This window comes from Candidatus Kryptoniota bacterium, assembly GCA_036567965.1.
GTDB lineage: Bacteria > Bacteroidota > Ignavibacteria > Kryptoniales > JAKASW01 > JAKASW01.
Genome location: DATCTN010000008.1, coordinates 57,672 through 115,342, shown reverse-complemented (window position 1 = coordinate 115,342; position 57,671 = coordinate 57,672). Strand labels below are relative to the sequence as shown.

General features: G+C 50.5%; 56 protein-coding genes (2 of these 56 cut by a window edge). 38 read left to right on the top strand and 18 right to left on the bottom strand.

Annotated elements, in window-relative coordinates; genetic code table 11:
- The 7 genes in view from pfkA to VIS48_03470 are tightly spaced (at most 57 nt apart) and all read left to right on the top strand, a layout consistent with a single transcriptional unit that may run on beyond the window.
- Positions 1-789, top strand: partial view of a 6-phosphofructokinase gene (gene pfkA / locus VIS48_03500; GenBank protein HEY9165208.1) — the 3' portion only. 174 nt of this gene lie to the left of the window's left edge; only the last 789 of its 963 coding nucleotides appear in the window; the start codon falls outside the window, past its left edge; the stop codon is at positions 787-789.
- A gap of 53 nt (positions 790-842) precedes the next feature.
- On the top strand, positions 843-1,724 hold the full coding sequence (locus VIS48_03495) for a TRAP transporter TatT component family protein (GenBank protein ID HEY9165207.1): 882 nt from the start codon (positions 843-845) through the stop codon (positions 1,722-1,724).
- 36 nt (positions 1,725-1,760) lie between these two features.
- Positions 1,761-2,780: a TRAP transporter substrate-binding protein DctP gene (gene dctP, locus VIS48_03490; protein ID HEY9165206.1), complete on the top strand. Its 1,020-nt coding sequence runs from the start codon at positions 1,761-1,763 to the stop codon at positions 2,778-2,780.
- Positions 2,777-3,289, top strand: coding sequence for a TRAP transporter small permease subunit (locus VIS48_03485; protein ID HEY9165205.1), 513 nt, complete (start codon positions 2,777-2,779; stop codon positions 3,287-3,289). The genes dctP and VIS48_03485 overlap by 4 nt, the downstream gene beginning before the upstream one ends.
- Positions 3,290-3,346: 57 nt before the next feature.
- Entirely contained in the window at positions 3,347-4,627 is a 1,281-nt protein-coding gene (locus VIS48_03480; GenBank protein ID HEY9165204.1) for a TRAP transporter large permease subunit, read from the top strand.
- Positions 4,627-4,803, top strand: a complete 177-nt coding sequence (locus VIS48_03475; protein ID HEY9165203.1) for a hypothetical protein — start codon at positions 4,627-4,629, stop codon at positions 4,801-4,803. Before VIS48_03480 ends, VIS48_03475 begins: the two co-directional genes overlap by 1 nt.
- A complete protein-coding gene (locus tag VIS48_03470; GenBank protein HEY9165202.1) occupies positions 4,800-5,507 on the top strand; it encodes a metallophosphoesterase family protein in 708 nt (235 codons plus the stop codon). Before VIS48_03475 ends, VIS48_03470 begins: the two co-directional genes overlap by 4 nt.
- 66 nt (positions 5,508-5,573) lie before the next feature.
- Here the strand turns inward: VIS48_03470 and typA are convergent, their stop codons facing one another.
- The 3 genes from typA to VIS48_03455 form a co-directional block, all read right to left on the bottom strand.
- Entirely contained in the window at positions 5,574-7,394 is a 1,821-nt protein-coding gene (typA, locus tag VIS48_03465; protein HEY9165201.1) for a translational GTPase TypA, read from the bottom strand.
- A 538-nt stretch (positions 7,395-7,932) separates the two neighbouring features.
- Positions 7,933-8,445: an isoprenylcysteine carboxylmethyltransferase family protein gene (locus tag VIS48_03460; GenBank protein ID HEY9165200.1), complete on the bottom strand. Its 513-nt coding sequence runs from the start codon at positions 8,443-8,445 to the stop codon at positions 7,933-7,935.
- Positions 8,442-9,506 (bottom strand): 3-oxoacyl-[acyl-carrier-protein] synthase III C-terminal domain-containing protein, encoded by a 1,065-nt coding sequence (locus tag VIS48_03455; GenBank protein ID HEY9165199.1) that lies wholly within the window; start codon positions 9,504-9,506, stop codon positions 8,442-8,444. Before VIS48_03455 ends, VIS48_03460 begins: the two co-directional genes overlap by 4 nt.
- Positions 9,507-9,699: 193 nt before the next feature.
- Here VIS48_03455 and VIS48_03450 point away from each other — a divergent pair, with 193 nt between their 5' ends.
- The 3 genes from VIS48_03450 (at position 9,700) to arfB (ending at position 12,064) form a co-directional block, all read left to right on the top strand.
- Positions 9,700-11,025 (top strand): ammonium transporter, encoded by a 1,326-nt coding sequence (locus VIS48_03450; GenBank protein ID HEY9165198.1) that lies wholly within the window; start codon positions 9,700-9,702, stop codon positions 11,023-11,025.
- 149 nt (positions 11,026-11,174) lie between these two features.
- Positions 11,175-11,351, top strand: coding sequence for a hypothetical protein (locus VIS48_03445; GenBank protein HEY9165197.1), 177 nt, complete (start codon positions 11,175-11,177; stop codon positions 11,349-11,351).
- Positions 11,352-11,635: 284 nt separating this feature from the next.
- Positions 11,636-12,064 (top strand): alternative ribosome rescue aminoacyl-tRNA hydrolase ArfB, encoded by a 429-nt coding sequence (gene arfB, locus VIS48_03440; protein ID HEY9165196.1) that lies wholly within the window; start codon positions 11,636-11,638, stop codon positions 12,062-12,064.
- Positions 12,065-12,069: 5 nt separating this feature from the next.
- Here arfB and VIS48_03435 read toward each other — a convergent pair whose 3' ends face one another.
- The 3 genes from VIS48_03435 to VIS48_03425 form a co-directional block, all read right to left on the bottom strand.
- Positions 12,070-13,044 carry a 2-hydroxyacid dehydrogenase gene (locus VIS48_03435; GenBank protein HEY9165195.1) on the bottom strand — a complete coding sequence of 325 codons (975 nt, stop codon included), beginning with the start codon at positions 13,042-13,044 and terminating at the stop codon, positions 12,070-12,072.
- A gap of 72 nt (positions 13,045-13,116) precedes the next feature.
- On the bottom strand, positions 13,117-15,147 hold the full coding sequence (locus tag VIS48_03430; GenBank protein HEY9165194.1) for an alginate lyase family protein: 2,031 nt from the start codon (positions 15,145-15,147) through the stop codon (positions 13,117-13,119).
- 68 nt (positions 15,148-15,215) lie between these two features.
- Complete coding sequence (locus VIS48_03425; protein HEY9165193.1) at positions 15,216-16,184, bottom strand: NAD-dependent epimerase/dehydratase family protein; 969 nt, start codon at positions 16,182-16,184, stop codon at positions 15,216-15,218.
- Between the two features lie 249 nt (positions 16,185-16,433).
- On the opposite strand from VIS48_03425, the gene VIS48_03420 reads away from it, so the two are divergent.
- From VIS48_03420 to VIS48_03395, 6 genes are all read left to right on the top strand, one after another.
- On the top strand, positions 16,434-17,603 hold the full coding sequence (locus VIS48_03420) for a glycosyltransferase family 4 protein (protein HEY9165192.1): 1,170 nt from the start codon (positions 16,434-16,436) through the stop codon (positions 17,601-17,603).
- A gap of 111 nt (positions 17,604-17,714) precedes the next feature.
- Positions 17,715-18,353 carry a dTDP-4-dehydrorhamnose 3,5-epimerase family protein gene (locus VIS48_03415; GenBank protein ID HEY9165191.1) on the top strand — a complete coding sequence of 213 codons (639 nt, stop codon included), beginning with the start codon at positions 17,715-17,717 and terminating at the stop codon, positions 18,351-18,353.
- 9 nt (positions 18,354-18,362) lie between these two features.
- Positions 18,363-19,091, top strand: coding sequence for a sugar nucleotide-binding protein (locus VIS48_03410; GenBank protein ID HEY9165190.1), 729 nt, complete (start codon positions 18,363-18,365; stop codon positions 19,089-19,091).
- A 7-nt stretch (positions 19,092-19,098) separates the two neighbouring features.
- Positions 19,099-20,073: an SDR family oxidoreductase gene (locus VIS48_03405; GenBank protein HEY9165189.1), complete on the top strand. Its 975-nt coding sequence runs from the start codon at positions 19,099-19,101 to the stop codon at positions 20,071-20,073.
- A gap of 94 nt (positions 20,074-20,167) precedes the next feature.
- Positions 20,168-21,136, top strand: coding sequence for a class I SAM-dependent methyltransferase (locus tag VIS48_03400; GenBank protein ID HEY9165188.1), 969 nt, complete (start codon positions 20,168-20,170; stop codon positions 21,134-21,136).
- Between the two features lie 92 nt (positions 21,137-21,228).
- On the top strand, positions 21,229-22,251 hold the full coding sequence (locus tag VIS48_03395; GenBank protein HEY9165187.1) for a glycosyltransferase family 2 protein: 1,023 nt from the start codon (positions 21,229-21,231) through the stop codon (positions 22,249-22,251).
- Between the two features lie 19 nt (positions 22,252-22,270).
- On the opposite strand, the gene asnB is transcribed toward VIS48_03395, so the two are convergent.
- The 4 genes from asnB to VIS48_03375 are packed head-to-tail and all read right to left on the bottom strand — an operon-like array spanning position 22,271 to position 27,926.
- Positions 22,271-24,145: an asparagine synthase (glutamine-hydrolyzing) gene (gene asnB / locus VIS48_03390; GenBank protein ID HEY9165186.1), complete on the bottom strand. Its 1,875-nt coding sequence runs from the start codon at positions 24,143-24,145 to the stop codon at positions 22,271-22,273.
- A 2-nt stretch (positions 24,146-24,147) separates the two neighbouring features.
- Positions 24,148-25,227 (bottom strand): glycosyltransferase, encoded by a 1,080-nt coding sequence (locus VIS48_03385; protein ID HEY9165185.1) that lies wholly within the window; start codon positions 25,225-25,227, stop codon positions 24,148-24,150.
- A complete protein-coding gene (locus VIS48_03380; protein HEY9165184.1) occupies positions 25,227-26,459 on the bottom strand; it encodes a glycosyltransferase in 1,233 nt (410 codons plus the stop codon). The genes VIS48_03385 and VIS48_03380 overlap by 1 nt, the downstream gene beginning before the upstream one ends.
- Positions 26,460-27,926: a lipid II flippase MurJ gene (locus tag VIS48_03375; GenBank protein HEY9165183.1), complete on the bottom strand. Its 1,467-nt coding sequence runs from the start codon at positions 27,924-27,926 to the stop codon at positions 26,460-26,462. It abuts the gene before it with no gap.
- Between the two features lie 219 nt (positions 27,927-28,145).
- On the opposite strand from VIS48_03375, the gene VIS48_03370 reads away from it, so the two are divergent.
- Together VIS48_03370 and larB are read left to right on the top strand one after the other, a co-directional pair.
- Positions 28,146-28,967, top strand: a complete 822-nt coding sequence (locus VIS48_03370; GenBank protein HEY9165182.1) for a TIGR00268 family protein — start codon at positions 28,146-28,148, stop codon at positions 28,965-28,967.
- 1 nt (position 28,968) lies between these two features.
- Entirely contained in the window at positions 28,969-29,799 is an 831-nt protein-coding gene (gene larB, locus VIS48_03365) for a nickel pincer cofactor biosynthesis protein LarB (protein ID HEY9165181.1), read from the top strand.
- A 34-nt stretch (positions 29,800-29,833) separates the two neighbouring features.
- Here the strand turns inward: larB and VIS48_03360 are convergent, their stop codons facing one another.
- Positions 29,834-30,532 (bottom strand): hypothetical protein, encoded by a 699-nt coding sequence (locus VIS48_03360; GenBank protein ID HEY9165180.1) that lies wholly within the window; start codon positions 30,530-30,532, stop codon positions 29,834-29,836.
- 260 nt (positions 30,533-30,792) lie between these two features.
- Between VIS48_03360 and VIS48_03355 the strand changes: the two genes are divergently transcribed.
- The 6 genes from VIS48_03355 to VIS48_03330 all read left to right on the top strand — a co-directional run bounded on the left by VIS48_03355 (position 30,793) and on the right by VIS48_03330 (position 35,477).
- Positions 30,793-31,284 carry a hypothetical protein gene (locus VIS48_03355; protein HEY9165179.1) on the top strand — a complete coding sequence of 164 codons (492 nt, stop codon included), beginning with the start codon at positions 30,793-30,795 and terminating at the stop codon, positions 31,282-31,284.
- 104 nt (positions 31,285-31,388) lie between these two features.
- The gene (locus VIS48_03350) at positions 31,389-31,877 is read left to right on the top strand and encodes a LytR C-terminal domain-containing protein (protein ID HEY9165178.1); all 489 of its coding nucleotides are present in this window, start codon (positions 31,389-31,391) and stop codon (positions 31,875-31,877) included.
- A gap of 1 nt (position 31,878) precedes the next feature.
- Complete coding sequence (gene rsfS, locus VIS48_03345; GenBank protein HEY9165177.1) at positions 31,879-32,271, top strand: ribosome silencing factor; 393 nt, start codon at positions 31,879-31,881, stop codon at positions 32,269-32,271.
- On the top strand, positions 32,268-33,938 hold the full coding sequence (argS, locus tag VIS48_03340; protein ID HEY9165176.1) for an arginine--tRNA ligase: 1,671 nt from the start codon (positions 32,268-32,270) through the stop codon (positions 33,936-33,938). The genes rsfS and argS overlap by 4 nt, the downstream gene beginning before the upstream one ends.
- Positions 33,939-34,062: 124 nt before the next feature.
- Positions 34,063-34,641 (top strand): YceI family protein, encoded by a 579-nt coding sequence (locus VIS48_03335; GenBank protein ID HEY9165175.1) that lies wholly within the window; start codon positions 34,063-34,065, stop codon positions 34,639-34,641.
- 143 nt (positions 34,642-34,784) lie between these two features.
- On the top strand, positions 34,785-35,477 hold the full coding sequence (locus VIS48_03330; protein HEY9165174.1) for a tetratricopeptide repeat protein: 693 nt from the start codon (positions 34,785-34,787) through the stop codon (positions 35,475-35,477).
- A 29-nt stretch (positions 35,478-35,506) separates the two neighbouring features.
- On the opposite strand, the gene VIS48_03325 is transcribed toward VIS48_03330, so the two are convergent.
- From VIS48_03325 to VIS48_03300, 6 genes are read right to left on the bottom strand one after another with little or no spacing between them, the layout of a single operon-like run.
- A complete protein-coding gene (locus VIS48_03325; GenBank protein HEY9165173.1) occupies positions 35,507-36,052 on the bottom strand; it encodes a hydrogenase maturation protease in 546 nt (181 codons plus the stop codon).
- Between the two features lie 12 nt (positions 36,053-36,064).
- Positions 36,065-37,354, bottom strand: a complete 1,290-nt coding sequence (locus tag VIS48_03320) for a Ni/Fe hydrogenase subunit alpha (protein ID HEY9165172.1) — start codon at positions 37,352-37,354, stop codon at positions 36,065-36,067.
- Positions 37,344-38,132 carry an oxidoreductase gene (locus VIS48_03315; GenBank protein ID HEY9165171.1) on the bottom strand — a complete coding sequence of 263 codons (789 nt, stop codon included), beginning with the start codon at positions 38,130-38,132 and terminating at the stop codon, positions 37,344-37,346. Before VIS48_03315 ends, VIS48_03320 begins: the two co-directional genes overlap by 11 nt.
- A gap of 1 nt (position 38,133) precedes the next feature.
- Complete coding sequence (locus VIS48_03310) at positions 38,134-38,997, bottom strand: FAD/NAD(P)-binding protein (protein ID HEY9165170.1); 864 nt, start codon at positions 38,995-38,997, stop codon at positions 38,134-38,136.
- A 29-nt stretch (positions 38,998-39,026) separates the two neighbouring features.
- A complete protein-coding gene (locus VIS48_03305; protein ID HEY9165169.1) occupies positions 39,027-39,497 on the bottom strand; it encodes a cyclic nucleotide-binding domain-containing protein in 471 nt (156 codons plus the stop codon).
- Positions 39,498-39,499: 2 nt separating this feature from the next.
- Positions 39,500-40,630: a 4Fe-4S dicluster domain-containing protein gene (locus VIS48_03300; protein ID HEY9165168.1), complete on the bottom strand. Its 1,131-nt coding sequence runs from the start codon at positions 40,628-40,630 to the stop codon at positions 39,500-39,502.
- Positions 40,631-41,088: 458 nt separating this feature from the next.
- Here VIS48_03300 and acs point away from each other — a divergent pair, with 458 nt between their 5' ends.
- The gene (gene acs, locus VIS48_03295) at positions 41,089-43,023 is read left to right on the top strand and encodes an acetate--CoA ligase (GenBank protein HEY9165167.1); all 1,935 of its coding nucleotides are present in this window, start codon (positions 41,089-41,091) and stop codon (positions 43,021-43,023) included.
- Between the two features lie 65 nt (positions 43,024-43,088).
- Here the strand turns inward: acs and lexA are convergent, their stop codons facing one another.
- Positions 43,089-43,715, bottom strand: a complete 627-nt coding sequence (gene lexA, locus VIS48_03290) for a transcriptional repressor LexA (protein HEY9165166.1) — start codon at positions 43,713-43,715, stop codon at positions 43,089-43,091.
- 272 nt (positions 43,716-43,987) lie between these two features.
- Here lexA and mraZ point away from each other — a divergent pair, with 272 nt between their 5' ends.
- The 13 genes in view from mraZ to VIS48_03225 are tightly spaced (at most 58 nt apart) and all read left to right on the top strand, a layout consistent with a single transcriptional unit that may run on beyond the window.
- Positions 43,988-44,446, top strand: coding sequence for a division/cell wall cluster transcriptional repressor MraZ (mraZ, locus tag VIS48_03285; protein ID HEY9165165.1), 459 nt, complete (start codon positions 43,988-43,990; stop codon positions 44,444-44,446).
- Positions 44,446-45,363, top strand: coding sequence for a 16S rRNA (cytosine(1402)-N(4))-methyltransferase RsmH (gene rsmH / locus VIS48_03280; protein ID HEY9165164.1), 918 nt, complete (start codon positions 44,446-44,448; stop codon positions 45,361-45,363). The genes mraZ and rsmH overlap by 1 nt, the downstream gene beginning before the upstream one ends.
- Complete coding sequence (locus tag VIS48_03275; GenBank protein HEY9165163.1) at positions 45,360-45,728, top strand: hypothetical protein; 369 nt, start codon at positions 45,360-45,362, stop codon at positions 45,726-45,728. Before rsmH ends, VIS48_03275 begins: the two co-directional genes overlap by 4 nt.
- Before the next feature lie 58 nt (positions 45,729-45,786).
- Entirely contained in the window at positions 45,787-47,898 is a 2,112-nt protein-coding gene (locus VIS48_03270; protein HEY9165162.1) for a penicillin-binding transpeptidase domain-containing protein, read from the top strand.
- Positions 47,895-49,388 carry a UDP-N-acetylmuramoyl-L-alanyl-D-glutamate--2,6-diaminopimelate ligase gene (locus tag VIS48_03265; GenBank protein ID HEY9165161.1) on the top strand — a complete coding sequence of 498 codons (1,494 nt, stop codon included), beginning with the start codon at positions 47,895-47,897 and terminating at the stop codon, positions 49,386-49,388. Before VIS48_03270 ends, VIS48_03265 begins: the two co-directional genes overlap by 4 nt.
- Positions 49,385-50,788: a UDP-N-acetylmuramoyl-tripeptide--D-alanyl-D-alanine ligase gene (gene murF / locus VIS48_03260; GenBank protein ID HEY9165160.1), complete on the top strand. Its 1,404-nt coding sequence runs from the start codon at positions 49,385-49,387 to the stop codon at positions 50,786-50,788. The genes VIS48_03265 and murF overlap by 4 nt, the downstream gene beginning before the upstream one ends.
- Entirely contained in the window at positions 50,788-51,897 is a 1,110-nt protein-coding gene (gene mraY, locus VIS48_03255; GenBank protein HEY9165159.1) for a phospho-N-acetylmuramoyl-pentapeptide-transferase, read from the top strand. The genes murF and mraY overlap by 1 nt, the downstream gene beginning before the upstream one ends.
- A 1-nt stretch (position 51,898) precedes the next feature.
- The gene (murD, locus tag VIS48_03250; protein ID HEY9165158.1) at positions 51,899-53,272 is read left to right on the top strand and encodes a UDP-N-acetylmuramoyl-L-alanine--D-glutamate ligase; all 1,374 of its coding nucleotides are present in this window, start codon (positions 51,899-51,901) and stop codon (positions 53,270-53,272) included.
- The gene (locus VIS48_03245) at positions 53,269-54,516 is read left to right on the top strand and encodes a putative peptidoglycan glycosyltransferase FtsW (protein ID HEY9165157.1); all 1,248 of its coding nucleotides are present in this window, start codon (positions 53,269-53,271) and stop codon (positions 54,514-54,516) included. The genes murD and VIS48_03245 overlap by 4 nt, the downstream gene beginning before the upstream one ends.
- A complete protein-coding gene (murG, locus tag VIS48_03240; protein HEY9165156.1) occupies positions 54,516-55,607 on the top strand; it encodes an undecaprenyldiphospho-muramoylpentapeptide beta-N-acetylglucosaminyltransferase in 1,092 nt (363 codons plus the stop codon). Before VIS48_03245 ends, murG begins: the two co-directional genes overlap by 1 nt.
- A complete protein-coding gene (locus VIS48_03235) occupies positions 55,600-56,061 on the top strand; it encodes a hypothetical protein (GenBank protein HEY9165155.1) in 462 nt (153 codons plus the stop codon). Before murG ends, VIS48_03235 begins: the two co-directional genes overlap by 8 nt.
- The gene (murC, locus tag VIS48_03230; protein HEY9165154.1) at positions 56,054-57,457 is read left to right on the top strand and encodes a UDP-N-acetylmuramate--L-alanine ligase; all 1,404 of its coding nucleotides are present in this window, start codon (positions 56,054-56,056) and stop codon (positions 57,455-57,457) included. Before VIS48_03235 ends, murC begins: the two co-directional genes overlap by 8 nt.
- Before the next feature lie 4 nt (positions 57,458-57,461).
- Positions 57,462-57,671, top strand: the start of a protein-coding gene (locus tag VIS48_03225) for an FtsQ-type POTRA domain-containing protein (GenBank protein HEY9165153.1). The gene runs 582 nt beyond the window's last position; only the first 210 of its 792 coding nucleotides appear in the window; the start codon lies at positions 57,462-57,464; its stop codon lies off the right edge, out of view.

Genomic DNA, 57,671 nt, shown 5'->3' with positions numbered 1-57,671 from the left:
AATATTATTCAACGAGGCGGCACCATACTCAAGACCGCGCGATCCACTGAATTCATGACTCGTGAAGGACGGGCCAAGGCCGCCTCAAATCTCAGTACTCATGGCATAGACGGACTCGTAGCGATTGGCGGCAACGGAACTTTCCAGGGCGCGACACTTCTATATGATGAGCACATGATTCCGACGGTCGGCGTGCCGGGAACCATAGACAACGATCTGTACGGGACTGACTTCACCATCGGCTATGACACGGCAATTAACACGGCAGTTGAGGCGATTGATAAAATCCGTGACACCGCGGACGCACATGACAGAGTTTTTTATGTCGAGGTCATGGGTCGCGAATCAGGTTTCATCGCACTTGACGTTGGAATAGGTGGGGGCGCGGAATATATTGCCATTCCGGAGATAGAAGAGAATTTTGAGGCCATTCGACATAAACTAACTCAGGGCGGACGCCAGCGAAGCAGCATAGTAGTTATTGCCGAGGGCGCCTTTAACGGGGGTGCCGTCGACCTGGCGAAGCGAATGAGTGAATTCGTGCACCTCCATTACCGGGTTACTGTACTCGGGCATATTCAAAGGGGCGGCAATCCCAGCGCGCGAGACCGCGTGCTCGCGGCTAAGTTAGGATCTGCGGCGGTGGAAGCGCTCTTGAATGGTGAGTTAAACGTAATGGCCGGGGAAGTCAACGGCAAGATCGTCCTTACGCCCATGCGAAGTACCTGGGAAAAGCGAAAGGAAATCGACAGCAGCCTCATAAAGCTTTCGCAGGTATTGTCCATTTGATGTATTTTCCACGGGTGGGCCCACTGCTGGTAATTGCTTTGAGAGCAAATTAATTGAATAAATATCCTAAGAATGCCCTTGTAGGTGTTGGTCTGTCGCTCCTGCTGGGATTCCAGAGTTGCGGAATTGTCACGCAGGTTACAATTGGCGCGACAAGCGGAATTTTGGAAGGCGGGTTCGAAGCGATGAATCGTGAAACGGACCTGCAGCTCGCATCGCAGGCGATCCCGACAGACCTCAAACTTCTGGACGGATTGATCCTCAAGTCCCCAGACAACGACGATCTCCTTTTGCTTGGCGCGCAGGGATACACAAGCTATGCGCTGGGATTTGTCGAGGACTCGTCCAGGGATAGAGCGAGCCTTTTTTACCAGCGCGCACGCGACTATGGATTGCGGATACTGTTTGACAATGATGACTTTAAGGCGAGTTTCAGAGGCGACGTTGACACCTTCAAGCTATCTCTCGAAAAATTTGATAAGAGTGACGTGCCGGCAATTTTCTGGACGGCGAACGCCTGGGGAAATTATGTGAATATTAATCGCGACAATTCCGACGCGGTTGCCGATCTCCCGAAGGTGGAAGCGATGATGAACTTCGTAATGAAACACGACGAATCGTATTTCTACGGAGGAGCGCATTTGTTTTTCGGTACCATTCTGGGAAGTCTTCCCTCGATGTTCGGTGGAGATACGGCTGCCGCCCGTGTCCACTTTGAAAGAGCGCTTCAACTTTCGGACGGAAAATTTTTGATGATTTACTATTACTATGCGAGGTCTTATGCGGTAATGACTCAGGATAAAGATCTTTTCGAGTCGCTATTGCATAAGGTGATCGATGCGCCCGACGATCTGCTTCCCGAGCAAAATCTTGCGAATGCGATCGCCAAGTCTAAGGCCGTGGACCTGCTGAAACATGAAAGTGATTTCTTCTGATCCGTTGAGACGGGATCAGACAAAGAAGGGATAAAAATGTTGAAGTACTTAGGAATCTTAACGATCATCCTGCTTTCTCTGATGGGGTTTCGTTCTCAGGCAACCGCACCGGAATACACCATCAAGTTTGCTACGGTCGCACCGGACGGAAGTGCATGGATGAACGTCATGAAGGAATATGACGCCGCGCTCAGGAAGGAGAGCGGCGGGAAGCTCGGGTTTAAGTTCTATGCCGGCGGGGTCGCTGGCGATGAAAAAGACGTACTAAGGAAAATCAGGATCGGCGAGTACCAGGCGGCGGGATTCACCGGAGTGGGGATGGGCGAGATCGCGTCGGAAGAGCGAGTGCTTGATACGCCGTTCCTGTTCCACAGCACGGCGGAGATAGATTACATCTATGACAAATTCACCCCCGAGTTTAGCAAAGCATTTGAACAAGGCGGGTTTGTTTTCCTCGGTTGGGCTGAACCCGGTTTCGTGTATGTCTTCACACAGAAGCCGGTCTATTCGGTGGACGATATGCAGAATGTCAAAGCATGGATGTGGGAGGGTGATCCCATCGCAGAAGTCTCCTTCAAGGTGCTGAAGCTCGCCCCGATCCCGCTTTCCATTGCGGACGTGAATTCCGCACTTCAAACTGGAATGATCAATTGTGTTTACTCACCTCCGCTTGCGATTATCCCACTTCAGTGGTTCACAAAAATGAAATATATGCTGGATGTTCCTCTTGCCAACTCGACGGGAGCAGCACTCATTTCGAAAAAATATTTCGATACGCTTCCTCAGGATTTGCAGCAGCTCCTCGTCAAAGACGGGCAGATCTACTTGGCCAAACTGACACAGCTCAGCAGGGAGGAAAATGTAAAAGCCATCCAGACACTGGAATCGAAGGGAATCACCGTGACTCACCCGCGCTCCGGCAGCGACCTCGCATATTACTATCAGACAGGTGAAGAGGCGCGCGAAATGCTCGTGGGCCGTTTGTATACTGCGGACCTACTTCAACGAGTGGAATCAGCTTTGGCTGATTTCCGGAAGGAGCATAAAGAGAAGTGAAGTTTCTCAAGTCCGTAGAAAATCTTCTCGGCATTCTGGAGAACTCCCTCCTCGTGGTGTTCCTCACGGTCACGGTTGCGATGGCGTTCCTCCAGGTGATCCTGAGGGAATTCTGGTCGACCGGGATAATCTGGGCGGATGTATTTCTCAGGCACCTCGTCCTCTGGATCGGCTTTCTCGGGGCGGGTCTTGCCGCCAAGGAATCGCGGCACTTCTCGATCAACATAATAACGAAACGTCTTCCGGCACTATTCAAGCGGATTGTCCAGGCATTCCTTGATCTCATGGCTGCAGTCGTCTGTTACTTCCTTTTTACTGCTGGCACGTCTTTCGTTTCCGATGAGATCAGGTACAATTCTCAGCCGCTCTTCACGATTTTCGGAGCGAATGTGATGGCCTACTGGTTTGAAGCAATAATCCCCGCGGGCTTCGCGCTTGTCGGGATTCATTTTTTGTTCAGGGCAGTTGAGGTGGCGCTGACTGGACCGAAGACTGTAGAAATAGTGTGAAGGCGGCGATCACATGGGATTCGTATTTTTTGAGTGCAATTTTGGAAGGATGAGCGAGTGCTTACTTACATAATAATCGGCGTCGTCATTCTCCTTCTCGTACTCCTCGGTGAGCCGGTATTTGTGCTTATCGGGGCCGGCGGACTCCTCCTTTTCAAGTTCGCGGACGTCGATACGTCTGCGGTGATCGTCGAGCTCTACAGGCTTGCAAGCCTGCCGGCGCTGATCGCGATTCCTCTCTTCACTTTTGCGGGTTATCTCCTTGCCGAAAGCAACGCACCTAAGAGGCTTGTAAGACTGGCGATGGCGCTGTTCGGCTGGATGCCGGGCGGGCTCGCGATTGTCGCTCTGATCTCGACTGCAGTGTTCACCGCCTTCACGGGCGCGTCCGGTGTCACGATCGTTGCACTTGGAGGTCTCCTATATCCGATACTCGTAAAGCAATCATACCCGGAGAGATTTTCACTCGGTCTGATGTCGACTTCCGGCAGCCTCGGTCTGTTATTTCCACCGAGCCTACCGATAATTCTTTACGGGATTGTCGCCGGCATCAGCGTGGACAAACTTTTCGCGGCCGGTCTGATTCCCGGGATCATGCTAATAATTATGCTGTCCGCATTCAGTATCTATATAGGGGTTCGGTCCGGAGTGAAGCGGCAGGCGTTCTCGTTGCGCGAGGCGCTCTCCGCGTTTAAAGAGGCCGGTTGGGAAATTCCCCTTCCTGTCATCATCATCGGAGGAATTTACGCCGGCTTCTTCACGGCTACCGAAGCAAGCGCTATCATGGCGTTCTATGTGTTCGTCATAGAAGTCTTCGTGTTGCATGACGTCAAATTTTTCAAAGATCTTCCGAAGATAGTCAAGAAGAGCATGATGCTCGTCGGGGCGATCTTCGTGGTGCTCGGAACCGCGCTCGGGCTCACAAATTATCTGATCGACGAACAGATCCCGATGAAGCTTTTCGAAATGATACACCAGTTCGTCACGAGCCAGCTTGCGTTTCTTGTCCTGCTGAATCTTTTTCTCCTCGTTATAAATATGGTCGAGATCTTTTCCGCGATCATAATCGTCGTTCCGCTGATTGTCCCGATCGCACAGCAGTACGGTGTCGACCCGGTTCATCTCGGGATCATATTTCTCCTGAATCTGGAAATCGGATACATGCTGCCGCCTCTCGGGTTGAATCTCTTTATATCGAGCCTGCGCTTTGAGAAAGACATCGTAAAAATCTACAGGGCCGTCCTGCCGTTCCTCGCCATAACATTGCTGGCGCTCTTCATTGTGACATACCTGCCTGATCTCAGCCTTTACCTCACGAGAATTATGAAGGTTCAATAATGCGCGCTCACCTGTTCGTCGCCGCAATTTATGATCCGCTTACGGTGCCGGCGGACAAACTCGGATTCGAACAAGTGGGGCAAATGGTCCGCGAAATTGTCAGGCTGCATTCGTTTTTCGTTGCGGGAGAAGCGGCCAAAGGAACTACCTCCGAAGACAGGGGACTCTTGGCATGAGGTACGCTGTAATTTCGGATATTCATTCCAACCTCGAAGCGCTCCGAACGGTCCTCGCGGAAATCGAATCGAAAAAAGTGGATGAGATCGTTTGTCTCGGAGATGTGGTCGGATACGGCGCCAACCCGGATGAGGTCGCCGAAATCGTCAGAAGCGTTTCCACAATCACGATCATGGGGAACCATGACGATGCCGTTCACAGCGGGGAGACTTATGCGCAAATAAACTCTTTCGCGAAAGCGGCGATCAAGTATACGCGCGAACTTTTATCCGATGCGAATTCTGAGTGGCTGAAGAACCTTCCGTTTGATCACAAGTTGAAGGACGTGTTCCTGGTCCATTCCTCACCTTCCGAGCCCCGAGAATGGAAGTACATATTTTCAGAGGCGGACGCCAGGATCGAGCTTTCCTCGTTCCAGGAAAAGATTTGCATGATCGGCCACACTCATATACCGGTGGTATTCCGGAAGATCACGAAGGGTGGCACGGGCGAGACGCTAGGGCAGATGAAAGAACTCATAAATGTCGGCAGCGTGGGCCAGCCGCGTGACGGCGATAACCGCGCGAGCTTTGGAATTATTGATACAGGGAATTTCATCTACGAGCATTTCAGGCTCGAGTACGATGTTCGTATGGCCGCGGAGAAAATTGTGGCCGCCGGGTTGCCGACTTTCCTGGCGGAGAGACTTCACAGGGGAAGATAGGAAAGAACGCTTCTCCCTTCCCGATTCGCTGTTAACTCCGGTACGCCACTCTGAGGGGCGCGAAAGTCATCCTACCGTCGATTTCTTTCTCGATCTGTACCGGTCGTCATGGTCGAGAATTCTTTCGCGGAGACGGATCGATTTCGGAGTGAACTCAACGTACTCGTCATCGTTTATCCATTCTATGGAAGATTCAACCGTCATTAGATGGGGCGGCTCCAATCTGATCGCCTCGTCCGAGCCGGACGCGCGCATGTTCGTAAGATGTTTCGTCTTGCAGACGTTCGCCACGATAATGTCCTCACGGGCATTTTCGCCGACGATCATTCCCGCATAAACTTCGTCGCCCGGCTCGATGAAGAAGGTCATTCTCTCGCCTAGTTTCCACATGGCGTACGCTACTGCCGTTCCGCTCTCGAGTGCTACGACCGCGCCTTTGTTCCGTGTTTCGACGTCGCCCTTGTATGGCTCGTATCCGTGATAGTTGTGGTGAAGTATACCGGTTCCCTTCGTCTGTGTCATGAATTCAGTGCGGAATCCGATTAGTCCTCGCGCGGGCACGATAAACTCAAGTCGCGTGTTACCCCGGCTGGGAATAAGATTCTTCATCTCGCCTTTTCGCCTGCTCAGGTTGTCTATTACCGTTCCGACAAATTCATCAGGCACGTCTATCACGACATGCTCCACCGGTTCGTGAAGTTTGTCGTTGATGGTCTTGTAAATGACCTTCGGCTTGCTCACCTGGAATTCGTAACCTTCTCTCCTCATCATCTCGATGAGTATCGCAAGATGCAGCTCGCCTCTGCCGCTGACTGTGAATATGTCCGGAGTGTTTCCCGGCTCCACTCGCAAGCTCACATTGGATCTCAACTCGCGTTCGAGTCGCTCGGCGAGATTTCTCGTGGTAACGAACTTTCCTTCTCGTCCCGCAAACGGAGAATTGTTCACGATAAAATTCATTGAGATCGTCGGCTCTTCGATATTTACAAACGGAAGCGGGGTTATGTCCGCCGGATCGCATATTGTTTCTCCGATATCGACATCCTCCATTCCCGCCAATGCAATTATCTCACCCGCACTCGCTTCGGTCACGTCGTCACGCTTGAGTCCCTCGAATGTATAGATTTTTGCGATCCGCGCATCTTCAACACGTCCATCACCGTGAATGATCCGCATCGGCGCGTCGTCACGTATCGTGCCCCGAAATATTCTCCCGATTCCCAATCTTCCGATGTAGTCGTTGTACTCGATGTTCATGACGAGCATCTGGAAAGGCGACTCAGAATCTGACGGCGGCTCCGGTATGTACTTCACAATCGTCTCGAACAACGGGACAAGATTCGTGCTTTTCTCTTCAAGAGACCTTTTTGCAATTCCCTGCTTGGCGATTGTGTACACTACCGGAAAATCGATCTGGCGGTCGTTAGCGCCGAGAGCGATGAAAAGATCGTAGACCTCGTTCAAAACCTCTGCGGGGCGGGCATCTTTCCTGTCGATCTTGTTTATCACGACTATCGGAATCAAGTCGAGCTCCAGAGCTTTCCTCAGGACGAACTTCGTCTGCGGGAGCGGACCTTCGGCGGCGTCGACAAGCAGCAGGACTCCATCGACCATCATGAGTGTCCTCTCGACTTCGCCTCCAAAATCTGAGTGACCCGGAGTGTCGACAATATTTATCTTGTAATCGTTGTATCTAACGGACGCGTTCTTCGCGAGTATGGTAATTCCCTTTTCCCGCTCAAGGTCGCTCGAGTCGAGAATGCGCGTCCCCATGTTCTGGTTATCCCGAAACGTCCCGGTCTGTTTAAGCATGTAATCGACGAGTGTCGTCTTACCATGGTCAACATGTGCAATTATGGCTATATTTCGCAGTTTGTAGCTTCTCAAATTCGTTCCCAGTCAGGTTGAGTCGTCACGGCGTGATCGTGCGTTGTCTGCAGAAATCCTACGGCGAAATTTCTATTTATGTTTAATAAGATAACGAAAATGCGCGAGATAGAAAAACCGGCCACAAATCGGACTGCGGACCCTCATTGAAGGCGGATCGGCGGGTGGGCGAAGAGAACTCCAACCTAATTGGCAATTCTTCAACGGAATCGGAAAGCGTATGGATTTGCCCGAGAATTCCTGATGAAAAACAGCTTGCGCCGAAGCGCGCTGGGGAAGACGCCATTAATCGCTCGCTGCAGACGCATTTATAGTCACAGGTCGGTTTACAAATGAAAAGCAATGACGCGACGACCCGTACGATCACTCAATTCACGAGGACTGACGGTTATGCCACTACTTATCGGTCCGAGTAGAATTGCCTTTCCTATCTGGAAAGGAAACCATTTGTCTTTCAAATGGGTTGATGTTTTAAACGCCGGACGGACGACGTGATGTTAAGAAAGAGTTAGAGGTGGTAATTCCGTCCGGCATTTTTTTATTGACCCGAGTAACCTCTCAAAGCTCTCATTTCTATTTCCATCCTCCTCGCCACTACGAACGCATTAACTATAGAGAAGACTGTCGCGGTAATGTAGCATGAAAAGATGATTGGAATTACGGCGAGCTCTACGATGACTGCGATGTAATTCGGGTGCCGGAACAATTTATAGGGGCCATTCTGAATCCGAGGATGATTCGGCAACACGATTACTTTCGTGTTCCAGTAGATTCCGAGGGATGCGATGGACCAGTACCGTAGAACCTGTGCCAGTGAGAACAATCCCAGGAATACCGGCCATTCTCTGTTCGGTGCTTCTCTTATGAATACTCGCTCCACTATAAGCGACACAAAAAAGAGAAGGTGCATAAGGACGATGAACCTGTAACCGCCTCTGTCAATCTCAACAGCTCCGAGGCGCTTTAACTTTGCTTCATTCCGATTCGCCAGAAAGAGTTCCGCGGTTCGTTGTGCCGCAAGGAACAGCATGAAGAACCAGAACAATGTCAATATGTTTCAAAGAGAAGAAGTTCGGAGCTGAAGCCGGGTCCAAGAGCAGAGATAATCCCGAATTCCGCGGGAACGCCCGCATTCTCTTCGAGGAATTCTTTAAGAACATATAAGACTGTCGGAGAAGACATGTTTCCGTGTTCATAAAGAACCTTGCGGGAGTGGCGCATGGCGCCCTCCGGTAAACCAAGTGCTTCTTCATACGCATTAATTACCTTCAGTCCGCCGGGGTGAGTCACAAAATGAGTTATGTCCTCAAGACTGATACCGTTTCTCGAAACAAACTCCTCGATATTCGGTTTCACGCAATCTCGAACTATGGTCGGAATGTCCTTACTGAATATTACTTTCAAGCCGCTGTCTTTGACTTCCCAACCCATGACGTCGAGCGAGTCGGGATAGATGGTAGACATCGAATCGAGAAGCAATATTCCCTTCCGGGACGCGAGGGGATGTTCGTCCCCGACGACAAGAGCTGCGGCTGACCCGTCTGAAAACAGCGACGTCCCGACAAGGTTGCTTTTCGAGAAGTCGTCGGTTTGAAACGTGAGTCCACAGAGCTCGATTGAAATAAGGAGTACGGCTTCTCCCGGCCGGGCAGTCGTATACTCAAATGTCCTGCTGAGTCCCGCTGCGCCGCCCGCGCAGCCGAGTCCCCAAATTGGCGTTCTCTTCACGTGCGGGCTGAATTTCATGAGGTTGGTCAGGCGCGCGTCTATGCTCGGCGTCGAGAGGCCCGTACTAGAAACGAAGAAGACATGCGAAATATCTTCGGGGCTGAGCCCCACTGCATCCAAACACTTTACAACGGACGCCGCGGACATTCTGACCGCGCTCCGGATGTAGAGCTCGTTTCGCTCTGCAAAGCTGTGCTGCTTTCCGTACCACTCTCTCTCTTCTGTGAAGTGGCGGACCGAGATGGATGGGTTATCAAACACACCCATCAGTCTCTCGAGATCGTTACGTCTGCTCGAGAAGATCACGCGGATAAATTCTTTTACTTCATCCTGTGTAACCCTTGTGCCGGGTTCTTCCGTCGCGACGGAAATTACTCTTGACATGTTCGCTCCTCGATGGCCGTGTCGTGAAAGTTCCCCGGCCATCTCTTTGTTCGATCCTTTATGGGTTTAACATATTAGGTCTCGACAAAAATCCCGGCCTTTGATCTTTGTCATAAGGCATAGAGGAGTTAATATTTTTATGCAATTTCAGTCCGGAGGCTAATTTAATTTTCACTCGGAGGAATATAACCAAATGGCAAGACTATCCGTTCCAATAATTGTCGTTAGTTTTTTTCTGATGTCCGCATCGGCTTTCGCGCAGTCGTCGACGGTAACCGCGCCGGTCTCGATAAACACGGGCGATACCACATGGATGCTGATCTCAACAGCACTTGTGATGCTCATGACCCCCGGGCTCGCACTTTTCTACGGCGGCATGGTGAGGAGAAAAAATGTGCTCGGCACAATCATGCAAAGCTTCATCGCGCTCGGGGTGATCACTGTACAGTGGGTGCTGTTCGGGTATTCGCTTGCGTTCGGCCCCGATGTTGGGCATGTCATCGGCAGCTTGAAGTGGATCGGACTGAGCGGTGTCGGACTTACTCCAAATCCCGACTACGCCCCCACTGTCCCTCACGAAATCTTCATGATGTTCCAGATGATGTTCGCAGTGATAACACCTGCTCTGATCACGGGAGCATTCGCCGAGAGATTCAAGTTCAAGACGTATTTAATTTTCATTTTGCTGTGGGCGACGCTTGTGTATGATCCTCTCGCGCATTGGGTCTGGGGAATCGGCGGATGGATCAAGAACATGGGCGCGCTGGATTTCGCCGGCGGACTCGTGGTTCACGTGAGCTCCGGTGTCTCTGCTCTCGTGGCGGCGATCCTGATCGGGAAACGAGTCGGTTACGGCGAGGAGCCGATGCCGCCTCACAACCTCACCATGACTCTCCTCGGTGTTGCACTCCTCTGGTTCGGGTGGTTCGGATTCAACGCAGGAAGCGCGGTCGCATCGGGCGCACTTGCGACTTCCGCTTTCGTTGCTACTCACATCGCGGCCGCGTCAGCAGCGCTCTCCTGGATGTTTGCAGAATGGTTCACACGCGGTAAGCCGACAGTGCTCGGGGCGGCCTCGGGCGCGGTCGCAGGCCTGGTCGTGATCACCCCAGCTTCAGGATTTGTCGGCCCGCTTCCCGCAATGATCATCGGAATAACGGGCGGAGTCGTGTGCTTCATGGGTATAAAGATCAAGGGAAAACTGGGCTATGACGATTCACTCGACACTGTCGGCGTTCATGGAGTCGGCGGATCCTGGGGAGCCCTGATGACGGGTCTGTTCGCGACAACCGTTGTAAATCCAGCCGGCGCCAATGGGTTATTCTTCGGAAATCCCAAATTGCTCTTGTGGCAGCTGGTGGCGCTTTCGGCAGCAGTAGCTTACGCGCTTTCCGTTACCTGGATTATCCTGAAAGTCCTCGATGTCACGATGGGTCTCAGGGTGTCGTTCGAGGAAGAACTCGATGGCCTCGACTACGGCCAACATGGAGAGAGCGGATACGTCCTTGAGGAGCGTTGATCTTGATCCGAAATCTCTGTCTCACTCGTTGTTGACGTTCGATGGAATTGCCTTAATTGTTTGGAAAAAATTGCGATAATTTTTAAATCCTGTTGACACAACTTGATGGTCTGGATATATTCCATAGTAGAACACGAAGGAGTGATGAGATGTTGAATAAGGAATCGCAATGGGATGTGGTCTGTGACTCTTGCAACGGGACCCGTTTTGTCGGCGTGGCACAGAGCGGAGACGGGTTCGATTTCATCGAATGCGAGAAGTGTCATGGTACAGGCACGGTGACAGTAATCCAGTACGGATTCGCCAAAGAAGACGACGACGAATAGAAGGGAATTCCCCAGGCTAACTGCCGGAAAAGCAGTCGGTCCGCACAAGCATAGTCTCGACGTTCTTTTCATAAAGACCGAACAAGATGCGTAGAATTATCTCCACGTCTCTCTAATTCCCGCACGATCGCCTATCTCATGACTCTATCCGGTTGCGCCAGATCGAGTTCCTGCTGCGGCCGGAGGACTCAAAGTTCCGGCTCCACCCCACACCACTTTAGTATTACGTTGTTACAGCTGATTGCATATTCGGTAATTTCATGCGAAACTTCTTTCGAAGGGAAATGACCGAAAACTCCGTTCGAATCAATGAAGCCATGTCGATATCCTTGATCGAATTGAATTATCGCACATCGAGGAGCGGTGGACCGGGTGGACAGAATGTGAATAAGCTCGAAACCAGAGTCGAGCTCACATTTGATGTTCGGAATTCTCCTTCACTTTCGGAGTCTCAGCGTGAAATGATCGTCGAGCGGCTCGGCGGCAGGATCGATAACGCCGGAATACTTCATGTTTCCTCTCAGGCTTCGAGAAGTCAGTGGGAAAACAAGAAGGCGGTTTTGAGGAAATTTGTTCTTCTTTTGAGGTCTGCATTGAAGCCGCGGAAGAAGAGGATTTCTACTCGTCCGACGAGAGCTTCCAACGAAAAGAGATTGAAGAAAAAGAAGATCGCTTCTGAAAAGAAGAGGTCACGCGGCCACATGGAGATTTAGCCCATCTAGACGTAATCTTCGCGCCGCTGGATGTTCCTCGGAATTTCCCCTTTTACGAAAGCCATGATGTTCTCAAGAGCCATGTCGAGTGCCTTTTGATGAATCCCTTCAGTGAGATACGAATTGTGCGGAGAGCCGAGAAAATTGTCCAGCTCAAAAAACGGATGATGGACCTCAAACCTCGGGAAATTGAATGGCTCGATCCACCATGCCTCGATGCCCGCCTTGAATTTCGGGAACGCTCTGAGATGATCGTACAGGCTCTTTTCGTCTATCAGTTCGCCCCGGGCAACATTTACCAGGACCGCATCTGGCTTCATCATCCGTAGCTCCCGCCTGCCGATCAGTCCTCTCGTCTTCTTGTTCAACGCGATTGTCAGGAGAATGAAGTCCGACTCACGAAGCAGCATCCCGAGGTCCGCGAGTGTCCCGATGAAATCTATCCTTGTATCGGTCTTCCCTGAACTATTGATGGCGATAATTTTCATTCCAAATCCACGCGCAATCTCCGCCGTTCGTTTGCCTATTCCACCGAACCCTATGATTCCCAGGGTCGAGTCCATCAACATTTTGTGGGGAGTCACCTGGTCGAAAACTCCTTCGCTTAGCTTTTTGTGAAGCGGAAGAAAATTGCGCGCGAGCGCGAGCATCATTCCAATTGCGTGTTCAGCGATCGGTTCGCTGTACGCCCCGCCGTTGGAGCAGATCAGAATGCGCGCGTTCAGTTTGTCGAAAGGTACTCCGTCCGCGCCGGCTAGCGTAAGTTGGATGAGCTTCACGTTCTTCAGCGATGGAAACTCTTCTTCTTTTATATCCTTTCGAAAATTCATGGCGAGGACGATATCCGCAGATTCGAGCAAGTTCTTTCTTTCTCCTTGCTCTGCGCGCGCCAGGAAATCTATCGCTGCACGATTCCCAATCAGGCGGGAGATCCGATCCGCCATCTCATTATTGACTTTCATCGTCACAAGAAGCCGCATAGAGCTTTCAGTCTCGTTTTGTGATTGACGATTCCGCGCGTAGTTCTTGAAATAACTTTAAGATTCCCATCACTATTTGAGTCTGTTCAATATATGGTTGACGCCGTCCGCGTCGCTCAATATAAAAATGAATGTTTCGATCTTAAGGGGGATTTCCCCCGAGATCTTTACGCGGGCGGTCCGTGCCTGCTGGATGATTCCGTAACTCGGCGAGTGCTCCCAGTTCTCGAGCGTAAAGTCGTGCTGGAACTTAACGAGCGCGAACTCGTCTCCCTCGGCCACAAGAAATTTTCTTCCCAGATTCACAACAGCCACATCCGGATCGAAATGGAAAAAGAGTTCGATCGTGTGGGTTCCTTCGCCCCTGAATTCATCCTCAATAAGAAATGTTCGCTGTCGCTTGTTAAATGTGATCTTCCGGATGTGAATTACGGGAAATTGGAGCCGTTCGTATGCGTGGTGTTCCGCCTCGACGATATTCTGTTCTTCTGATGATTCCCATTTCAGGAGAAGAGGATTCGTCGCGTCTTCACGTATCGACCAGAGTCCGGCAAATTCCGATAGCTCGGTCCCGTCTACAACCGCAGTATTGTGAGAGTAAGTTGAACGCAGTCTGTTCCGCAGCTTCGGGTTTGGAGTGTAACAGTAAGTCCCTCTGTCGACGATAAACGGAATTTTACCGGATAACGTGAAGCTCAGCACGTCATTATGGCCGTGGCCCCCTCGTCCGCGCAAGCCCGTTTCGCCGAAGTCGAATGAACAGAAATCCTTTTCCGAACGGAGGAATGCAAAACCACCCTCCTTGAAAATTGCGGAGGAAGTAGGCGCTGCATTCTTGAGCGAAGAATATTTTTCGAATCCTTGTGTTCCAAGGAGGAGAAGTCCGAGCTCGCTGAAACTGCCTGAGATCGATTTCAACGAGTTGCTTTCAAACAATGCTGCACCGACCGCGATAATATCCCTGTGATCGTTGAAGTCACAATTCATTTTCATCTTGAAGAGCCTGCCGTCATCCGCATCGCCGATGTTAGGTGTCTTTCCGTCGTGCGTCGTCGCGGCGGCGATAAAATCGTACATCTTCTCCAGTCTGCCTGCGAACTCTTCGTCGATCTTGTAGCTGTTTAATTTCAAGAGAACGAAAGCAGCCGAAAATAATTCCGCAGTCAGACGCTGGTAACTCGTGGATTTCTCGTAGTCGGTTCCGTCCCGGTGGACCTGCTCGACGATCTCGCGCTGCAGTTCTCCGGACGCGAACTCTACCCATCTCTTGCCTTCCCTCGTGTCGTGAAAGAAAATGCCGAGATATATAAGCCCGACGAGATTTGAAATCAAATGATTGTGGCTTGGAATGCTCCTTTCGAGGTTGTGGCGGATAAAGACCCCATGTTCAAAAAGTGAGCAGAGGAGCTTCAGCAGAAACGAATCGTCGATCTTGAACGAATCCATAAAGTAGAGTAAACCTACGATGAGGTTCATGGCCCTGATGGCGGCTTCCATCGGCGTCGTCCAGTTTACGCCGTAACCGGGTGGGTTGTTGTCGATCCAGTCGTCGACGAGACTTCTGAATTTTGCGGCGTGCGTCTCGTTTCGGCTTATCCAGTAAGCCTTGCCGAGCCAGATCGCCTGGTGAAACCTACTCAACTCCCACGGTACCTTCACGTCGGAGCCTTCACCCGAACCGATCAAGTCGATGGAGGTGTGATACTTCAGTGGCCATCTCTTGCCCGATTTGAAGTCAAGATGCCAGTCGATCCCGCTCCCGAAACTGTAGAGGTCCGAGCCTAACACTTTGTACTTGTTTTCATGGACTGTGTCGGCATCATCCATTATCGAGTCGAATTTCCCGAGGGACGTGAGGAGATTGATGTAAAATTCTTTTTTGTTCAGGTCGCTGATAAAAAATCTGACTCGCAGATCGGTCTTGAAAGACTTCAGAACATTTTCGCCGTCATGCCTTCCGCGTCGAAGCTTACTCACCAGAACGCGAGGCGTGATCCTGCGTCTGAAGAACCGCGTCCTGATGTCGTATAATCTTCTTGAAACGAGGCGTGAATAGACCGCCTTGACTGTATTGAGCATGGACGACCCTTCGGATGGTTTCATCGATCTACGTTCGGATCCGCCGATATAGGATGATGGTTCAGCTCGGTCAATCGAATTGCTCCGTCCGTTCAAATCGGAATGAATCGTCGATAAAGGTCCAGATTCTTCTTTAGAAATTCCGCCTGCATCTCAAGGCCGGTGTTTATGTCAACACCTGGAGAGAACCCGAAAATGCGCTTAGCCCGCGAGCAGTCAGCGCTCGTTCTGAACACATCGCCTTTTTCTGTACGCCTTGAGTCGATCTGGATCTTCTTCCCCGTTATTTCGCCGGCTATTCGTATTACTTCCTGCATCGAAACGACGTGACCTCCGCCGACATTAAATATTCCTCCTGCGTCCGCGCTTTTTGCTGCTAGCACCATTGCTTCGGTTACGTCGCCAACATATGTGAAGTCTCTCTCCTGTTTCCCGTCTCCAAAGAGCGGAAAACTTCTTCCTGTCAATGCCGCGACGATCAGTTTGGCGAACGCCATGTCGGGTCGCTGCCTGGGTCCATAAACGGTGAACAGACGCAGGGACACGGTCGGGGTCCCGAAATTCGCGGTGTAAAGGCCGCACAGATTCTCTCCGGCGAGCTTGGTCGCTCCATACGGCGAGTGAGGAGCGGTGATCCTGGCCTCGCTCACGGCCTCCTCTTTTATCTGGCCGTAGACCGAAGACGAGGAAGCATAAATAAATTTCTTGAGGCTCCTCGACACCTTCGCGGCTTCAAGGAGTTTCTGAGTTGACAGAATATTGTTCACGACATAAAGCGAAAAATTTTCTCCCCAGCTGCCGCGGACTCCGGGCTGTGCAGCAAGATGAAATATGAAATCCCTGTCTTCTGTCAGTGCGGCCAGGTCTGTCTTCATTATGTCGGCTTCTATGAAACTAAATTTCGCTTCCCGTTTCAACGTCTCCAGGTTGTTCAACTTGATTTCACGTGCATAGTAATCTGTCATGCAGTCTATGCCGGTGACTTCCATTTTATCCGCCATCAGTTTTTCGCAGAGCTGGGAGCCGATGAATCCCGCGCATCCCGTCACTAATGCTTTCAATGCACTATCTCCCTACAACAAAAATTATAACTCAGGTGTAGTAACGAAAGACATTTCAATTCTTTCACGCGTCAGCAAATTACCACTTTTGGATTAATCGTTCACGCGTTATTTCCGAAAATCCGAATTTGTATGGAGGATTGTGTTAAATTGAGTCTGGTTTTTGAAATTTATTACACACGCCGCAGCAAGAGATCGGGCCGCGTGTCCTTTCCGGTTGCGGAACCAATCAGTCAACATGAGAAGATATTGACCGACCTCGTTTTCTGGATGAATATTCCGGCATTCTACCAATCTGATCTTTTCAGGGCTCTCGCTTCCACATCGGAAGTGAATCTCCATGTTATCTATACGGGCAGGATCACGGGAGACCGCGTAGCGTTGGGCTGGCAGGAGGATTTGAAGGGATTTGATTACGAGTTCCTATCTGGTCGCTCCGCCATTGCGGACGCGGTGCGGAGAGCACGAAATCGCCGCCATGAAACTCATATCGTGAACGGCTTGTGGGCGGGCAAGGTCGTTGAATCAGTCTTGTCGACGCTCATGATCTCTGGTTCAAAGTACTACATTTACTCCGAAGCGCCGGATCCGCGAGCAAAAGTCTCATTCATGAAAGCCGCAGTTCTCAATGCGGCAGGCAAAGCATTTGTCAGGAGCGCTGCTGGGATTCTCCCCATTTCTCATTTCGCGATGTCGTACTTCAAGTCGTACGGTGCGGACGAAGGTAAAATGTATCCGTTCGGTTATTTCCGCTCGATGCCTACGGATGAGCGGGCTGGCAAAGGGAATGGTCCCAAGAAAACTATCGATGTTGTTTTCGTGGGACAACTTGTGCACCGAAAAGGAGTGGACATTCTGGTTGAATCGGCGGAACCCATTCTCCGGGCCCACGATAATCTTGTCCTGCACCTTATCGGTACAGGTGAGCTGGAACAGGAGCTCAAACGATGGATCGCAGAAAGGAATCTTTCATCAAGAATTATCCTCGAGGGAGCGCTGGAACCGCGGAAGATCATCGGCAGGATAACCGATGCGGATCTGCTGGTCCTGCCGTCGAGATGGGACGGTTGGGGCCTGGTTGTAAATGAGGCTTTGATGGCAGGAACGCCTGTCCTGGTTTCCAGTTCATGCGGTGCGTCAGACGTCATCGCCGAAGGCTCAAATGGTTATGTCTTTCGCTCCGGTGATCGGGAGGATCTTGTGAGGAAGCTCGATGCCCACTTGTCAAACCGCTCCGCACAACGAGAGATGCGAATGAAAGCTCACGAAACCGGCAAGCTGTTGACCGCAGAAAACGCCGCTGAATATTTGCTCGGCGTGCTGAAAGGCGCGCAATATGAAACATCATTTCACTCGGACAAGTATCCGTGGCTGCGCAGTCTTGACTTCTATCGTAACGGAGATCAGTCAATTCATTGAGTTCGTCCGGCGAACTTGATGCGAGTTCGACTTAGCCCGTGAACCGTTATTTGAACCAGAAGATTTTTCCGTTTATATTTTTCTACCAATAAGCCCAATTTCAAGAATTTCATGAAGACGATTTCGATAAAATCACTTTCAATTCCAGACGTCAAAATTATCCGCTTCGCGCGGTTCAACGACAATCGCGGATTTTTTACTGAACCGTTCCGACAAAGCGATACAACCAACCTGCAAGAAGTGAAATCTCTATCGGGCGCAAGTCTGCTTCAGATGAACGAAAGTTATTCGAGCGCCGGAGTGTGTCGCGGGCTGCACTTTCAATGGAAACCCTTCATGGGTAAGCTGGTCCGGACCATTCACGGTAGAATGATCGACGTCGTTCTGGATATCAGGAAGGGCTCGCCCACTCTCGGTAAGGTGACTGCCTACGACATGCCTGGGTCATTGACCGACCCGCACGATGAATGGATTTGGGTTCCCCCGGGGTTTGCCCACGGCAATTTTTTTACTGCAGATTCGAGGATAGAGTACCTCTGCACCGGTGAATACAGCCCTAACTCCGAGGCGGGAGTGTCACCCCTCTCAACCGATCTCGACTGGTCGCTCTGTCCCCCGGAGCTAAAATCACTCTTTGATGAAGTCGTCAGGAAGAATGGCATACTCAGCGAAAAAGACAGGAACGGACTTTCCCTGAAGAAGTGGCTTGACGATTCGCGATCGGATAATTTTGTTTACGGTAAATGCTGACTGGTCGACATGACTGATGACGAGAAGGTGTTGTTTACCGGCGGCGGCGGACTTCTCGGCAGAGAATTTCAGAAGATTCTTCCCGGCGCATTGTATCCTTCGAAGAGAGAATTCGATGTTACCGATCCGGACCGGATGGAAACATATGTCGCAGGACGGAAGATCGGAACCATTCTGCATGCTGCGGCATTTACATCACCTCCCAAGGTAGATCAAAATCCCGTCCTTGCGATCGACGCAAATATTATCGGTACATCAAACATAGTGAAACTATGTGTCAAGCACTCCTTCAGACTCGTTTATGTCTCGACCGACTACGTCTTCCGCGGTGATTCCGGGGACTACAACGAGGAAGACGCATTGCACCCCGTCAATAAGTATGCGTGGTCAAAACTTGGCGGTGAGTGCGCGGTCCGAATGTATGAGAAGTCCGTTATCGTGCGAACAAGTTTCGGCCCGAACGAATTTCCCTACGACAAGGCGTTCGTGAACCAGTGGACCAGCAGAGAATCCGTTTCAGTGGTAGCACGTATGATTCTGAAGGTGGTCGAATCGGATTTTCAAGGAACATTACATGTAGGTGGAGACCGCAAGACAGTTTACGAGTACGCTGTGAGCCTCAGTCCTGACAAAAAAATCGGTAAGCTTTCAACTGACGAAGTAAAGTTCTTGGTTCCGAAGGACACCTCTCTTAACACTAGTCTTTACAAAACATTATTCGGAAAAAGGAATAGCTGATTATCATATGAGCGGAAACGGAAAAACTAAGATTCTACTCGGGGGCGGAGGCGGATATATCGGGAGTTCGCTCGCGCCGGTCCTCCTTGAGCACGGGTACGAGGTTAGTGTGGTCGATTTCTTCTGGTTCGGAAACCATCTGCCGGGCGAGGTGAAGACAATCCAGAAAGATCTTTTCGATTTGAAAGCCGAGGACATTAAGGGATACGATATTTTTATTTTCCTGGCCGGATTGTCGAATGATCCCATGGCCGAATTTAGTCCCGCGAAGAATTTCATTTACAATGCCGCACTTCCGGCGTATCTGGCTTTCGTCGCGAAGCAAGCGGGGATCAAAAGATATATCTACGCTTCGTCGTGTTCGGTCTACGGTTATACCGAGAATAATCTCTACGATGAGGAGTCGCCGGTCACCTGCGGTTATCCGTACGGAATATCCAAGTTGCAGGGAGAACGCGGGGTCTTTCAGATTCAGGACGACTCGTTCTCAGTTATTGCCTTGAGACAGGGCACCGTCTCCGGTTTCAGTCCGCGTATGCGTTTTGATCTCATAGTTAACACGATGTTTAAATCAGCGGTCAGGGATGGGGTGATTACCATAAACAATCCCGCCATCTGGAGACCGATATGTGATATACGGGATATCGTTTCGGCTTACCTCAGGGCGATACAAGCCGACCAGGGATTGAATGGAGTATTCAATATCGCGGCCGGTAATTTCACCGTCGGTGAAGCTGCCGATCTTGTGAAGATGGAAGTCGAGCGACTGACTTCGAAAAAGGTGAAACTCGACATCAAGAATATCCAGGATTATCGCAATTATAAAGTCTCGATCGATAAAGCGAAAACGAGTCTCGGTTTTCGACCGCAGTTTTCCATTCGTGACACTGTTTCAGATGTGTACGCGCATTTGAATATGTATGGCGATTTTGAGAAGGACGAGTTTTACAACTTTAGAACGTTCAAGAAAATCAAATGGTGACGCGGAGCCACTGCTGCTGTCGGCTGCGAAAATATACATGCGTACACCCGAACGAACGGCCGGAGCGGTGTTCACAACACGTGTGAAATCCTGAATGACCAGGTGCCCGGTATGTAATACCGTCGACGGTACTGAATACCTTATTCGTGAAATGATGTATGGTACAAAATCCGTATTTCGATATCGTGAGTGCAGTAATTGCGAAACACTTTATTTCCTTGACGCGGCAGATGGTGCCGCGAAGCCGGACCTATATCCCCCGGATTATCAGACCCACATTCAACCCGAGAATCTCCAGATAGACGGGGGATTAGCGCTCTATGCCCGACGGAAGCGCTGGGAGTACCTTACGCGGCATACCGGAGTGGTCGGAAAAGTTCTGCAAAATCTGAAGCCGATTAGTCCTCCTGCCTGGCTCTTACGATCCGGCATGAAGGATTACGATTCCAGAATCCTTGACGTGGGATGCGGTTCCGGGAGCCTCCTGTTTTATTTGCGCAGCATAGGTTTCAAAGATCTGAATGGAGTGGATCCATACATCGAAAAGGACATTTTGTCCGAGCGGATCAAAATAAAAAAAGGCGTCTTGCGTGAGATGGACGGTAAATTCGATTCGATAATCTTCCATCATTCTTTCGAACACCTGGATGAACCATTGGATTATCTGAAAGGGTCGGCGGAGTTGCTCAAAGAGCGGGGACGTATCATCATCGGGATGCCGGTGAAGGACTGTTTTGCCTGGGAAAAATATAAGACAAATTGGGTCCAGCTGGACGCGCCGAGACACAGAGTGTTACTCACGCGCAAGAGTTTCAAACAACTATGTGACAAGGCCGGACTTCAAATCGTAGATTCCTTCAGCGACTCTTACGATTTCCAATTCTGGGGAAGCGAACAGAATTCCCGCGGTATCCCGCTCCATTCTGAAGTATCCTACATGGTGAATCCTGCGAAGAGCATCTTCACACCCGAGATGATTGAGCAATATCGGCTCGATTCCGAGAAGCTAAACCGGGAGAACCGCGGTGATCAAGCGGTGTTCATTCTTGGAATACAAGCGTGAACTTCAGGTGGCCGCTTTCGTGAATCCAGAATCGGCCCGGCAGCATCTCCAGATTCCAGGGCCTCTCCCGATACAATCCCGCGGAGACTGAATTGAAAAGTCACCCGAAGGTCAGCATCGTCATCTCGTGTTTTAATCAGATCAAGTATCTGCCAAAAACAATAGAGAGCGCGCAGCGGGTCGACTACGGGAATCTCGAAATTGTCATTTCAGATGATGCGTCGACAGACGGTACGGAAGTATCGATTGCGAAATACCTGGATGATCCAAGGATAAGGTTCTTCCGAAACCCGACAAACCTGGGGATTGTCAGAAATTATAGGAAGGGGCTCTATGATTATGCCACCGGCGAGTGGGCAATATACCTCGATGGAGACGATTATCTGACGGATGTTAACTTCATCCGCGACGCTGTCGAAGCGATAGGGAAGTACGATGACGTGGTTCTGGTTGCGGGGGGCGAAACGGCTCTTGACCCCGACGGGTCAAGCGTAGATCAACTTCCCACAACACATCCTATTGAATTTCTTGAAGGGAAGTCGTTCTTCCTGAAATGGTTTGGGAGCACGGGAGGAACTGCACATCTTGGAGCTCTGTATCGCAGGGACCTTGCAATGAAAATTGGTTTTTATGTCCACGATGTTGTGAGCTCCGACTGGGAGTGCCTACGGAGATTGGTGGTTACCGGTAATGTGGTTGCCTTCGGACGATCGGTTGGAGTCTGGAGAAGGCACGAATCTAACATATCCAGAGCTTATGATGTGCAGAAACGCCTCGATAATCTCATAAGCATTACCGGTCCGTACGAATTCGCAAAAGCGTATTTTCAAGACCGCGCATCGTTGGATGGGTGGTACAAGGAAGCCATAATTGATTTTCTTCAGGGAAATTTTGTCTATTTTGTCACAGGCGGATTTGTTCGGAGAGCCTTTACCTTTTTGTCCGAGGGGCTGCGAAAGTTTCCTGAATTAAAAACTTCCACTTACTTGCGGATCTTCCGGCATCCTGCGGTTCTACTCGCGTTGAGCGCGAACCTCCTGGGGCAGATAAATTATCTGAGACTGAGAGAGCTGAAGAAAAAGCTAAAACGATTTCTGTCGAGACGCGTCGACTGACTGTTCGTCGCATTACCTCTTAAATCGAGATCTTGTATTCCCTCTTCCAGAGTTCAATCATCGTTAATGCATACAGCCTCTGATAGTTGAAGATTCCCCTGGACTGTAATCTCGATAATCGCAGGACCGCTTTCTTGTCGAAAAGAACTTGCGAGTCATCGGTAAGAATATCCGTGATGAATTTTCCCCAGCCTGTTTTGAACCACTCACCGAGCGGAATTGAGAAACCCTGCTTCCGATCGATGTCGAGCGTGGTGGGAAGAACCTTTCTCGCCAGTCGTTTCAGCAGGATTTTTCGGTCGGTTTCGGTGGCCTTCAGCCGATCGGGAACAGATCTAAAAGCGAATTCAATTATGCGGTGGTCGAGAAACGGCGCGCGCACTTCGAGCGACGCCAGCATACTCGCGCGGTCGACTTTGACTAGAACATAGCTTGGCAGGTAGTTTAGGAAATCCACCGCGGTTGCCCGCTGAAGTAATGTATATCCCTCTCCGCATCGGCCGAATGTGTTGTATTCCGATTTTTCTCTGTCGGAGATCTCCGGTCCAAATTTTTGCCTCATCACCCTTCGGGCGGTTTTGCGATCGAAATAAGTGTCGGTGCGAACAATATAATGGGGATTATCCGAAAGCCTAATGAGTGCTCTGTCTTTGTATGGAAATCCGGGCGGCAATAAATTCTGTACCGCCCTCCCGAGCGGACCCCTTAGAGAGGATGGTGTCAACCTTCTCGTTCCCTGAGTTCGCAGAAGGAGTGAGTAATGCATGTAACCGCCGAACAGCTCGTCTCCCCCGTCACCGCCCAGCGCGACGGTGGCGTATCTTCTTATCAGCTTTGAAATCATGTACGTCGGGATCATAGAAGAGTCGGCGATCGGTTCGTCATACTGGCGCGCCAGATCAATCATGATATCAGGTTCCACTGTCCCCGCTTCGAGTTCGGTGTGTTGTGTTCCGAAATGTGCGGCAACGAGCTTCGCGTACGGACCTTCGTTGAATTTTCCAAAGCCGGGGAAAGTCACGGTATACGTGTTGACCTTGGCCGCGGAAGTCCTCGCTGCCATTGCAGTAACGAGGCTCGAGTCCACCCCTCCGCTCAGCATGATCCCGACAGGCACGTCCGCAATAAGCTGCCGCTTGACGGAGTCTTCGAGCAAAGCCTCCAACTCGACGAGAGTATCTTCATCGGTGCGACTCGCGGCAGCCTCCGGCTCGGGCAGCTTCCAGTACTGCCACACTCTTGTCGTGTCGTTCCCAATATCGTACGTCATGGCGTGGGCAGGAGGAAGTTTCTTGAAGGCCTTCAGGATACAGAGTTCGCCCGGGACGTATCCGAATGACAGATAATATTGAAGGGCATTAAAATCGATTGCGCGTTCGACAGAACTGTCCGCGAGGATTGACTTCAACTCTGACCCGAAGCGGAACGTCCCCTTATCATGAATGTAGAAGAGCGGCTTTTCGCCCGCGCGGTCGCGTGCTATGAAGAGAATGTTTTTCTTAATGTCGAAAATCGCGAACGCGAACATTCCAATCAGGTGTTCCACAAACCCCGTCTGCCATTCTCGGTATGCCTCGAGTATAACTTCGGTGTCGGACGCGCTGTTGAATGAATGTCCCTTAGACCGCAATTCCTTCATCAATTCGCGGTAATTATATATTTCCCCGTTGAAGACTATAACAAAATCTTTCGCGTGATCCATCATGGGCTGATGTCCCGCAGGCGACAGGTCTATTATCGCGAGCCGCCTCATCGCGAGACCGACGGTTCCATCCTCCGACCACCAGTCGCCGGCGTCATCCGGACCCCTGTGTGTCATGGAATCGCGCATACGCTGCAGAAGCACCGGGTCTTTCTCCACTTTTCTACCTGCTATCCCCGTAATGCCGCACATGGCTAGTGCCTCACCGAATTAACATCTCTCAAGAACTGCTTCATCCTGCTGTCCACATCATGTCCGTCTCTCTTCACCCGCTCATATCCCGATAACGCAATCTCTTTCCGTTGGCTTTCGTTTTTCAGATAATATTCAATTTTCGATAATAATTCATCCGCCGATCGAAAGTACTCGGCGTCCACCTTTTCCTTGAACATGCTGTTTAGATCATCTGTATATTCGCTGAGCATGAACGATTTCATTGCAGGAATCTCAAAACTTCTCCTCGTGTAAGTGTCATTGTTTAGCTTCGAGAGAAAAGAGAGGGAGATCTTAGCTCCGCAAATTGCTTTCCTGTATTCGATTCCTCTTACGGGCTTTATTGGGAGCAGCCTCTTCAGCGGATGTCCTTCGGGGAGCGCAGAAATAGCCGCGTCCCATCCCGTCCCGAATAATTTCAAATCGATTCCTTGTCTAGCAATATTCGAAAGTAAATCAAGTCTCCAATCATCTTCAAAGTGTCCTGCAAACACAACGTCGCTCCTGAATGCCGGTTCCATTTCATTTTGATCCATCGGGAACGTCTCCGCGGAATCGAAGTAAGACCGGAGAAGTCGCGTGTCCTTCGAGCCCGCCAGCCTGAAATCCTCCATGTTCGATTTGCGGTAACAGAAGTTAATGTCGAATAACGGGATCGACTTCTTCAAATGACGCCACATATGTCGGGGTTGGTTGTTTCCCCAGGGGTTGTCGTTCGTGTATTGCACGATCAGCGCGCCGGGCAAAAGTCGTCTCAACCCTAAAATTGTGGCCGGGTAAATGTGCGTGTCGTTATACAGCCAGATGACATCGGGTTTTGTGTCGGCGGCAGTTTTCAATAGTTCACGGTTAATCCTGAGAACAGTCGGTCCGGTGATGAATTTGTTTTGGAGTCTCGCCCACGCCGATGCGATGACGGGATCCCTATCGGGGAAAACAGAGAAGAAGTACTTCGCCCAGCCGAACCTAACCACCTCGTTCCCCAATCTCTCCAGCGCTATCGCGCAGGCCTCCTGATATTGTTTCCATAACCATTGACCCGAGATCAGGATCTTTGACATCAGCGGGTTCCCAAAAGCGACATCAGTTTCTGCTCTGCGTTCGACATGTTTTTGTCGTAATCGGCTCGTTCGGTGACAATCGAGAAATTCTTTTTCCTAATTTCCTGATGCCTGTCCTTTTCGAGGATCGCTTTCTCGATTGTGGCGGCGATCGATTCCGCGTTTAATGGATTGAAAAGGTAACCATTCGAGCCGTCTGTGACCCATTCCCTGATGGAGTCGATGTTGCTCATTATGGGAATACTCCCGAATGTCATTGCTTCAAGCATGGAATTCGGTGTCCCGTCATTCCGGGAAACTGAAACCGAGAAGTCGGCTCCCTTCAGCGCCTCGAGTGCTTTCTCGTGCGGCAACTCATCGATAAGAATAATCCTATTGTCCAGCTTGAATCTGCGTATGAGACGGCTGAGTTTGTGGAATCGCAATCCGTTCTTCTTCCCCGCAATTACAAGATGGAAGTTCGCGTTTCTGCTTGCCAGGATTTTGCAGGCGTGAATCAGCGGGATATTGTCGATGTCCTGGCTTCCGAATCCTCTCAAGCTCAGAATGACCGGCGCTCCGGAAATGCGAAGGGTTTCCTCGAAGAATCCCGTCCTCGATTTAAGCGACGCAGCGCCGTCATCCAGGTTTTTTCGGAACATTCCGCCGGCTCCCGGGACCACGAGGTGCGGTTTCTCCCGAGGAAAACCGAATTCATAACCCAGCTCTAGATCCCTGTTGCAATCGGTGAAGAGAAAGTCCGCCGACTTGAGAGTTCTGATAGTCAGTTCGCGGAAGTCAGACATCTGTCCCCAGTATGTCAGGTCGTTGCCCCATGTCGAAATGGCTAGAGGGGAATTCAATTTGGTCAATGCACCGATGAATCCCTCGTTGGGTATCCTGAGAGCGTGCACGATATCAGGCTTGATGGAAGCAATTATCCCTGACACTCTAGCCGCGTGCCGTGAAGTCTCCGAACGGAGCTGCCTGATCTTGTTGGTCAGAAAGATTCGTTCCGCGAGTGAAACGACCGCTTGATTCATCGGCAACTTGATCACTGCTGAGAGCATCGATCTTTTCCAGTATGAAGCATCATGGATCACCGGATGGTCCGAATATACTTCGGCACCGTCAACCTGCCCGTCAAACGGTGTCGTGGAATAAATGAATACCTCATGCCGCCTTTTTATGAAGAAGGTTATCCACTTACGGGAGTGAATGCTGTTCAGATCGCAGAGAAAGAGGATCCTCAATTATTTTACCTCGCCCTTTGAAGTAATCAGCTGCATCGCGTTTACGGCGCTTGACCAATTTAAAATCAGCCATGCGAGGAAGATTGCAGCATCGGCAGAGACCTGGAGCGTCAGGTTGCCTCCAGTAAGAAAATTGAAAGCAATCATCGCGAGACTCAACACTATGGTGCTTCCCTGTATTTTGAGGACTTCAAAGTCAATTAAGGTCTCGATCCTATTTACGAGCACGGCATAAAGAATAGTGGCGATCACCTGAGCGAACGCCAGGCTGATCGGAAGACCGTACAGGGAGAAGACTCGTACCGACGGGTAAATCGCAATTGCAAGCAAGGACACGAACAGAATTGCCGCGTAAAGTGTAAGCCTCCCCTTCTTCATTGCAAGCCCCGTCGCGCCGAGACTCGTGCCGATGAGCATTGCATAGTAGTACGGGAACAGCGCCATGAACAGCAGAAACATTGTGTGTACTCCGTCCGGCGGCACGCGGCCCGAGAAAAGCACGTTGAACACATTTTGGAAAACTATCACGACTACGAAGAATGTCCCAGCAAAGAGTACCACGCTGCTCCTCACAATGTGCACGAGCAGACTTCTAATCTCGCTGTAATCTTTCTTTGATGCGAGCTTCGAAGATTTTGTATAGTATACCTGAGCAAGCGGAGAGTTCGTAGTTCCCATCAGGACGTTTATGATTTTCTCGGCATAACTGTACAGAGTGAGCATTCCTGCCGGGAAGTAAGAAAGAATCGATGTTGTTAAAGGCCCTCTCAGGAGCTGGATCATATTTGCCGCCCTCACGGGTATATTCTTCACGAGGAGAAAGTTGAGATCCTTCTGTCGTACGGGGTTGACAAATCTCGCGCCGACTTTGATTTTACAGTAGAGAAACAAAACGAGGAAAATTGTGATCGACGAGATTAGTGTGGCATACATGAGAGCCGCCACGCCGAAGCGCGATCCTCCGATAAGAAGGCCAAGAATATTGAATGTGGGCGTGATCAGATTTGTGAGGTAAGTTATCAGGAAGAATGAATTTGCATTCAGCGTGGAATTTAGGACCATGGAAATTGTCGCAAAGGCAATCGATAGAGAGATGATACGCAGCATATCCACCGCAAGTCCGAATTTTGCCGTTTGAAACCCGCTGGCAAAAATCGAAATGAAAACCGGTGCCAGGACATAAACCAACGCACTAATCACGACACCCGAGATCAAAGACAAGGTCAGGATGGACCCCGACAAATTCCGCGCGTCCTCGGCGCCGCGGTTCTTCGCGTCATGGTAGATTGGCACGAAGAGATCGGTCAGGAAACCGGTCGACAAGCCGGTGACGAAAGTCGTAATTGTAATTACAAGATAGTAGATATCGGTGGAGTCCGACGCCCCAAAATATCTCACAATTATAATCTGGACAACAAAACCGACCAAGACGGTCAGGAGATTTATCGCATTAAGAAAGAATATCATTTCCCTGGGCTGCGAAAGGAGTTTTTAATCGCGGAAACCGTTTCTTGTCTGCATTACGTTAAATAATATAACCGCGATGTATGCCTCTTTCAATCTGGAGGCGACTCATTCGGCCGCGGCCTTGCGCACGTGATGGAGTATGATCCGCTTTGCGGCATCGTCGCCGGCATGTTAAATTGAATACGGAACAATCAATTAAATCTTTGGATAGACAGAATCATGAATGGATTTTCTCAAAAATATAAACGCCTTCTCGAGCATCTTGGTAATTATACGGCCGACGGTTTGGTCGTGGCATTCTCGGGAGGAGTAGACAGCGGATTTCTCGTGTGGGCTTCCGAAGAGGCGAGGAAAGAGTTCGGAGGAAGAGTTCTTGCCCTGACAACAGACAGCGAAAGCATGCCGGCACATGACAGAGCCGATGTCGAAACTTTCGTGAAGCAGATCGGTGTGAAGCACGTCTGGAGAAATAGCACCGAAGTTGATCAGGCGGAGTACATGGCGAATGACGCGTTAAGGTGCTATTACTGCAAGACGGAGTTGTTCAAGATCGCGAAAGATGTTGCGGCGGAACATGACTGTTTGCGGATTGCTTACGGCTACAGCGCTTCGGACAGGACGGACACAAGACCCGGCCATCGCGCCGCGCTCGAAAACGATATTCTTTTTCCTCTGGCGGATTATGAATTCACTAAACCGGAGATCCGGCAGATAATGCTGGAGAACGGATTCGAGTTGCACGATAAACCATCCAGTCCATGTCTTAGCTCGCGGATCATGAGAGGAGTGAGGATCACGAAGGAGGAATTGAAGAACGTTGACGATCTGGAAACGATTCTGCGTGAAGGCGGACTACGGGTTTTTCGCCTTCGCGTGCATGAAATCGGAGACAAACATTTTCTGAGGTTGGAGACCGCACCCGAGGAAATGGCTGTCGCGCTGCGTCTTAAGGATGAGCTCACCAGAGCTGCCAAAGCGCGCGGCTACGAGTGGATCACTCTTGATCTCGAGGGATACAGATCCGGCGGCGGCACGATCTGATATGAAAGCCGATTCTATCAGGAAAATCCTTGACGATGTCCAGAACGGAAAAATGAATGCCGATGAGGCGTTTGAAAAGATAAGACGTTTCCCGCTGGAGACGGAAGATCTTGGATACGCGACCGTCGATCATAGCCGTGGACTCAGGTTGGGACTCGGAGAAGTGATATACGGTGAGGGCAAAGGGGTCGACCAGATAGAGGGCATTGCCGGAAAGCTTTCGTTGTCCGGTGAACCGATACTAATCACGCGGCTCTCCGACGACAAGTTGAAGGTCCTGAAGAAAAAATTTCCCGGAGGAAGGGTAAATTCGCTGGCGCGGACGTACACGATAAATCCTATTCCCTCCAAAGACAAACCTGCTGACGAGCCGTACGTTTGCATCGTGACAGCCGGGACGAGCGATATCCCTGTGGCGGAGGAAGCAGCGGACGTCTGCGCGGCTATGGGAGTGGCGTTTACGAGACTATACGACGTTGGAGTGGCGGGAATTCATCGCGTTATGAACAAGGTCGACATCATGCAGAAGGCGGCCGCAGTCGTGGTGATCGCCGGTATGGAGGGCGCACTCCCGAGCGTCGTAGGGGGACTCGTGTCCAGGCCGATCTTTGCCGTTCCCACCGACGTAGGCTACGGCGCTAACCTGAAGGGGCTCACTGCCCTTCTGAGCATGCTCTCGTCGTGCGCGCCAGGCATAGCGGTTACAAACATTAACGCCGGATTCTCGGCAGCATACGCCGCATGTCGCGTCGTAAATGCTGTCAGGGAATCAATGAAGAAACTTCCGGCTGAGGGTCCTCGCGAATTGAAAAAGAGTGCGCCCGCACGCTGACTGTGCGTAGTTCCTTTTCAGTTACATCCAATCCTTAAGACTCTTCCTGGAGGTTCGTAAATATCGTGATAGGTTGGTCGGAGACCAGCGCTTTCCCTCCGCACGGCAATAAGAATTCCCGGTGAGCATCAACGAAAGCGTTAACATAATCTTCCGCGGTCAGAATGCCGTGCATCGACATGAGCGTCGCTTCCATTTCGGGCGTTTGAGCGCGCGCAGGCCCGCGCCGGGTGTTCTCCCTGCTTATCGTCCACGCAGGCTCGATCAGGAGGCCGAATCCCCCAGAGTCACTTGCCGGTGTCCAGTGTACCGCCATGATATCGTAACCGATCTTCACAATGTAACCATTGTTAGCGGCGTAGATCTCGTCGCGCACCATCTTGCAGCAGTTGCGGTAGATCCCAAAGTAATGACGCCCTCTGGTCCTCGCGTCGTCTATCAGTCCTTCGATTATGAGTCCTTCAGCCAGAGCAGGAGAGTCTTTCAATACGACCTGAGTCTCCGAGAATCCTTCATCGGCGAACTTTTCCATGCCTATTCCGTATCCGAACGCCTGTCCCCCAAGTGTTAACACGGAGCTTTCGGATTTTGAAAGCCACTTCTGATACTTTAGTCGATCTATATCTGCGACATTCTTGACTTCTGCCGTCATGAACCGAATGGGTTCATCAGGCAATTCTACCGGAAAAGCACGATGAAAAACTCCCAAAGTGTTACCTTTGTGGTTCATCATAAACCCTCCGTTTTATGTCTCTTCAAGTTAATCCATTCTTCGGAATCTGCAACCCATTAAGACGGGGACACCCGACATTTACGTTGTATTTTCCATTTTCCTAAACTTCTTGTACACGATTCTTGTTTAATGTTTATTAGAGTAATTGTAATGATGAATAGGGGAAATGATTGAACCGACAGCATTGGTGAGCGTCTAACTGTATGATTTGACATTTGTTCCGGTTTTGTTTAAAATCTTCTTGTAATGCGGAGGAAAAGATGAAGAATGTTGCGGGCTTGATGGTGATGCTCCTCGTTTTGAGCTCGGTGTCCTATGGCCAATTCAGAGATCAACTTTCAGATAAACCGAACGTTGATAATTCTCTGATCAGGCCGGACGACAACGAGGGACTGATTCTCGGGTTCATTAACCCCGCCAATTTTTCAATGCGCCAATCCGTTTCGATGAGTTTCTCCACGATGGGTGGACAATCGATGGCGTTAGGAATGTACACCAACAGCCTTAGCTACCGCATCAGCAATCCGTTGACACTTAGCGCCGACGTTAGTCTCCTGAACTCTCCTTATAGTTCTCTCGGGAATAAATTCGCGCAGAGTGTGAACGGGATATATTTGACTCGTGCCGACCTCAACTACCATCCGTCAAATAACTTCATGATAGATCTGCAGTTCAATCAGGATCCGTTATACAGGTACTATAATCCATACAACTACTATAATCCCTGGGGATGGTACGGCCTTCCCAGGTAACCAACCTGGAGTTTCGTATCAGGGGATACCGGGCGCGGCCGGACGAATCAATTCTTCCACTTCAAGATCTGTGCTGACTTCATCCCGCGCATTTTCAATATTTGATGAAAAGGAATAGGGGCAAACCAAGGCATCCCGCCGATCCCAAAAGCATACTCGCCGTATCGCTCCAGGTATTCGTCCTGCTTCTCGCAGCAGTCCTTCTTTATTCGCTGCTGGACCGGTTCGTGTTTCATCCGCCCGTCAGGATCGAAAGGACCGAAGGGACATCCCCGACTAAAGTTGAGAAGCTCATTCAGGTGAGCGTCAGGAATGAATGCGGCGCGGCAGATATGGCTATGGTATTTACGTCGTACCTCAGGCGACGAGGCTTCGATGTAGTCGAGGCGACAAACGGCGAAGTGTTCAACCGCCCGAACACAACCGTCATCGACGCTTCGGGCAATTATACCAACGCACTGCGGGTGGCAGAAGCATTGGGTGTGAATAAAACCAACGTGATTACGAAACTGGATCCACGGAGCTACGTCGATGTGGAAGTACTCATAGGCAAAGATTTCCAGGATTTGAAACCGAACAAGGGTACCGAGTAAGATGGCACAATCAAAACCATTGCAGAGGCGGATTGCGGATCTCGCCCTGACAAAAAAAGCGGGAGATGTCTCGATAATGGATCTCCGCAAGCTGACCTCGATGACCGATTACTTCGTCGTTTGCAGTGCGGACTCCGAAACTCAGGTAAAAGCGATAGCGGACGCGATCGTTGCGGGACTCGAAGAAGAAGGCGAAAGACCATGGCACGCAGAAGGGCTACAAAACCTTCAGTGGGTCCTTCTTGATTATGTCGATGTCGTGGTACATGTCTTCCACAAAGACGCGCGCACATTCTACGGCCTGGAAAAACTATGGGGAGATGCTAAAATCCAAAATATAATCGACAGAAAACCTAGAACGCCATCTAGAACCAGAAAAGCCGCAGGGAAATGAAAGATCTCCTGAAGAAGGGTATAGAAGAGGCTCTTGTCAAATCCGGCTTGTCGGAGCGGCTTTCATCCGGACAGCCGATCGAGATTTCATTCGAGAAACCGAAAGTGGAATCGCACGGCGATCTGTCGACGAATGTGGCGCTCCTCGCTGCTAAGGAGTTGAAGATGAAGCCGCGCGACGTTGCGCAGAAAATCGTCGAGGTCCTCGCGCTGGATGACACATTGGTAGAGAAACTGGAAATCGCCGGACCAGGTTTTATCAATTTCAGATTTAAGAACGCCTATTTCCTTTCATTCCTAAAAACTGTATTGGAACATGGAGAGGAATACGGCAGGTCCAATCCCGCTGCCGGACTGAAGACTCAGGTAGAATTTGTCAGTGCAAATCCTACCGGCCCTTTGACTGTGGGCCACGGGAGAGGAGCCGTGTTTGGCGACACTTTGGCGAATGTCCTCGAATGGACGGGGCATGACGTTACCCGGGAATATTATTTCAACAATGCCGGCCGCCAGATGCGCGTTCTCGGAGATTCGGTCAGGTTAAGATACCTGGAAATTCTCGGCGAGAAGATCGAGTTCCCCCAGGATTACTATCAGGGCGAATACATCCGCGAGATAGCGCAAAGTCTTTTTAATGAGAACGGAAGAAATCTCATGGATCAACCGGCCGAAGGAATATTCAAGGATAGAGCCGAACAAGATATTTTCAACGATATTAAGAAAACCCTCTCGCGGCTCGGCATCGAATTCGATGTCTTTTATAATGAGAATTCGCTTTATGAAACAGGGAAGATTAAGGAGGTTGTCGCGGCACTGGAGTCCGTCGGACTTGCGTACGATAAGGATGGCGCGAAGTGGTTCAAGGCCACTGCAGTCGGCGGCGAACAGGACAAAGTAATACTGAAGAGCACCGGCGAGCCAACGTACAGGCTCCCGGATGTGGCGTATCACATCGAAAAATTTCGGCGCGGGTTCGAACTGGTGATCGATATATTCGGGTCAGATCATATCGCCACATATCCTGACGTCCTCCTCGCGCTGAAGTCCCTCGGTTACGACGCCGAAAAAATCAAGGTCCTCATTCATCAGTTCGTAACGATTCTTCAGAACGGCGAAGTAGTGAAAATGTCGACCAGGAAGGCGAATTTCATTACTCTCGATGAGCTTATTGATTGGGTGGGCGCTGATGCCGTCCGGTTCTTCTTCCTCATGAGAAATATCGGGACTCATCTTAATTTCGATATCGACCTGGCGAAAAAGCAGAGCGAAGAAAATCCCGTCTTCTACCTCCAGTACGCACATGCGAGAATCGCGAGCATATTGAGATTCGCAGTTGACGAGGGATTCCAGACTGAAGATATTCTTTCCCTGGGAAAGTCAGGCCGGGGCAACTCCCTTCTCGAGGAAAAAGAAGAGATCGATCTGGCTAAAACTCTAGGGTCTTTCCCGGAAGTGGTGATGGCAGCAGCGGCTACATTCGAGCCGCATAGGATAATCGGCTATCTCCAGGAAGTTGCTGAGGCGTTTCACAGATTTTACCACGTCCATAGAGTTGTCATACCCGATCGCGAACTTGCCAGTTCGAGACTAACACTCTGCCTCGCGACTAGGATTGTGCTTGCAAACGGATTCAGGATCCTCGGCATAACGGCTCCCGAGAAAATGTAAGCCTCGTCGCGCCGGCGTTGCGCACCGTTACAAGGGCGGGAACCATTCCGGACTCATCTCGGTTGAAAATTCCAAACGTGCGGAAAGACTGGAACGCTTTCGGTCTGACGTACGGACACAAATCATGCTAAGAGACAAGATGACTATTATCGGCAAATTCGTCGCGGCAGGACTGATAGTATGCACAGCCCACACGACAGGATTCAGTGGAACAAGAACGGTCGAGGGAGATAAACGCCAGTCTGTTGTCATCTATCATGCCGATCATTTCTTTCATTCAGTCGACGGCGTATGCAAAGAGGTGACGTGTAATGTTGTTGTCGATAGCGCGTCGGATGCCATCTTGTCCGTCTTCATATCCGCACCTGTGACTGCCTTTAACAGCGGCAACTCAAGTCGGGACACTACGGCGATGCGCGCAATCGAATCGACGAAATATCCTCGTGTGGAATTCGTCAGCGATACGGTTCGTTGCACTTCGGACTCAACCATGATGGTCAGCGGCAAGCTCGACTTTCATGGGGTCAAAAGGAAAATCTCGATCAATGTGACAGAGGCTGCAAATCTGCACAGCACCGTTTTCGACGGTGAGTTTCATGCCGCATTCTCCGATTTCAATATTGAGAGGCCCTCTCTGGTCTTCATTCCGATAAGCGATAGTTTCGGAGTGAAATTCCATGTGGTCTTGGACCAGAGGATTTAGCAATATTCCTGCGGCATATGATGATGCATTTTTCTTGGATACGCACAAAAAATTCTCGCTCCACGCCTTTCAAGAAATAGTTCTTTTGCGTAAATTTTAAGTCGTCGATTCCGACGAACTCGTGATTTCTAAGAGGAAGGTATATGCTCAAACCCAGAAAAAGGATTACAAAAAAAGAACTGAAACAGGACCAGCTGGTAACAACCTACTTCAAAGCGATTGACTTCTTTCGAAATAACAGGAAGCTCGTGAGCGGATTGGCCACAGGTCTCGCTGTCGCAATACTTGTAGTGTTTGTATACATGAATAACCGGCACAAAAGTAACGAGGAAGCAACGACGGAACTTTCGAGAGTTATGGACCTGTTCAATGGCGGAGCTTACCAGGTTGCGATAAACGGTGACCCGACTAGAAACATCACGGGCCTCAAAACGATCGTCGATAAGTACGGCGGCTCGGATGCCGGTGAAGAAGCTAAGGTGTATCTGGGTGACTGCTATTATTACATCGGCGATTATGACAACGCGCTGAAATACTTCAAAGATTATGGTGGAAGCGACAGGCTCCTTGACGCTAGCGCGCTTGCGGGTATGGCCGAAGTTTACGAGACCCGCGGAGATTTTGAGAAGGCGGCTGAATACTACGACCGCGCGGCCGCACGAGACTCAAAGAATTTCCTGGCAGCACAGTATCTAGTGGGGGCAGCGAGGAATTACATCAAGATCGGCAAGAAGGACAGGGCAATCGATCTACTGACGCGTGTCCAAAAGGATTTCCCGAATTCTCCTTATGCGGGAAATGTGGATCTTTATATGGCACAGGCAAAGGTGGATTAAGCCGGACCGCCGACTCAGGATCCGTTGAATTAAATCCCCGATTCACTCCGACATTCGGCGGATATAAGCCGGATGTCTTCAAGTATTCTCGATCGTACGACTTCCGCAGCATCGATTACTTCCGGCGACTGCTGTGAACTGAATGAAAAATCTCTTCCTGCTATTCCGTAGACTATCACACACTCGGGGAGTCTGCCCATCGCCCGCGCCATCTCAATGGCCTGGACGGTATCGATGCTGTGCGTCGAGAATGAGAAGAAATTCTTCGGGATAGGTTCGCTTGCCGCGTTTAGTCTGAAGATCGTTCCAACGGGCGACGACGATCTCACAGCATCAATGATAATGATAATTTGGTCGGGCTGCATAAGGTCGATCAGTCCCAGCTGATCGTCCGTGAGTTCTGCAGCCTTCACTTCCGGCGGAAGGAGGTGTTTCAATTCTCTGAGGACCATCAAACCGACGGCGTCATCGCTTCGCAGGTCGTTTCCGATGCCAACGACAGTCAAGGATGAATATCGCTTTACACTTAGGGCGTTCGAGCCGAACTCTGGCGACGGAGCCGAAATCTTCCCCATGATCTTAGGACTCTAATCTTCTATCGTCTCAAGTTTCAGGAAATGTGTGGCACACGAAATGCAGGGATCGTAATTCCTTACGAGCTGCTCGCACTTGAGCGTTAACTCCTGTTTCTGCAATTTGAAGTTTGCAGTTACGAAATTCTTGAGATCGGTCTCGATCATCTTCTGGTTCTGCGATGTCGGCGGCACGATCTTCGCATCTTTGATCAGGCCGTCTTCACCTACGAAATACCTGTGGTAGAGAATTCCGCGCGGCGCCTCAGTGCATCCGAACCCGAACCCGGCTCTTACCTCAAATTGCACCGCCGGTTTTTCGGGAGGTTCATAGTTTTCGATTATCCTTATCGCTTCCTCGCATGCAAAAAGTGTCTCGACTGACCTGACTATGATGCTTTTGAAATGATTTCGGATGGGGGGAACTGCCTTCGCCTCCTTGGCCGCTTTCTTCGCCAACGGGGTAAGCTTGTCGAAGTTCAGGTTGTATCTTGCCAGAGGACCGACGAGGTATGCACCTTTTCCTTTCCTGCTCGACTGAAGCGCGTTGGAATATGACGCGTAGTTCTCCTGGAAAATTAATTCGTATTCTCTTATGTCAATATCGAGCCCATCATTCGATACGATCCTTCCCTCGTTGAAAGGATACTCGGTAGGGTGACGGAGTGCGACGAATTCATAATCGTACTCAAAATCCGGGAAGGGGAGTGACGCAGCCCAGAGAACCGTCTCGTAAGATTCGTCTCTTGCGCGTTTCAAATCATCAAGAAGAGGAAGGAGTTCTTTTCTTTGCGGAACACGGTAGAATCCTCCAACCCTGACGTTTATCGGGTGGATCTCTCTTCCCCCGAGCGCGATGACAATGTCGTTCCCGGTCTTCTTTATCCGGAGACCTCTTTTTACCGCGTCGCCGTTTACCTTGGCAAGCTGTATGGCATCGTCGTATCCGAGGAAATCGGGCGCGTGAAGCATGTAGACGTGCAGCGCATGACTCTCGATCCACTCGCCGCAGTACAGAAGTCGCCGCAATTCACGCAATTGACCTTCGACCTTTACGCCGAAAGCATTCTCCATCGCGTGTACTGAACTCATCTGGTACGCAACGGGACAAATACCACAGATTCTTGCGGTGATGTCGGGCGCTTCCGAGAATTTCCTCCCACGCAGGAAAGCCTCGAAAAACCTGGGAGGCTCGAAAACTTTAAACTTGACATCGTCCACCTTCCCGTTGTGGGTCTTGACGCTCAGGGAGACCTCGCCCTCGACCCGGGCGAGATAATCAACTTTAAGGATCTTACTTTTCATGGGCTTCACTCTCTCTTCGGAATGCGTCCGCGTATGCGTTGAACGTTCGGAAAGCCAGCGAGATGTCGTGATTTGTGAGATTGAGTTCCTTGAAACGCTCGGCAAGTGAAGAAGTGTTCGGCGATTCCATCGGTCCGTAGCAGCCGTAGCATCCGCGGTCATAGGTCGGACAAATTGCATCGCACCCCGCTTGTGTGACCGGTCCCAAACATGCCGTCCCGTGAGCTACCATAACGCATGTGTTCCCTTTCAACTTGCAGTCGATGCATACGCTGGATGTATGAATATTGGGTTTCCTGTTGTTAAGGAACGCATTCACGACTTCAAGGAGTTGAAACTTATTTATGGGACACCCGCGGAGTTCGAAGTCCACATGAACGAAAGAACCGATCGGGAGTGATCTGTCGAGAGTCGAAATGTATTCCGGTGAGGCATAGACGATGTGGATAAAATCTTTGATGTCTTTCCAGTTTCTGAGGGCTTGGATGCCTCCGGCGGTGGCACATGCCCCGATCGTAATCAATACCCCGCACGATTTTCTGATCGCCCTGATGTGTTCCACGTCGTTCGGCGTCGTAATACTACCCTCTACAATTCCGATATCGTAAGGCCCCTTCAGCATCCGTCGACTCGCTTCGGGAAAATATGCGATATCAATCGCCTCCACGACGGACAGAAGATAGTCTTCGGCATCCAGAAGCGACAACTGGCACCCGTCGCATGAAGCGAATTTGAAGACTGCTACTTTCGGTCTTCCATCTTTTTTGGCCTTTGGCATTTCAAATTTCCTTCTTCTCGAGTAGTGAGTTGACTCTCGGCAGCTGAAATACAGGACCGTCCTTGCAGATGAAATCCGGCCCAAACTGACAATGTCCGCAGAGTCCGATGCCGCATTTCATATTTCTCTCCATAGAGATGTAAATCTGTTCCTTCTGAATTCCTCTGCGTTGAAGTTCCTCGATGGTATATTTCATCATCACTTCTGGTCCGCATACCATTGCTATGGTCGCTCTTGAATCCATCTTTATGTAAGAGAACAAGGTGGTCACCACGCCTATGTAACCCTTCCAGCTCGAGTCGCCTCGATCTACCGTAACGATCACGTCGGTGTTCGGAAGCTTGCTCCATTCCTCGAGTTCAACCCGGTACAGTAGATCAAGCGGGCTTCTGGCGCCGTAGAGAATTATTATCCTTCCGAACTCTTCTCTTCTCCTTTTGAGAGAGTAAATCACAGGCCTCAGCGGCGCGAGCCCGATACCGCCGGCCGCGATACATATGTCTCTGCCGGCCGCCTGCTCAAGTGGCCACGACGATCCGAACGGTCCTCGGATGCCGATTATGTCGCCGCGCTTCATTCTCGACATGGCCGTCGTCACCGTGCCGACACGGTGGATTGTGTGAGCAAGAAGACTTGGCTTCGCAGGATCCGAGCTTATCGAAATTGCGGACTCGCCGACTCCGAACGCGTAGACCATGTTGAACTGTCCGGCCGTGAACTTAAGTCCGTCCCCGTTCAACTCGGGTGAATCGATCATGAGAGTAAACGTATCATCGGTCTCCCAGATCACGCGCCGGATCGTCGCCAGCGCAGGAACCATTCGGTTTTCGCAGATGGGTTCGGAGTTCGTAAGTGTTTCAAGCATTGAGTGACTCCACAAATTTCCAGAGAATTTTATATCTTGGTTGATCCGTAAACGTCGAGTAACTGCAACCTGGTGGCTTCCAACCGGCGTTGAAGAACCTCAGTGAACCGGCGAAGTATTTCGTAGCCGAAGCGACAATCGGTTTCGCATTTTGCCCTCAGACATGTCGCGTCGAGCATGAAGCTGTGAACTTTTTCGAGAGCGAACGCGTCGAAATGCCAGCGGTAGGGAGAGATAAGCCAAGACCAGCCTATTACTTCTCCGGGTCCGAGGGTTTGAATCCTTACGCGTCCTTTTTCCCCGGCCTGAACTTCAAGCGCCACTCTTCCGCTCCGGATCAAGTAGAAGATCCTCGCGTCCTCGTCTTCATGGAACAGGTACGTACCCTCCTGAAAGACGACGTTGGAAGCGCAGGAGGTAAGCGTTTGAATCAGCTCTTCATCCATATCTTCGAGAAACGGATGACTTGTCAGAGAGGTGGATAGGTCCTGAACCTGCATGGTCAATCTCCTTTTCTTTGTTGGGTTTGTGCACCTCTTATTGATCGTATCTCAGCTGTCACATCGATGCCCACCGGACACCAGGTTATGCATCGACCGCAGCCGACGCAACCGAACATGCCATACTGCCCCACCCAGGTGGAAAATTTGTGTGTCAGCCATTGCCTGTATCTGGACTTCGGGCTGATTCGATAATTCCCGCCCGCAACTTTCGCGAAATCCATCGTGAAACATGAATCCCATCTCCTCGTTCTTGTGGCGACATGACCGAACAAATCGGTTGAATCCTCTATCGTAGAACAGAAACAGGTGGGACAAACCAACGTGCAGTTTCCGCACAGAAGACATCTTCCCGCGACATTGTCAAATTGCGGATGATCCAAGTTCTCGGATAGAAGCGCCTGCAAACCTTCCGTCTCGACGGATTTCTTCATCTCGCTCTCTGCCCGCATGATCAAAGCATCCGCCGCCCCAACCTCCTCATCGGTGGCCGGTGTCGTCTCGACCATCCCTGCGATCCTTGATCCGAGTTCGGTTCCAACTTGCATGATGAAGTAGTGTTCTTTTCCTGCGGACATTTCTGTCAACGCAAGATCAAAACCCGACTTGACTTTCGGTCCGCTCTTCATCGACGCGCAGAAACAAGTCCCGCCAGGCCTTGTACAGTTAATTGCTACGGTGAAAAGGTTCTTTCTGGCATCTGTGTAGGCGTTGTCCGCGTATGGTCCATCGACTAGGATTTTGTCCTGAATCAGAATGGCGCTCAACTCGCATGCACGTACTCCAATGAACGCGTACTTCATTGTTGGGTCCTTCTCGGGGACCGCGGTCAGCGATTTTCCGTTCCTCACGATCGAAAATAATTTCTTCATCGGCGGGTATAGAAATCGCTTCCAGGACTGAGGAGCCGGCCCGAAATCGAAATAAGTTTCGTCCTTGTGCTTCTTCAGTCGATACGATGCCGGCTCCTGTTCGTCGCTCCAACCGATAGGGAGCATATCGATCGAATCCACCCGATCATAAACAATGGCCCCGTCATGAATGGTAGGAGCAATTGTGGTGTAACCATCAGACCGGAGAGCATTCAGAAGCTGTTGAAGATTCTTAGCTTTTAACTTGAGAGTCGTATTCATGTGCCCGAAGAGTTTTGTTGTCTCTCTCTATGATTCAACGAGTGTGCCATCACATACTGCCAAGAAAAATTCAGATAACCGACATAGCTGACTCAGGTTGCCCCCGTGATGGGACAAAATGAGACCTAAAACGGTGTTCCGCGCATAAATAGTCATTGTACATTCATTTTAGCGTCACATATGTTATCACAGCCTCATCTTTATTGCTCATGAAAATCTCTCTGTCTTGATCCTCTTTTTGCGCGGGAAGGTTTCTGGTAAGTGGTGGCAGTTTGCTACCTAAGGGCTTATGTCACGCAGACGGGGCATCCGGGCGACCGATAGTAAGTCCTGTCAAGGCAGGAGACGGAAGAGTTTACCTGAAAAACTGGGAGGAGGCGTCATTTTGAACCAAATGGCAACCGCAGTCGTTTTATATGTGAATCAATAATCCTAAGAACCAATAAGGAGTCGCGAAAATGGCTGGAAAGGGACATCAAGGCCTTGAAGATTCGGCAAAAAACGATGGTCTGCACGGAGAAGTATACTATCCTTCTGCTGAAATAAGGGCTCAGGCAAACATAGCTGATCCTGAATCTGTGCACAAAGAAGCCGAAGAAGACCTTGAAGGCTATTGGGCCCGGAGAGCCGGAGAACTTGAGTGGTATAAGAAGTGGGACAAGGTACTCGACGATTCGAAGAAGCCGTTCTACAAATGGTTCGTCGGTGGAAAAACGAATATCGTTCTGAATGCTCTCGACAGACATGTAAAGACCTGGCGAAGAAACAAGCTGGCATTGATCTGGGAAGGTGAGAACGGTGAGGTTCGGACCTTCTCTTATCACGCTCTGAACAGAGAAGTCTGCCGGTTCGCAAACGTGCTGAGAAGCATGGGGGTCCGCAAGGGAGACAGAGTGACCATTTATATGCCGAGAATACCTGAGACTGTCATCGCAATGCTCGCGACTGTGAAGATTGGAGGGATCCATTCCGTAGTATACGGTGGCTTCTCTGTTGAGGCTCTTCACGGGAGAATTGAAGACAGCGAGTCACATATCGTAGTGACGGCTGATGGCGGCTATATGAATGGCAAGGTCGTCGAATTGAAGAAGATAGTCGACGAAGCGCTGAAAAGGACAGCGATTCCGGAAACCGTTATTGTCGTCAAACATACCGGGAAAGAAGTTCCGATGGAAGCCGGTAGAGACTACTGGTATCACGAGTTGATGAATCTCCCTTTAACTCGCAACGGAGGTAATTGCCAAACCGAAGAAATGGATGCGGAAGATCCGCTCTACATTCTTTATACTTCCGGCACGACCGGGAAACCGAAGGCAGTCCTTCATACACACGGCGGATATATGGTCGGTACGTATTCAACTCTGAAAGATGTTTTCGATTTAAAAGAAGAGGACAGATGGTGGTGCACCGCAGATCCGGGTTGGGTCACCGGTCATTCATACATTGTGTATGCTCCTCTCATTGCTGGTGCGACTTCATTTATGTACGAAGGAGCTCCGACTTTTCCGTATCCCGACAGGTGGTGGACCATGATAGAGAAATACGGCATCACGGTTTTCTATGGGACTCCGACGGCCATCCGTGGTCTAATGCGATATGGGGAAGCATGGCCCAACAGGCACGACCTTTCGTCGCTCAGGCTTCTCGGATCTGTGGGTGAGCCGATAAATCCCGAGGCGTGGCGCTGGTTCCACAGGGTCATCGGAAAAGAAAGATGTCCTATCATGGATACCTGGTGGCAAACCGAAACAGGTATGTTCATGATCGCGCCGACTCCTGTGACGCCGCTTAAGCCGGGCTCGGGGACGAAACCATATTTTGGAGTGCATGCGGATGTGGTCGACGAGACAGGCACACCTGTGAAACCCGGCGAGGAGGGTTACCTTGTTATAAAGCGACCATGGCCCGCAATGCTCCGCACTATTTATAAAGATCCGGATCGCTACGTCAACACGTATTGGAGTAAGTTCCCCGGATGCTATTTTGTCGGCGACTCTGCTCGAAAAGACGAAGACGGTTATTTCTGGATAATCGGAAGAGTGGACGACGTTATAAAAGTCAGTGGCTACAGACTTGGCACGGCTGAGTTAGAATCAGCTCTGGTCAGTCATCATGCAGTCGCCGAGGCGGCCGTTATCGGATTGCCACACGAGATAAAGGGTATCGCAATTTACGCATACGTCATCCTCAAAGCGGGGTTCGAAGGAAACGATACGCTCGCAGAGGAGCTCAGACAGCATGTCGCGCATGAAATGGGCCCGATAGCGAAGCCCGAAAAGATTACGTTTGTCCCGATTTTGCCGAAGACCAGAAGCGGGAAAATCATGAGGCGTGTCCTAAAAGCTCGCGCGCTCGGAATGCCTGAAGGCGACCTGAGCACTCTGGAGGAATGACGGCAGGAATAGAGCGATTGGGGAATCCTGGCGACTGATTCGATATCGACAACTGGATAGCTGATTTATTTAGTTTTTCGAAAGGTGAGGACGACTTCACCGGCGACAAAGAATTGTCTGTCGTCCGGCGAGAAGCTGAGGATCTGGTAAGATTTGTTTGATGGCTTGAGATGGATTTTGCCGTTCGCAAATTCGTAAAACCTGACGATCAGCACTCCCGCCGCACTTCCGAGCACCATCGAATTCTGCTCAGGTTGCAATACCCTCCGGCACACGACGTAGTCTCCCTTAAACAGACCTACGAAATTCATTGCGTCGTCGGATACTTTCACGCCAAAAAGTTCGCCCTCAGGGAGAATTTTCGCATCGAAGTGAAGAACGTCTACAATGTTCGAAAAAATGACCTCCCTCGATTCGATTCGCGATACGAATGGGATTGTCTTGATTGAAGGAGGGAGATCGGGGTTTGTCATTTCAGTTTTGGGAAGGTTTATTCCCCGTGATCTGCCGGCTTCCCTTTCTATATACCCTTTCCGCTCGAGTGCTTTGAGAAGGTCGCTCACCGCGCGCGTCGAACTAATACCCATTTGTTCCCCCAATTCGCGGAACGTAGGGGGCTTAGAATGGTCCTGGATGTAACGCCGGATAAATTCGAGAGCCTCGCCCTGCCTCTTAGTAAGACCTCTTGCCATCGGGATCTAAATTACAAAACACCAGTTTAGCGGTCAAGAAGAGAAGAGGAGTTTTGGCGTCCTTGTTTAGCAAAAATATTATAACGGCAGTTCACTGCATAAATGCCCGCGAAATTTCGGAATTTCGCATCGAAATTGGAGTGGGGAAAAAGGCGGAAAAAATTGCTTGACTTTTGGGCTGGGTTGGTTAAATTTCCAACGTGGTGGGGAAAAGTGGGGAACTTCCCAGCTTTTCCCAGAGTCTACTAAAAAAATGTGGATGTTTAGAGGAAATGTCGTCATTCAAAGGTCGATACGAATACGTTCTGGACTCCAAAGGTCGACTGAGTATCCCCGCAAAACTAAGGAAAAGCGTTTCCTCCGAAGCGCATGATACCTTTGTCGTAACCAGAGGAGTCGAGAAATGCCTCTATGTTTACCCCCTCGATGAATGGCGGCGGCTGGAAGACAAGCTCCGCGCCCTCAACCAATTTCTGGAGAAGCACAGATACTTCACCAGAACCCTCCTTATGTGGGCTTCTGAGGAATTTCCCCTAGACTCACAAGCACGTATAACAATCCCTAAAAACCTCTTGGAATTCGCCGAAATCGAAAAAGACGTCGTGATTATCGGAGCCCTCGAGAGGATAGAACTCTGGAGCAAGAAATCGTTCCATGAGTACCTAAACTCTCAACCCGAAAATTATGCGAGCGTTGTCGAACAAATCATGGCTGTGAATGTCCCTAAGTAATGGCTGGCTACCACGAACCTGTATTACTGTATGAAAGCATAGAATTCTTGGTCACAAATGTGAGCGGGAAATATGTGGACGCAACTTTTGGAGGAGGAGGTCACACGGCCCGACTACTTTCCAAACTGAAGCCTGATGCCCGCGTTCTCGCATTCGACGTGGACAAAAACGCGATTGAAGCCGGAGCAACTCTCCGGGCTTCCGACCCAAGAGTTTCTTTCTTCCAATCTAATTTTTCCCAACTGTCCGATATCCTCGCACAGAACAACATCAAGTCAATTGACGGCGCACTCTTTGACCTCGGAGTTTCTTCCTACCAGATAGATAATGAATCAGGATTCAGTTACAGACGCGATGAGAAACTCGATATGAGACTCGATAAGAATCTCGAGATCTCAGCCTTCGAGCTGGTGAATGCTTATGACCAGGAGAATCTGTCGCGTGTCTTCACGAAATACGGCGAGGAACCGCGGGGACGGGCAATCGCGAGATCAATAATGAAGCGACGGGAGAAAGCAGACCTTGTAACGACGGGCCAACTCGTCGATGCCGTTTCAAAAGTCGTCGGGAATTCTCCCGCACTCCTTTCGCGCATTTTCCAGGCGATAAGGATTGAAGTCAACCACGAACTCGAATCGCTCTCGACCGCGCTGGACTCAGCAGTGGATCTTCTATCGCGCGGCGGCAGAATTGTGGTCATCTCTTATCATTCACTCGAAGACAGGATGGTCAAGGAGAAATTTAAGTATGAGTCTGCTTCATGTGTCTGCCCTCCAGGGGCGATAGTCTGCACCTGCGGAAAATTACCGCGGATGAAAATTGTCACAAGAAAACCAATATCTCCCGGAGGCGAAGAAATTCTACGGAACAGGCGATCACGCAGCGCAAAAATGAGAGTCGCTGAGAAAGTCATATGAGCGAAGAATTAACTCAACCTGTGGAACCGAAGAGCCGCCCGAAATCATCATTGACAGTGTCGAAATTTATTCTTGTTCTCTTAGGTGTCGTTGCTGTTCTCCTTCTCATTGTGGATAATAGCGTGACCGTTGATCGATTGGTAGTTGAGATTAGTTCTCTCGACTCCACATATAGTTCTACCAAATTTCAGAACGACTCGCTTCATGCTGAACTTCGAAGACTGTCGAGTGCCGAAAGAATTACGAGGATTGCGTCCCAGAGACTCGGTCTCGTTTATAGCAGCCAGACTCTCGAGCAAATTCAAATAGACAAAGCTGAACTGGATAAAGCGGCTAAACAGGATGCCAGAGACACAACAAAATAGACGAATAAACTTCAACAGCCGGATAAACTTTATTAGGATCCTTTTCGGGTTAGTCTTTGTGGCAATTGTTGTGAGACTCGGTTTCGTTCAGGGGGTAAGAGGCTTTTTCTATCAGCGAGTCGCCCTCAGACAGTATGAAAGCCGTGTACCCCTTCACGCTAACCGGGGACTTATATATGATCGGAATGGGAGTCTCATCGTTTCAAACAACTATGGATACTCATTTGCAGCTGACCCCCAATTATTGGACGCTTCAGCAAAAAAAGAAGTCGCCCAGAAATTCTCGGCTGTATTCGGTAAACCGGCCTCGTATTTCGAGGACAAGCTGAATTCAAAATCGCATTTCGTGTGGCTCGCGCGAAATGTTGACTCCGATCAGTCCGCATCACTGGCTCAATTGAAGGTTTATGGATTGATACGCCTTCAGGAACAGCAGAGGTTATATCCGTATGGTTCCGTTGCAGGCCAGGTTCTGGGTTTCACAAATGTTGACGGGAAAGGTGCAAGTGGGATAGAACTGGAGTTTGATTCGCTGCTCGCGGGAAGGGACGGGTACGAAATAATGCAGCGCGACGGAATTGGAAGACGCATGCCGTCCGTCGATTATCCGAAGGTCGACCCGGTTCCGGGCTGCAGCGTTCAGCTTACACTCGACATGAACATCCAACAGATAGTCGATGAAGAACTCGCCGCGGGAGTCCAGAAGACGAAAGCTGAGTCAGGGACGGCGGTATTCATGGACCCCTCGACGGGTGAAGTGCTCACAATCGCAAACTATCCCTCATTCAACCCATCCGACTATCAGAAATATCAACTGGCGGATGCCAGAGACAGGTCGATCACCGATGTGTTCGAGCCCGGTTCGACTTTTAAGGTTGTAACAGCATCTGCAGCTCTCGAAGAAGGTCTTGAGAAGCCGGGCGACATGATATTCGCGGAGAACGGCAGATACACTCTGTACGGCAGAGTAATTGAAGACTTCGAAAGCGCCGGCTGGATTACATTCAGGCAGGCAGTCGAGATTTCCAGCAATATTGCTTTTTCGAAAGTCGGACGAAAAATACCACCCGACAAATTCTACAGGTACGCAAGAGACTACGGGTTCGGCGTCCCGACCGGTGTAGAATTGCCCGGTGAAGTTCCTGGCGATCTCGAGAAGCCGTACAAATGGTCAAAACTGTCGCTTCCGTACATGTCGTTCGGCTACGAGGTCCTCGTGACAACCTTGCAGATGGCTCAGGCGTACGCAGCCGTCGCTAACGGCGGAACACTCATGAAGCCGTATGTGGTAAACAGGATAACCGACCCAACCGGCAATATCGTTTTCCAAAATGAGCCCGTGGCGATTAGGAGAGTAGTGACACCGGAGGTTGCACAGACTTTAAGCGGCCTGTTTGTAGACGTGGTTGAACACGGAACAGGTACACCTACGAAAATGAACGACCTTCTCATCGCAGGAAAAACTGGCACCGCGCAACAACTCGTTGATGGGAAATACTCGAAGACGTATTATCACGCGTCATTTGCCGGCTATTTCCCTGAACCTAATCCTGTTATCGTCGGGTATATAATGATTGACTCGCCCATGAACGGGTACACTGGTGGTACAGTGGCTGCGCCGATATTCAAGAAAATCGCAGAACGAATTTACGGCATACTGCAAAAAAGGACCACGACGCTCTCCAATTCCGACTTGAGATTCGTTTCAAACGGGACACCCGGCATCCCCCAGCCTCCGGAAGTGAAATCAAAGCCGCAGCAGTACGTTGATCAAGGAAATCTTCTTAGCGTTCCCGACGTGACATTTCTCGATGTGAAATCCGCAAGTGCCATCCTCAGGAATCTCGGGTTCGACGTTGGCGGTGGAGATAGCGAAGACCTGGTAGTCAAATCGCAGAAACCGTCCGGAGGTACGATGGTCCCCAAGGGAACGCTAGTCGAACTGTCAGCAATAGACGCGCGGAAAATTTCAAGGATGCCGGACTTCAAAGGAGAGAGCGTGAGAAAGGCGACGAGCTTTCTCCTGTCAGCAGGGATCCCATTTCAGGTCGTCGGAAGCGGAAGAATTGTCGGACAGTCTCCGCGAGCCGGCGAACAGGTCAGCAAGAAAACAGTCGTGATAATTAGTTGCGAGAATAAAACGCAGAGCGTTTCAGAGTTGTACAGATGAAGTTAAATGATCTTATCCGGAATTTGCCGGTAAAGGAAATCGTCGGAGACACAGACAGGGATATTTCGGAGATCGCCTACGATTCCAGGACGGTAAAGGAGGGATCGCTCTTCGTCGCGCTGAAAGGAACACAGGTCGACGGACATCGCTTCATCGCGGATGCAATAGGTAGCGGCGCGAGCGCGGTCGCGGTCGAGGACAACAGTATCGTCAATGACGACTACTTCCTCTCTCACCACACCACTAAAATACTTGTCCTCAATACCCGCCGCGCTCTTGCCCTAATCTCCGCTAATTTCTTCGACCATCCGGCTGAACGGCTTAAGAATGTGGGTATCACCGGCACAAACGGAAAGACCACGACAACATATCTCGTGAAATCGGTTCTCCAGGCTGCCGGCGAAAGAGTCCTCCTGGTCGGCACGATCGGGTACATGCTGGGAGATGAGCCTTTCGAACCCGCAACGCATACCACTCCGGAATCCTTTGAGATTAATAGAATCATGGCTTGTGCTCTCGAGCGGAAAGCGACGAGCACAGTAATGGAAGTTTCGTCTCACTCGCTTGCTATGGATCGCGTTTTCGGCATACCATTCCGGATCGCGATGTTCTCGAACCTGACACAGGATCACCTGGATTTCCACCACACCATGGAAGAGTATTTCCAGTCGAAAAAAATATTTTTCGACACAGTTCCCTCCTCGAGCTTCGCGCTCTCGAACCTTGACGACCCCTACGGGAAACGAATCGTAAGCAACACGCAGGCTCATAAGATGTTTTATGGGTTCGAAAGCGGCGCCGACTTTCAAATCAGGAATTTCAGTTTCGGCGTCGACGGAATAAAGCTTGCGATCGCTTACCAGGGAAAAGAATACCCGGTAGTTTCCAGACTTATCGGAAAGTTTAACGCCTACAATCTGACCGTCTCGTTCGGCGCGGCGGTCCTTCTCGGTCTCGAACCGGGATTTGTCGCTTCAGAACTGAGTAAGTTCAAGAGTGTAAGGGGAAGATTTGAGAGAGTCGACACCGGCAGGGATTTCACGGTGATAATCGATTATGCCCATAGTCCCGATTCATTTCAGAAAACGCTCCTGGCAGTAAGAGAAATTCTCAAAACCGCGAACAAAAACGGCCGGCTGACCATGGTATTCGGCTGCGGCGGCAACAGGGATCGGACGAAACGCCCGCAAATGGGAAAGATAGCGGAGGAATTGAGCGACAGGGTCATAGTTACGACCGACAACCCGCGGAACGAAGACCCCGAAAAGATTTCAGACGAGATTGTGGCCGGGATGCCGCAGGGCAGTGAGAAGGTTCTAAGAATATTGGACAGGAGTAAAGCAATTCAGGAAGCTCTCAGACTTGCGCGACCGAACGATATCATCCTTCTCGCGGGTAAAGGCCACGAGAATTATCAGGACATAAATGGTGTCAAGCATCATTTCGATGAACGGGAAGAAGTGAAGAAGGCATTAGGGTTGGCAAATTGATTTCCATAGATGACATACGCCGCCTGCAGACCGCCGGATTCATGAATCTGAAATTCAAATCCGCCGAAAGCGTATCAACGGATTCACGAAGTGTCTCCGGCGGTCAGGTTTTCTTCGCACTGAGAGGCGAAAATTTCAACGGCCATGATTTTGTACGGGCGGCAATCGACAGAGGTGCGGTCTGCGCAGTGGTCGACAGGAAATGGTACGAAGATAACAGTGCCCATGTGTCGGATCTCCCGCTCGTAATAGTGGAGAACACCATCGGTGCACTTGGCAGGCTAGCTCAGATTTACAGAAGCAAATTCGAAATTCCAGTCATAGCGGTCGGGGGCTCGAACGGCAAAACGACGACGAAAGAAATGGTCGCAAGAGTTCTTGCCCGGAAGTTCAAAGTCTTAAAGACGTCCGGCAACCACAACAACCAGATAGGAGTGCCGCTCACGATCCTGCGGCTCACACGAACTCATGAAGCAGCTGTTGTCGAAATCGGCACAAACCAGCCGGGTGAAATCAGGCGTCTCTGCGAGTATCTCCGGCCTACCGCGGGTTTGGTCACGAACATCGGCAGCGAACATCTCGAATTCTTCCGCAGCATCGCCGGCGTGAAAAAGGAAGAGGGTCAACTCTACAAGCATCTTTCGGGAACCGGCGGACTTGCGTTCGTGAACATGGACGACGAGAGTGTCGCTGAAATGGCGGAGGGCGTCCGCCTTAAATTCCGGTACGGATTTTCCGGCGGCGCAAAAACAAGGCGCGAGGTCGAGGGAAGGTTGTTCGGATTCGATTCTTCAGGTCGGGCACTATTTGAAATCAAGTACGGAGGAAAAACAGAGCTTGTCCATCTTGCCGTACCGGGCGTTCATAACGCATTTAATGCTCTTTCGGCGGCGGCGGTGGGTTTCCATTATGGAATTGGCGCGTTTGAAATAAAGAAAGCGCTCGAAGGTTACAGGTCGTTTGAAAAAAGGATGGAGCTCCTGAAGATTCGCGGCATAACAATTCTCAACGACACTTACAATTCCAATCCTGAATCGGCAATTGCCGCGCTTAGCTGGCTCTCGATGGTGAAATCAAAAGGCAAGCGAATCGTCGCAATGGCGGATATGCTTGAACTAGGCAAGTCTTCGAAGCGTGAGCACCAGCGGGTGGGTAAGAGAATTGCCCGCGAGAAGTTTGATTATCTGTTCACCTTCGGCGACATGGCAGCGGAAATACGGAATGCGGCCGACAGCAAGCTGGAGAGCGAATCGTTCGCCGACAAAAAAGAACTTTCAGAAAAACTCCTCAGAACAGTTGCTCCCGGTGATGTGGTCCTGGTAAAAGGCTCCCGCGGGATGAAGATGGAAGAGGTTGTCAATGCGCTCGTTGAAGGGCTCGAAAATCGAGGCGGACGCTGATGCTTTATTATCTTTTCGATTTCTTTGAAAAGCAATTTCATCCGCCTGGATTCGGAGTGTTTCGGTATATCACCTTCCGCTCCGCGCTTGCAGCCATCACTGCTCTCTTCATCAGCTTCGTGATAGGCCCTGTGGTTATGAGAAAGTTGCACAAATATCAGATCGGAGAGCAGGCGAAAGTAGAAGGACCTAAGTCGCATCTCTCCAAAGCCGGAACTCCGACCATGGGAGGAATCATCATCCTCGGTTCGGTCGTGGTCCCGCTCCTGCTATGGGGCGATTTGCAGAACAATTACATACTGCTGATTCTTCTCATTACTATCTGGCTCGGGCTTCTCGGATTCGTGGACGATTACCTCAAGGTCGTCAAGAAGAAGAGAAAAGGATTGATAGCTCGATACAAACTCATCGGCCAGGTCGCGATCGGACTTTTTGTCGGCGCGGCTCTTTACTTCTCTCCCCAGTTTCATCCCTTCAATTCGATTACAACAGTTCCCTTTTTCAAGAATCTGAATTTCGATTACTCATATTTCTACATACCGGTGGTAATATTCGTAATCACGGCGACATCGAACGCCGTAAATCTTACTGACGGGCTCGACGGCCTGGCGATCGGAATAGTCGGGATAACAGCATTGACGCTCGCACTGATGTGTTATGTTTCGGGCAACGTCGAGTTCAGCCGCTATCTGAACATCATTTATCTCCGCGGCTCCGGCGAGCTGACCGTTTATTGCTTTGCCCTTGTCGGCGCGTCGCTCGGATTCCTCTGGTACAATTCATACCCGGCACAGGTGTTCATGGGCGATACCGGGTCGCTTGCGCTCGGCGGGGCGGTGGCTGGCATTTCAGTGATGATAAAAAAGGAGCTCGTCCTCCCGATACTGGGGGGAATCTTCCTCGCCGAAGAGCTTTCGGTAATCATCCAGGTCCTCTATTTCAGATATACGAAGAAGAAGTTTGGTGAAGGAAGACGGGTATTCCGGATGGCTCCGCTTCATCATCATTTCGAGCTGGACGGCGTACCCGAGCCGAAAATTGTGACAAGGTTTTATATCGCCGGGATTCTCCTGGCGATCCTGAGTCTAACGACTTTCAAGGTGAGATAATTTGGGCAGGCCTGAGAAAATAAAATCTGCAAGAGTGTCGATCCTCGGTGCGGCTCGGAGCGGGTTGGCCGCGGCAAAACTCCTGAAGAACCAGGGCGCGAGCGTGTTCGTGAGTGATAATAAACCTCTCGATAAAGCGGCCCAGGAAATGCGGACGCTCGACGAAATGGGAATTCAGTACGAGTTCGGAGCGCATTCGGACAAAATATTCGATTGTGATTTTATAGTGGTCAGTCCGGGTGTTCCTTCAAATTCAAATCTCGTACAGCATGCGATGAAAGTCGGGCTGAACGTCTACAGCGAGGTCGAAGTGGCATGGTGGTTCTGCCGGGCACCGATAGTTGCGATCACGGGATCGAACGGAAAAACAACCACTACGACTCTTACAGGAAAAATTTTCGAGCGATCGGGAAGAAAAACCGTGGTCGCAGGCAACATCGGTTTTCCGATGTCCGATTACGTTACCGATGTGGACGAAGACTCTGTAGCTGTCCTGGAAGTGTCGAGCTTCCAGCTTGATCATATCGACACTTTCAAACCTAAGGTCGCGGTACTTCTTAACATTACTCCGGATCATCTTGACAGATATGAGAATTACCAGGCGTACATGACGTCGAAGTTCCGGATCTTCATAAATCAATCGCCACAAGATTTTTCCATCTACAATAACGATGACGAAGCGGTCAGAAAATATTGTGAGGATCTGTCCACTTTGAAGCTGGCTTTCAGCACGACGGACAGCGCGTTCGGAAAAGAGAGGATAACATGCGGCGCGTATGCCGAAGAAGGTAAAGTCTACCTGGTAAAGGACGGAGATTCGGAGTTCCTTATCAATGCGGACGACATCAAGATCCGCGGGATTCACAATCTATATAATTCTCTGGCGTCAGCACTTGCAGCGAGAGCCCTAGAGGTACCGATGTCGGTCATAGCTGACACGCTGCGGGAGTTTGCGGGCGTGGAACACCGGCTTGAGCCGGTACGTGAACTGGATGGAGTCCGGTATATCAACGACTCGAAGGCGACAAATGTCGATGCGGTCTGGTATGCGCTCGGAAGTTTCGATTCTCCTATTGTCCTGATCGCCGGCGGCAAGGACAAGGGCAACGATTACTCGCCTCTCTTTACTCTCGTCAGAAAGAAAGTCAGGTCGATGGTGCTCATCGGTCAGGCTGCCTCGAAGATGCAAAAAGAGTTTTCCGACAAGACGAAGTGTGTGATGGCCGCATCGATGGAAGACGCAGTCCTGAAAGCGCGGGCCGATGCAAAGGACGGCGACATAGTTTTGTTATCGCCGGCATGCGCGAGCTTCGACATGTTTCAGGATTACGAACACAGAGGCAGAGAATTTAAACGTTTGGTGATGGAGCTTTGAGTCGCATAACATTACATAAACCCGCCGTCGACACGCAGCCCGGTCAGACCGGCGAGGAATCCTTGCGCGCACAGAGAAGACCGATGAGACCCGCGGACAAATGGTTTCTGTTCGCGGTGCTGTCGCTCATGTTCATGAGCCTCGTGGTCGTATATAGCGCTAGTGCATTTTGGGCCGAGCTGAAATTTCAGAACCCGGCGTACCTCCTGCGCAGTCATCTCTTTAAGGTGCTTGTCGGTGCCGTTATGATTTTTGTATTTGCAAAGCTCGATTATCACAGGTATCGGAAATATGCTTTACAGCTGATGTTGCTTGCCGGATTCCTGCTGCTCGCCGCTCTAGCCCAAAGGGTCATTATAAAAGGTGCAGCGCGATGGATTCATTTGGGAATAGTCAGCTTCGAGCCCTCGGAAATCGCGAGAGTAGCGATTCTTTTCTTCGTCGCCGCATATCTTGCCGAAAACGCGGATAAACTCGACGATTATCGAAGTCTTTTCTATCCCATAGCTGCTGCCGCAGTAATCACCGGTCTTATTGCTTTGCAGCCGAATTTCAGTACCGCTTTAATGATAATGGCTGTCGTTGGTATTCTCTTCGTCGCTGGCGGTGTGAAAAAGAGTCATCTGGCAGCGCTTGTCGCAATTGCTCTCGTCCTCGGAGCTGCCATAATGATGTTTGAATCGTATCGAGTCGCCAGAGTAGAGTCGTGGATGAAACAAGGCGGGGGGAACTACCAGGTACAACAGTCAGTAATTGGTTTTGGCAACGGGGGGATCTTCGGAGTGGGACCCGGTAACAGCAGGCAGCGGAACTTGTTCCTGCCGGAATCATACGGTGACTTCATCTACTCCGTGATTGGCGAAGAATACGGTTTATGGGGCTCTGTAATCGTAATGCTCATGTTCCTGTTCATTGCATTCCGCGGAACGGCGATCGCAAAGAAGGCGCCTGACAGGTTCGGTTTTCTTATCACCACTGGAATCACAAGCGGGATTTGCCTTTACGCTTTCGTGAATGCCGGTGTTGCGATCGGTCTCTTCCCGACGACCGGACTTCCGATGCCGTTCATCAGCTATGGCGGAACGGCTATGATAATAAATTCTGTAGTTGTCGGGATTCTTCTGAACGTCTCGAAACAAATTCCGATGGAAGTTCGTGCTGAATCTGCCGAGGCGAATGCGAAAGCCTGCAGGAAGTCGAAGCCTCTCAACGATGACCCGGTAGTCGGGAGGGTGTACAGTTGATGATGAAAGTTCTTTTCGCTGGAGGCGGAACGGGGGGCCATCTCTTCCCTGCCATTGCCATCGCGGAACGACTTGTCGGTTCGAGTGGCATCGACGTAATGTTCGTCGGCACGAAAAATAAAATTGAAGCGCGCGTGGTTCCACAACTCGGCTACAAATTCCGGACTCTGTGGATCGGAGGTTTCTCAAGAAAGTTCAGGATGTCGAACCTTCTTTTACCGTTGAAGGTCATCGTTTCGATCATTCAATCGTTGAGACTTCTTTTTTCCTACAGGCCAAATGTCGTCGTCGGCACCGGCGGATATGTTTCGGGCCCGATCTGTGCCGCGGCGGTCATGACCGGAACGCCAATCGTACTCCAGGAGCACAACAGTTATCCGGGAGTGATGACAAGAATGTTCGCGCCGTTTGCGCGAGAGACACACATTGCATTTGAGGCATCGAGGAGATATTTTCGTGTGCAAAAAAATCTTCGGCTTACGGGAAGTCCCGTGAGGCGAATGCCGAAGCTCAGTCGCGAGGAAGGGTTGAGCTATTTCGGACTTAGCGCCTCGAGGCGAACGCTCCTGGTAACAGGTGGCAGCCTGGGAGCAGTGAGACTCAACAGCGCAGTACTGCAAGTCGTTGACGATTTAACAGGCCGCAATTATCAGTTGATCTGGCAGACGGGCGCGTCTGACTTTGAACGAGTCAGCGAATGCCGGAACATTCACCCCGACAGCATCAGGGTCGAGAAGTTCGTAGAAAAAATGGAGTACGCTTATGCGGCGGCTGATATCGCCGTCTGCAGAGGCGGGGCGACAACCGTCGCTGAACTCGTCTATTTTAATCTCCCCTCTCTCATCGTCCCCTATCCGTACGCCGCGGCAAATCATCAGGTCGAGAATGCACGCGCGCTCGTCGATTCGGGTGCGGCAGTCATGGTGGAAGAGTCGCAAATTGCGGACATATTCCGTGCTACCCTTCTCGATCTCATCGACCACCCGGAAAAGCTGGAGAGGATGAGGGACAGAATAAAGAACCTTTCACACCGTGACGCAGCTGAAACGATCGCGAAGTCTATCATGGCGATAGGCGGCGCAAATGAGTAAACATTTCAAACGGAGATTTGAATTCTATTACCAATCTGTAGCCGGTTACGCGGTCGCGCTTATTCTATATGCGCTGGTGAGAGGCACGTTCGCAGAAAGCGAGTTCAAAATCGTGTTTAAGGACCCGATCGTTTATGCGTTTGCTGTTGTCCTGGTCTATTCAATCTATATCCTTTTCTACAATATGCTGTACCAGCGGGATATCGTTGTCACGGACGATTCGATCATACTGCAAAACCGGTTCGACAGCAAGACTATCAAGCTGAGCGATCTCGAATGGATCCGCGTGGGCAGGGCGAAACGCATGAAGGTACGCGGCAGCTTCAAGGTCATTAAGCTGAAACTGAAAGACCAGATGAGAGCAGTCAGGATCAATCCCGTCCATTTCCACGACGAGCAGGAGATGACGGAGACATTCAGAGAATTAAGCCGGCGAGTAGGCGGAAATGTTTAAGAGCGTTAGAAGAATCCACATGGTCGGAATCGGAGGAATCGGCATGAGCGGCATTGCTGAGATTCTCCTGGACCAGGGCTTTGAAGTGAGCGGATCAGACAGGCAGCTCTCCGAGATAACCGACCGGTTGAAAAAATTGGGCGCGAAGATCTATAAGGGTCACAGCTCAAAAAATCTTGGGCAAGCCGATGTGGTCGTTTATTCGTCTGCGGTCCATCAGGATAATCCGGAACTTCTTGCGGCAATGGACAAGAAGATTCCTGTCATTCGGCGTGCGGAGATGCTCGCGGAATTGATGCGCATGAAATACGGAATCGCGATCGCCGGCACACATGGCAAGACGACCACGACAAGTATGACAAGCCTGGTGCTGATGGAGGGCGGGCTCGACCCGACTGTTATTGTCGGCGGCAAACTCTCGAGTTTCGGAGGGACGAATGCGCGGCTCGGACATGGCGAGTATATCGTCGTAGAGGCGGACGAATTCGACAGGTCGTTCCTTCAGCTCACGCCTGTGATCGGCGCGATTACCACCCTGGAACGCGAACATCTCGACATCTATACGGATCTTGAAGACATCAAGCGGGCATTCGTGGAATTTGCGAACAAGGTTCCATTTTACGGCTTTGTAATCCTTTGTCTCGATGAGCCGTCGATTCAGGAAATACTCCCGCTAGTCAGGAAGAAAGTTGTCACCTACGGCCTGAACGCGCAGGCCGATCTGAGAGCTGTGAATATTTCTTTTAACACCAACCACTGCAAGTATACACTTTTGCGGAACGGAAAAGATTTGGGCGAGATCGCTCTGAACGTGCCGGGAGTCCATAACGTGAAGAATTCACTTGCGGCTATCGGAATCGGATTGGAGCTGGGCATAGAATTCCCGAGCATCAAGAAAGCCGTCGAGATGTTTACCGGCGTTTATCGCCGGCTGGAGTTGAAGGCGGAAGTTGACGGCGTGATGGTGGTGGACGATTATGCCCACCATCCGACTGAAGTCGAAGCGACCCTTTCCGCGCTGAAATCAGGCTGGCCGCAGAAAAGGGTTGTCGCAGTTTTTCAACCGCATCTATTTTCGCGCACCCGTGATTTTCATGACGAATTCGGACGGAGCTTCCTGAATGCCGACGTCCTTGTCGTCACCGAGATTTATGCTGCCCGTGAAGAGCCGATTCAGGGAATCACCGGAGAGCTGATCGTCAACGACGCGCGCGCGTTCGGACACAAAGAGGCGTTCTACGTGGCTGACAAGAGACAGCTTCCGGATTTCCTGCTCAAAGTCGGGAAAGCGGGTGACATCGTAGTTACACTGGGCGCGGGCGACATCACGAAGTACGGTGAAGAGTTTGTTTCGAAACTGAAGTCTGCTTCCGGCAGACAAGGAACCAGGAAATAAACCGGTGAACAAAATTGAAAGGACATATCTGAATTTTGTTCTGACCATCTCGGCGTTCGTCGCTCTTTTCCTTATTTCACAGAACTGGAAGAATCAGTTGACTCTGGACAATGTGGTCGTGTATGACACAAGAATCCTCGGGCCCGATGAAATAAAAGCGCTGGCCGATCTGTCGAGCGGGCGCCCGTTGTTTGCCGTGAGTCTGTCTGATGTC

Coding starts and splice junctions, on each gene's coding strand:
- dctP (HEY9165206.1), top strand. CDS start 1,761: ATGTTGAAGTACTTAGGAATCTTAACGATCATCCTGCTTTCTCTGATG.
- VIS48_03475 (HEY9165203.1), top strand. CDS start 4,627: ATGCGCGCTCACCTGTTCGTCGCCGCAATTTATGATCCGCTTACGGTG.
- VIS48_03470 (HEY9165202.1), top strand. CDS start 4,800: ATGAGGTACGCTGTAATTTCGGATATTCATTCCAACCTCGAAGCGCTC.
- VIS48_03455 (HEY9165199.1), bottom strand. CDS start 9,506: ATGTCAAGAGTAATTTCCGTCGCGACGGAAGAACCCGGCACAAGGGTT.
- VIS48_03450 (HEY9165198.1), top strand. CDS start 9,700: ATGGCAAGACTATCCGTTCCAATAATTGTCGTTAGTTTTTTTCTGATG.
- VIS48_03445 (HEY9165197.1), top strand. CDS start 11,175: ATGTTGAATAAGGAATCGCAATGGGATGTGGTCTGTGACTCTTGCAAC.
- arfB (HEY9165196.1), top strand. CDS start 11,636: ATGACCGAAAACTCCGTTCGAATCAATGAAGCCATGTCGATATCCTTG.
- VIS48_03435 (HEY9165195.1), bottom strand. CDS start 13,044: ATGCGGCTTCTTGTGACGATGAAAGTCAATAATGAGATGGCGGATCGG.
- VIS48_03430 (HEY9165194.1), bottom strand. CDS start 15,147: ATGAAACCATCCGAAGGGTCGTCCATGCTCAATACAGTCAAGGCGGTC.
- VIS48_03415 (HEY9165191.1), top strand. CDS start 17,715: ATGAAGACGATTTCGATAAAATCACTTTCAATTCCAGACGTCAAAATT.
- VIS48_03410 (HEY9165190.1), top strand. CDS start 18,363: ATGACTGATGACGAGAAGGTGTTGTTTACCGGCGGCGGCGGACTTCTC.
- VIS48_03405 (HEY9165189.1), top strand. CDS start 19,099: ATGAGCGGAAACGGAAAAACTAAGATTCTACTCGGGGGCGGAGGCGGA.
- VIS48_03400 (HEY9165188.1), top strand. CDS start 20,168: ATGACCAGGTGCCCGGTATGTAATACCGTCGACGGTACTGAATACCTT.
- asnB (HEY9165186.1), bottom strand. CDS start 24,145: ATGTGCGGCATTACGGGGATAGCAGGTAGAAAAGTGGAGAAAGACCCG.
- VIS48_03385 (HEY9165185.1), bottom strand. CDS start 25,227: ATGTCAAAGATCCTGATCTCGGGTCAATGGTTATGGAAACAATATCAG.
- VIS48_03375 (HEY9165183.1), bottom strand. CDS start 27,926: ATGATATTCTTTCTTAATGCGATAAATCTCCTGACCGTCTTGGTCGGT.
- VIS48_03370 (HEY9165182.1), top strand. CDS start 28,146: ATGAATGGATTTTCTCAAAAATATAAACGCCTTCTCGAGCATCTTGGT.
- larB (HEY9165181.1), top strand. CDS start 28,969: ATGAAAGCCGATTCTATCAGGAAAATCCTTGACGATGTCCAGAACGGA.
- VIS48_03360 (HEY9165180.1), bottom strand. CDS start 30,532: ATGATGAACCACAAAGGTAACACTTTGGGAGTTTTTCATCGTGCTTTT.
- VIS48_03355 (HEY9165179.1), top strand. CDS start 30,793: ATGAAGAATGTTGCGGGCTTGATGGTGATGCTCCTCGTTTTGAGCTCG.
- VIS48_03350 (HEY9165178.1), top strand. CDS start 31,389: ATGAAAAGGAATAGGGGCAAACCAAGGCATCCCGCCGATCCCAAAAGC.
- rsfS (HEY9165177.1), top strand. CDS start 31,879: ATGGCACAATCAAAACCATTGCAGAGGCGGATTGCGGATCTCGCCCTG.
- argS (HEY9165176.1), top strand. CDS start 32,268: ATGAAAGATCTCCTGAAGAAGGGTATAGAAGAGGCTCTTGTCAAATCC.
- VIS48_03335 (HEY9165175.1), top strand. CDS start 34,063: ATGCTAAGAGACAAGATGACTATTATCGGCAAATTCGTCGCGGCAGGA.
- VIS48_03330 (HEY9165174.1), top strand. CDS start 34,785: ATGCTCAAACCCAGAAAAAGGATTACAAAAAAAGAACTGAAACAGGAC.
- VIS48_03325 (HEY9165173.1), bottom strand. CDS start 36,052: ATGGGGAAGATTTCGGCTCCGTCGCCAGAGTTCGGCTCGAACGCCCTA.
- VIS48_03320 (HEY9165172.1), bottom strand. CDS start 37,354: ATGAAAAGTAAGATCCTTAAAGTTGATTATCTCGCCCGGGTCGAGGGC.
- VIS48_03315 (HEY9165171.1), bottom strand. CDS start 38,132: ATGCCAAAGGCCAAAAAAGATGGAAGACCGAAAGTAGCAGTCTTCAAA.
- VIS48_03310 (HEY9165170.1), bottom strand. CDS start 38,997: ATGCTTGAAACACTTACGAACTCCGAACCCATCTGCGAAAACCGAATG.
- VIS48_03305 (HEY9165169.1), bottom strand. CDS start 39,497: ATGCAGGTTCAGGACCTATCCACCTCTCTGACAAGTCATCCGTTTCTC.
- VIS48_03300 (HEY9165168.1), bottom strand. CDS start 40,630: ATGAATACGACTCTCAAGTTAAAAGCTAAGAATCTTCAACAGCTTCTG.
- acs (HEY9165167.1), top strand. CDS start 41,089: ATGGCTGGAAAGGGACATCAAGGCCTTGAAGATTCGGCAAAAAACGAT.
- lexA (HEY9165166.1), bottom strand. CDS start 43,715: ATGGCAAGAGGTCTTACTAAGAGGCAGGGCGAGGCTCTCGAATTTATC.
- mraZ (HEY9165165.1), top strand. CDS start 43,988: ATGTCGTCATTCAAAGGTCGATACGAATACGTTCTGGACTCCAAAGGT.
- rsmH (HEY9165164.1), top strand. CDS start 44,446: ATGGCTGGCTACCACGAACCTGTATTACTGTATGAAAGCATAGAATTC.
- VIS48_03275 (HEY9165163.1), top strand. CDS start 45,360: ATGAGCGAAGAATTAACTCAACCTGTGGAACCGAAGAGCCGCCCGAAA.
- VIS48_03265 (HEY9165161.1), top strand. CDS start 47,895: ATGAAGTTAAATGATCTTATCCGGAATTTGCCGGTAAAGGAAATCGTC.
- mraY (HEY9165159.1), top strand. CDS start 50,788: ATGCTTTATTATCTTTTCGATTTCTTTGAAAAGCAATTTCATCCGCCT.
- murG (HEY9165156.1), top strand. CDS start 54,516: ATGATGAAAGTTCTTTTCGCTGGAGGCGGAACGGGGGGCCATCTCTTC.
- VIS48_03235 (HEY9165155.1), top strand. CDS start 55,600: ATGAGTAAACATTTCAAACGGAGATTTGAATTCTATTACCAATCTGTA.
- murC (HEY9165154.1), top strand. CDS start 56,054: ATGTTTAAGAGCGTTAGAAGAATCCACATGGTCGGAATCGGAGGAATC.